This is a genomic window from Micromonospora sp. NPDC049230 (genome assembly GCF_040647875.1).
Taxonomy (GTDB): Bacteria; Actinomycetota; Actinomycetes; order Mycobacteriales; family Micromonosporaceae; genus Micromonospora.
Genome location: NZ_JBEZCZ010000025.1, coordinates 57,041 through 113,435, shown reverse-complemented (window position 1 = coordinate 113,435; position 56,395 = coordinate 57,041). Strand labels below are relative to the sequence as shown.

General features: G+C 71.4%; 45 protein-coding genes and 1 tRNA gene (1 of these 46 only partly in view). 15 read left to right on the top strand and 31 right to left on the bottom strand.

Features of this window, described 5'->3' with window-relative positions:
• Positions 1-49: 49 nt before the first annotated feature.
• Positions 50-126: transfer RNA gene (locus AB0A95_RS21170), tRNA-Thr, on the bottom strand.
• 144 nt (positions 127-270) lie between these two features.
• Between AB0A95_RS21170 and AB0A95_RS21165 the strand changes: the two genes are divergently transcribed.
• Positions 271-2,016 (top strand): metallophosphoesterase, encoded by a 1,746-nt coding sequence (locus tag AB0A95_RS21165; RefSeq protein ID WP_357557467.1) that lies wholly within the window; start codon positions 271-273, stop codon positions 2,014-2,016.
• Positions 2,017-2,072: 56 nt separating this feature from the next.
• On the opposite strand, the gene ricT is transcribed toward AB0A95_RS21165, so the two are convergent.
• The 6 genes from ricT to tmk form a co-directional block, all read right to left on the bottom strand.
• Positions 2,073-2,912, bottom strand: coding sequence for a regulatory iron-sulfur-containing complex subunit RicT (gene ricT / locus AB0A95_RS21160; RefSeq protein WP_357557466.1), 840 nt, complete (start codon positions 2,910-2,912; stop codon positions 2,073-2,075).
• A gap of 398 nt (positions 2,913-3,310) precedes the next feature.
• A complete protein-coding gene (locus tag AB0A95_RS21155) occupies positions 3,311-3,991 on the bottom strand; it encodes a hypothetical protein (protein WP_357557465.1) in 681 nt (226 codons plus the stop codon).
• Positions 3,991-4,296, bottom strand: coding sequence for a hypothetical protein (locus AB0A95_RS21150; RefSeq protein WP_357557464.1), 306 nt, complete (start codon positions 4,294-4,296; stop codon positions 3,991-3,993). The genes AB0A95_RS21155 and AB0A95_RS21150 overlap by 1 nt, the downstream gene beginning before the upstream one ends.
• A gap of 1 nt (position 4,297) precedes the next feature.
• Positions 4,298-4,627: a YbaB/EbfC family nucleoid-associated protein gene (locus AB0A95_RS21145; RefSeq protein ID WP_007454690.1), complete on the bottom strand. Its 330-nt coding sequence runs from the start codon at positions 4,625-4,627 to the stop codon at positions 4,298-4,300.
• Between the two features lie 122 nt (positions 4,628-4,749).
• The gene (locus AB0A95_RS21140; protein WP_357557463.1) at positions 4,750-6,084 is read right to left on the bottom strand and encodes a DNA polymerase III subunit delta'; all 1,335 of its coding nucleotides are present in this window, start codon (positions 6,082-6,084) and stop codon (positions 4,750-4,752) included.
• Positions 6,084-8,174: a dTMP kinase gene (gene tmk / locus AB0A95_RS21135; RefSeq protein ID WP_357557472.1), complete on the bottom strand. Its 2,091-nt coding sequence runs from the start codon at positions 8,172-8,174 to the stop codon at positions 6,084-6,086. Before tmk ends, AB0A95_RS21140 begins: the two co-directional genes overlap by 1 nt.
• Positions 8,175-8,491: 317 nt before the next feature.
• Here tmk and AB0A95_RS21130 point away from each other — a divergent pair, with 317 nt between their 5' ends.
• Positions 8,492-9,697 carry an amino acid deaminase/aldolase gene (locus AB0A95_RS21130; protein WP_357557462.1) on the top strand — a complete coding sequence of 402 codons (1,206 nt, stop codon included), beginning with the start codon at positions 8,492-8,494 and terminating at the stop codon, positions 9,695-9,697.
• Between the two features lie 15 nt (positions 9,698-9,712).
• On the opposite strand, the gene AB0A95_RS21125 is transcribed toward AB0A95_RS21130, so the two are convergent.
• A complete protein-coding gene (locus AB0A95_RS21125) occupies positions 9,713-10,315 on the bottom strand; it encodes a TetR/AcrR family transcriptional regulator (protein WP_357557471.1) in 603 nt (200 codons plus the stop codon).
• A 226-nt stretch (positions 10,316-10,541) separates the two neighbouring features.
• Between AB0A95_RS21125 and AB0A95_RS21120 the strand changes: the two genes are divergently transcribed.
• Positions 10,542-11,858 carry a D-arabinono-1,4-lactone oxidase gene (locus AB0A95_RS21120; protein ID WP_357557461.1) on the top strand — a complete coding sequence of 439 codons (1,317 nt, stop codon included), beginning with the start codon at positions 10,542-10,544 and terminating at the stop codon, positions 11,856-11,858.
• Between the two features lie 67 nt (positions 11,859-11,925).
• Here the strand turns inward: AB0A95_RS21120 and AB0A95_RS21115 are convergent, their stop codons facing one another.
• From AB0A95_RS21115 to AB0A95_RS21080, 8 genes are all read right to left on the bottom strand, one after another.
• Positions 11,926-12,243 carry a DUF559 domain-containing protein gene (locus tag AB0A95_RS21115; RefSeq protein WP_357557460.1) on the bottom strand — a complete coding sequence of 106 codons (318 nt, stop codon included), beginning with the start codon at positions 12,241-12,243 and terminating at the stop codon, positions 11,926-11,928.
• A gap of 41 nt (positions 12,244-12,284) precedes the next feature.
• Complete coding sequence (locus tag AB0A95_RS21110; RefSeq protein WP_357557459.1) at positions 12,285-12,890, bottom strand: hypothetical protein; 606 nt, start codon at positions 12,888-12,890, stop codon at positions 12,285-12,287.
• A 117-nt stretch (positions 12,891-13,007) separates the two neighbouring features.
• Complete coding sequence (gene topA, locus AB0A95_RS21105; protein WP_357557458.1) at positions 13,008-15,866, bottom strand: type I DNA topoisomerase; 2,859 nt, start codon at positions 15,864-15,866, stop codon at positions 13,008-13,010.
• Positions 15,867-16,273: 407 nt separating this feature from the next.
• Positions 16,274-16,987 (bottom strand): hypothetical protein, encoded by a 714-nt coding sequence (locus tag AB0A95_RS21100; protein WP_357557457.1) that lies wholly within the window; start codon positions 16,985-16,987, stop codon positions 16,274-16,276.
• Positions 16,978-17,520: a hypothetical protein gene (locus tag AB0A95_RS21095; protein WP_357557456.1), complete on the bottom strand. Its 543-nt coding sequence runs from the start codon at positions 17,518-17,520 to the stop codon at positions 16,978-16,980. The genes AB0A95_RS21100 and AB0A95_RS21095 overlap by 10 nt, the downstream gene beginning before the upstream one ends.
• Before the next feature lie 101 nt (positions 17,521-17,621).
• Complete coding sequence (locus tag AB0A95_RS21090; RefSeq protein WP_357557455.1) at positions 17,622-19,982, bottom strand: sodium-translocating pyrophosphatase; 2,361 nt, start codon at positions 19,980-19,982, stop codon at positions 17,622-17,624.
• A gap of 315 nt (positions 19,983-20,297) precedes the next feature.
• Positions 20,298-20,735 (bottom strand): ATP-binding protein, encoded by a 438-nt coding sequence (locus AB0A95_RS21085; RefSeq protein ID WP_030334228.1) that lies wholly within the window; start codon positions 20,733-20,735, stop codon positions 20,298-20,300.
• Entirely contained in the window at positions 20,732-21,088 is a 357-nt protein-coding gene (locus AB0A95_RS21080) for an STAS domain-containing protein (protein ID WP_357068548.1), read from the bottom strand. Before AB0A95_RS21080 ends, AB0A95_RS21085 begins: the two co-directional genes overlap by 4 nt.
• A gap of 140 nt (positions 21,089-21,228) precedes the next feature.
• On the opposite strand from AB0A95_RS21080, the gene AB0A95_RS21075 reads away from it, so the two are divergent.
• The 3 genes from AB0A95_RS21075 (at position 21,229) to AB0A95_RS21065 (ending at position 24,774) form a co-directional block, all read left to right on the top strand.
• Positions 21,229-23,733, top strand: coding sequence for a DEAD/DEAH box helicase (locus tag AB0A95_RS21075; RefSeq protein ID WP_357557454.1), 2,505 nt, complete (start codon positions 21,229-21,231; stop codon positions 23,731-23,733).
• A gap of 99 nt (positions 23,734-23,832) precedes the next feature.
• Positions 23,833-24,042: a hypothetical protein gene (locus AB0A95_RS21070; protein ID WP_357557453.1), complete on the top strand. Its 210-nt coding sequence runs from the start codon at positions 23,833-23,835 to the stop codon at positions 24,040-24,042.
• 153 nt (positions 24,043-24,195) lie between these two features.
• On the top strand, positions 24,196-24,774 hold the full coding sequence (locus AB0A95_RS21065; protein WP_357068555.1) for a hypothetical protein: 579 nt from the start codon (positions 24,196-24,198) through the stop codon (positions 24,772-24,774).
• A 345-nt stretch (positions 24,775-25,119) separates the two neighbouring features.
• Here AB0A95_RS21065 and AB0A95_RS21060 read toward each other — a convergent pair whose 3' ends face one another.
• From AB0A95_RS21060 to ssd, 7 genes are read right to left on the bottom strand one after another with little or no spacing between them, the layout of a single operon-like run.
• The gene (locus AB0A95_RS21060; protein WP_357557452.1) at positions 25,120-25,515 is read right to left on the bottom strand and encodes an Rv3654c family TadE-like protein; all 396 of its coding nucleotides are present in this window, start codon (positions 25,513-25,515) and stop codon (positions 25,120-25,122) included.
• A complete protein-coding gene (locus AB0A95_RS21055; protein ID WP_357557451.1) occupies positions 25,515-25,958 on the bottom strand; it encodes a TadE family type IV pilus minor pilin in 444 nt (147 codons plus the stop codon). Before AB0A95_RS21055 ends, AB0A95_RS21060 begins: the two co-directional genes overlap by 1 nt.
• Complete coding sequence (locus AB0A95_RS21050) at positions 25,955-26,122, bottom strand: DUF4244 domain-containing protein (RefSeq protein ID WP_081883916.1); 168 nt, start codon at positions 26,120-26,122, stop codon at positions 25,955-25,957. Before AB0A95_RS21050 ends, AB0A95_RS21055 begins: the two co-directional genes overlap by 4 nt.
• A 22-nt stretch (positions 26,123-26,144) precedes the next feature.
• Positions 26,145-26,786 carry a type II secretion system F family protein gene (locus AB0A95_RS21045; RefSeq protein WP_357557450.1) on the bottom strand — a complete coding sequence of 214 codons (642 nt, stop codon included), beginning with the start codon at positions 26,784-26,786 and terminating at the stop codon, positions 26,145-26,147.
• Positions 26,783-28,066, bottom strand: coding sequence for a hypothetical protein (locus AB0A95_RS21040; protein WP_357557449.1), 1,284 nt, complete (start codon positions 28,064-28,066; stop codon positions 26,783-26,785). The genes AB0A95_RS21045 and AB0A95_RS21040 overlap by 4 nt, the downstream gene beginning before the upstream one ends.
• Positions 28,063-29,274: a TadA family conjugal transfer-associated ATPase gene (locus AB0A95_RS21035; protein ID WP_357557448.1), complete on the bottom strand. Its 1,212-nt coding sequence runs from the start codon at positions 29,272-29,274 to the stop codon at positions 28,063-28,065. Before AB0A95_RS21035 ends, AB0A95_RS21040 begins: the two co-directional genes overlap by 4 nt.
• Complete coding sequence (ssd, locus tag AB0A95_RS21030) at positions 29,271-30,374, bottom strand: septum site-determining protein Ssd (protein WP_357557447.1); 1,104 nt, start codon at positions 30,372-30,374, stop codon at positions 29,271-29,273. Before ssd ends, AB0A95_RS21035 begins: the two co-directional genes overlap by 4 nt.
• A 99-nt stretch (positions 30,375-30,473) precedes the next feature.
• On the opposite strand from ssd, the gene AB0A95_RS21025 reads away from it, so the two are divergent.
• Positions 30,474-31,400, top strand: coding sequence for a hypothetical protein (locus AB0A95_RS21025; protein ID WP_357557446.1), 927 nt, complete (start codon positions 30,474-30,476; stop codon positions 31,398-31,400).
• Between the two features lie 100 nt (positions 31,401-31,500).
• Here the strand turns inward: AB0A95_RS21025 and AB0A95_RS21020 are convergent, their stop codons facing one another.
• Both AB0A95_RS21020 and AB0A95_RS21015 read right to left on the bottom strand, forming a co-directional pair.
• Positions 31,501-32,766, bottom strand: coding sequence for a glycosyltransferase (locus AB0A95_RS21020; protein ID WP_357557445.1), 1,266 nt, complete (start codon positions 32,764-32,766; stop codon positions 31,501-31,503).
• A gap of 8 nt (positions 32,767-32,774) precedes the next feature.
• Complete coding sequence (locus AB0A95_RS21015) at positions 32,775-33,401, bottom strand: tetratricopeptide repeat protein (RefSeq protein WP_357557444.1); 627 nt, start codon at positions 33,399-33,401, stop codon at positions 32,775-32,777.
• A gap of 209 nt (positions 33,402-33,610) precedes the next feature.
• On the opposite strand from AB0A95_RS21015, the gene AB0A95_RS21010 reads away from it, so the two are divergent.
• Positions 33,611-36,049 carry a hypothetical protein gene (locus tag AB0A95_RS21010; RefSeq protein ID WP_357557443.1) on the top strand — a complete coding sequence of 813 codons (2,439 nt, stop codon included), beginning with the start codon at positions 33,611-33,613 and terminating at the stop codon, positions 36,047-36,049.
• Positions 36,050-37,003: 954 nt separating this feature from the next.
• Here the strand turns inward: AB0A95_RS21010 and AB0A95_RS21005 are convergent.
• Positions 37,004-37,369, bottom strand: coding sequence for a hypothetical protein (locus AB0A95_RS21005; protein WP_357557442.1), 366 nt, complete (start codon positions 37,367-37,369; stop codon positions 37,004-37,006).
• Between the two features lie 426 nt (positions 37,370-37,795).
• Here AB0A95_RS21005 and AB0A95_RS21000 point away from each other — a divergent pair, with 426 nt between their 5' ends.
• A complete protein-coding gene (locus AB0A95_RS21000) occupies positions 37,796-38,599 on the top strand; it encodes an HAD-IB family hydrolase (protein WP_357404568.1) in 804 nt (267 codons plus the stop codon).
• A gap of 164 nt (positions 38,600-38,763) precedes the next feature.
• Here the strand turns inward: AB0A95_RS21000 and AB0A95_RS20995 are convergent, their stop codons facing one another.
• Positions 38,764-39,510, bottom strand: a complete 747-nt coding sequence (locus AB0A95_RS20995) for an oxidoreductase (RefSeq protein ID WP_357557441.1) — start codon at positions 39,508-39,510, stop codon at positions 38,764-38,766.
• Positions 39,511-39,820: 310 nt separating this feature from the next.
• Between AB0A95_RS20995 and acs the strand changes: the two genes are divergently transcribed.
• The 4 genes from acs (at position 39,821) to AB0A95_RS20975 (ending at position 48,818) form a co-directional block, all read left to right on the top strand.
• Positions 39,821-41,785 carry an acetate--CoA ligase gene (acs, locus tag AB0A95_RS20990; protein ID WP_357557440.1) on the top strand — a complete coding sequence of 655 codons (1,965 nt, stop codon included), beginning with the start codon at positions 39,821-39,823 and terminating at the stop codon, positions 41,783-41,785.
• A gap of 268 nt (positions 41,786-42,053) precedes the next feature.
• On the top strand, positions 42,054-44,849 hold the full coding sequence (locus AB0A95_RS20985) for an immune inhibitor A domain-containing protein (protein ID WP_357557439.1): 2,796 nt from the start codon (positions 42,054-42,056) through the stop codon (positions 44,847-44,849).
• Between the two features lie 345 nt (positions 44,850-45,194).
• The gene (locus tag AB0A95_RS20980) at positions 45,195-47,648 is read left to right on the top strand and encodes an immune inhibitor A domain-containing protein (RefSeq protein ID WP_357557470.1); all 2,454 of its coding nucleotides are present in this window, start codon (positions 45,195-45,197) and stop codon (positions 47,646-47,648) included.
• Between the two features lie 237 nt (positions 47,649-47,885).
• Positions 47,886-48,818: an alpha/beta hydrolase gene (locus AB0A95_RS20975; protein ID WP_357557438.1), complete on the top strand. Its 933-nt coding sequence runs from the start codon at positions 47,886-47,888 to the stop codon at positions 48,816-48,818.
• A 4-nt stretch (positions 48,819-48,822) separates the two neighbouring features.
• Here the strand turns inward: AB0A95_RS20975 and AB0A95_RS20970 are convergent, their stop codons facing one another.
• Both AB0A95_RS20970 and AB0A95_RS20965 read right to left on the bottom strand, forming a co-directional pair.
• On the bottom strand, positions 48,823-49,188 hold the full coding sequence (locus tag AB0A95_RS20970; RefSeq protein ID WP_357068588.1) for a hypothetical protein: 366 nt from the start codon (positions 49,186-49,188) through the stop codon (positions 48,823-48,825).
• Positions 49,185-52,187, bottom strand: a complete 3,003-nt coding sequence (locus AB0A95_RS20965; RefSeq protein ID WP_357557437.1) for an SseB family protein — start codon at positions 52,185-52,187, stop codon at positions 49,185-49,187. The genes AB0A95_RS20970 and AB0A95_RS20965 overlap by 4 nt, the downstream gene beginning before the upstream one ends.
• A gap of 152 nt (positions 52,188-52,339) precedes the next feature.
• Between AB0A95_RS20965 and mycP the strand changes: the two genes are divergently transcribed.
• Positions 52,340-53,563 carry a type VII secretion-associated serine protease mycosin gene (gene mycP / locus AB0A95_RS20960; protein WP_357557436.1) on the top strand — a complete coding sequence of 408 codons (1,224 nt, stop codon included), beginning with the start codon at positions 52,340-52,342 and terminating at the stop codon, positions 53,561-53,563.
• Between the two features lie 85 nt (positions 53,564-53,648).
• Here mycP and AB0A95_RS20955 read toward each other — a convergent pair whose 3' ends face one another.
• Together AB0A95_RS20955 and AB0A95_RS20950 are read right to left on the bottom strand one after the other, a co-directional pair.
• Positions 53,649-53,942 (bottom strand): WXG100 family type VII secretion target, encoded by a 294-nt coding sequence (locus AB0A95_RS20955; protein ID WP_357557435.1) that lies wholly within the window; start codon positions 53,940-53,942, stop codon positions 53,649-53,651.
• Positions 53,943-53,965: 23 nt separating this feature from the next.
• Entirely contained in the window at positions 53,966-54,286 is a 321-nt protein-coding gene (locus AB0A95_RS20950) for a WXG100 family type VII secretion target (protein ID WP_357557434.1), read from the bottom strand.
• Between the two features lie 290 nt (positions 54,287-54,576).
• Between AB0A95_RS20950 and eccE the strand changes: the two genes are divergently transcribed.
• On the top strand, positions 54,577-56,395 hold the 5' portion of the coding sequence (gene eccE / locus AB0A95_RS20945) for a type VII secretion protein EccE (RefSeq protein ID WP_357557433.1). 128 nt of this gene lie beyond the right edge of the window; 1,819 of the gene's 1,947 nt are visible here — the first part of the coding sequence; it begins with the start codon at positions 54,577-54,579; its stop codon lies off the right edge, out of view.

The following is a 56,395-nucleotide window of genomic DNA, read 5'->3' as shown; positions in this document are numbered from 1 at the left end:
AGGCCCCGTGACCTTGGCTTATCGCCTGGTCACGGGGCCTTCGCCTTCGTGGAGCCGCCTGACGGAATCGAACCGTCGACCTACGCATTACGAGTGCGTCGCTCTAGCCGACTGAGCTAAGGCGGCAACGATCAGCAAGTGTACGGCACCCCGTTGCCCGGCACCGAACGGGATACCCTCGCCCCTCCCACTACCGTCAACCGGACAACAGCCGCCAACTGACCCGTTACCGGACGGCGTCTGGCCGAATCCGGTACTACGCTGCGGCGGGTGAGCGACGAACGCGACGACCACCCGGCTCCGGCGGCCGACGATCACCCCGAGGGGGAGCGTGCCCGGCCTCGGCCACGCTCCACCGATCCGCTGGAGCTGGGCTTCACCCCGCGCAAGCCGGTGCCGTGGCTGGCACCGTTCCTGCTGATCAGCACCGGCATCCGGACGCTACTGGCGGTCCTCTTCGGCGCGTACCTGGACAAGCGCGAGTTGCAGAACGCCTTCGGCGACGACGTCTTCCACCAGGCGGGGCCGGACGGCGGGCTCTGGCTCGACTACGTGGCCGACCTCGGTGACGGCTTCCACGCCACCTACTCCGTGGCGTACCTGCTGGCCCAGCCGGCGTTGACAGTAGACGGGCACCGGCTGCCCCGGGCGCAGACCCTGGTGATGGGCGGCGACCAGGTGTACCCGTCGGCGGCCTACGAGGAGTACGAGAACCGGTGCAAGGGCCCCTACCAGGCCGCGCTGCCGGCGACCCCGCCCGAGCGTCCCACGCTGTTCGCGGTGCCGGGCAACCACGACTGGTACGACGGCCTGACGGCGTTCCTCCGGCTGTTCGTCCGCTCCCGGGACCGTAACTTCGCCGGCTGGCGTACCGGGCAGTCGCGGTCGTACTTCGCCGTGGAGTTGCCGGCCGGCTGGTGGCTGCTCGGCGTGGACGACCAGTCCGGCTCGTACCTGGACGACCCGCAGTTGGCCTACTTCGACGAGGTGGCCCGCCGGCTCGGCCCGGAGTCGAAGGTGATCCTGGCCGCGCCGTCGCCGACCTGGGTGAAGGCCGCCGACAACCCGATGGCGTACGACTCGATCGACTACTTCATCCGGACGATCATCGACCCGACCGGGGCACAGGTGTGGCTGCTGCTCTCCGGCGACCTGCACCACTACGCCCGGTACGCCGGCCCGCAGCGGCAGTTGATCACCTGTGGCGGCGGCGGGGCATACCTGTACCCCACCCACAAGCTGCCGAAGCGCCTCGAGGTGCCGCCACGCGACACGCTGGCAAGGCGGGCCAGCGTGGCCCAGCCGTACGATCTGGTGGCCCGGTATCCGGACGCGGCCCGCTCCCGCCGTTACGGCTGGGGCATCTTCGCCCGGCTGCCGTTCCGCAACCCCGGCTTCACCACGTTGCTCGGCATCCTGCACACCCTGCTGATGCTGGCCATGGCGGGCGCGACGGCGAACTGGGCCGACAGCACCAACCAACGACTGTTCAGCGTCCCGCTGGTGCTGATGGTGCTCGTGACGGTGGTCGCGGCGGTGCTGTTCGCCAAGCCACCCAACGCCAGCGGCAAACGGCACGCTCGGCACTGGCTTCTCGGTGTCGGCCACGGCGTGGCCCAGGTGGCGCTGGCCGCCGGCGGCACCTGGGTCTGGTTGGCGCTGCCGTTCTACGGATGGCCGTGGCCGCTGCCGGCGGTCGCCGCGGTGGTGCTGTACGGCCCGCTCATCGGTCTGGTGGCCAGCCAACTGGTGGCGGCGTACCTGCTGGTGGCGGGTTCGCTCGGGGTGAACGTCAACGAACTGTTCGCCGGGCAGGGCATCGAGGACTCCAAGTCGTTCCTGCGGTTGCGCATCGACCCGGACGGCACGCTGACCATCTACCCGATCGGGGTGGACCGGGTGTCCCGCGACTGGCAGGTCAACCCCGACCAGTCCGCCACGGCAAGCTGGCTGACCCCGAAGGATCGCCTGACCCCGCACCTGACCGAACCCCCGATAGTCCTGCGCTCGCGGTGACCACCCACAGGTCGCCCCATTCCTGAGGCAACCCTTTTGATCATCGCGGGGGTCTGTCAGGGGGTGTAGTGCTGGTCGTGGGCTTGCCGGGGGGCGCAGACGGAGGCGCGGGAGCAGGAGCAGCGGGAGCCGTCGGCGTCGAGCCGGACCGTCACGGCGTCCCGGGGGACGCTGTGGCCGACGACCCGGCCGTCGCCCTCCGGGGTGGAGACCCGGCTGCCGACCGCAGGGGCGGTCTCCTGGAATCTGGCGTACAGGGGATGCTCGTATTTGAGGCAGCACATCAACCTGCCGCACGCCCCGGAGATGCGCAGCGGGTTCAGGGGGAGATCCTGGTCCTTCGCCATCCGGATGGTCACCGGCTCGAAGTCGGTGAGGAACGTCGCGCAGCACAGGTCGCGACCGCAGGAGCCGATGCCGCCCTGCACCCGCGCCGAGTCGCGTGCGGAGAGCTGACGCAGCTCGACCCGGCAGTGCAGGGTGGCGCCCAGGTCACGGACCAGGGAGCGGAAGTCCACCCGGTGCGGGGCGGTGAAGTAGACGGTGCTGCGCTCACCGCCGCCCTCGACGGTGCCGAGCACGTGGTCGACGGCCACCACCTTCATCGGCAGGCCATGCGAACGGATCAACCGTTTCGCGGCCACCTTGGCCTCGGCCTTGCGGCGCCGCAGTGCCTCGTCGCGGCGCAGGTCGTCGTCACCGGCGAGCCCCACCAGGCGGGGAAAGCCGTCGGTCTCCTCGGTGACCCACTGCGCCGCCCACACGCACTCCGCCACCTCGGGCCCATCGTCGGTGGGCACCAGCACCTTGTCCCCCACCTGCGGACGCAACTCGCCGGGATCCAGGTAGTAGAGGCGCCCGTACCGGTTGAAGCTGACCGCGCAGAGCATGCCCATCCCCCCACCCTACGACGGATCACCGCGAAGGACGCACCGACCGATACCCCCAATGCCATTCATGGCCATCGACTTGACCGATGCCCGGGCCACCCGTCGTGCCGTTGCCCCTCGCCCGGACGGTTGAATCCGCGCCCGGGTAGGGGACAAACGGGTTCGAGCGGCGTTGAGTGAAGACAGACCTGCGGGGGGTGCAGGGGGAAGACCACGGCGTCGCCGTGGGCGCCGGCTCCGGTCCGGTGTCCGCGAGCGACGTCGTGGCCTGTCCGAGCGGCAACCGCGACCGGGACGAGCCAGCACGGCGGCCGACGCGCTGCCAGCACCGCGAGCAGGACGCGACGGCGCCACGCCCGCAACCGGCCAGCACCGCGGCCGGGAGATCGGCGCGCTCCGGGCGGTTACCAGCCGACGCGGGTGGGCTGGTCGTAGTGCGGCCGACCGTCCAGCGGAGGCCGCCACGCGGTCTCGGCGAGGCTCGGCGCCCACTGACGCAGCAACGTCTCCGCACCGTCGTACGCGACGCAGAGCACCGCCAGCACCCGCGCGGCGATCTCGGCAGCGTCGGCGACACCCGGCCCGACCGGCGTCAACCGGGTCGGCGGGCCGGTGGCGGTGGCGGCGACGACGGCGACCGCCTCGGCCGAGCGGAGCACGTCGGCCAGTGTCCGGGCCAGCGCGAGGCGGCTGCCCTCCACCCAGTCGGCGAGCGCGTCCGCGTAACCGGCGGTGGATTCGAGCCGCCCGACCAGGCTCTCCGGGCCCTCGTCGAGGTGGCGCAGCAGTGCTGCCCGCTGTTGCCCGTAGGCCGTGGCAGCCGGACCGGACCAGAGCACCGAGTCGGTGAGCGCGGCGGAGGCGTCGTCGTACCCCCGGACGAGCCGGCGCACCGCGTGCCCGGCGCCGGCGAGCGGGGCGGGGTGCAGGTCGAGGAAGCCGCGGACCGCATCGCCCGGCAGCACCTGCATCCGGCGCAGCAGGGGCCAGACCCGGTGCCCCTCCGGGACGCCGGCGGCGATCAGCCGGTCCACCCGGCGCAGCAGGTCGAGGCCGGGCTCGGCGAGCCGGTCCAGTGCGTCCATCAGGGCTCCCCGGCGAGCCGGCGGCGGGCTGCCCGGTCGACCTCGGCGTAGCGGTCGGCGGCCTCCCGGACCGCCGAGGCGGCTGCGGCCAGACGACCGGCGGCGGTGCGGGCCTCCCGGGCCCGGTCGTCGGTGGCGGTGGCCCACTGCCGGTGCAGCGCGCGCCCGATCTCGCCGGGTCGCCCCGGGGCGTCGGCGCCGAACGCGGCCTGGGCCGGGTCGCTGGCGGTCACGCTGTGCGCGAGTGCGGTGAGCGTGGCACTCGCCTCGTCGAGTCGGGCGGACAGCGCGCGCAGTGTGTCCATCTCAGGCCCCCGCGAGCGGTCGGTAGGCGGCGAACGTCTCGTTGTGCAGCTTCTCCCGCGCCCACTCGGCGGCGTCGGCCGCCGCGGTGACCGCGGCCTGCACGGAGCCGGCGACGTCCCGTGGGCTGCGGGTGTGCAGCGGGCCGAGGAACCGGACGTCGGTGATCCGGCCCCCGGCGGTGACGACGACCTCGACCAGACCGTCCGGCGACCGGACGGTCACCTCGACGGTGGACACCGCCTGGTCGAACTCGGCCTGGAGCGACTCGATCCGGCGGTAGCGCCGCACCGCTTCCTCGATCCAGGCTTCGTCGATCTCCCCCCGCGGCATTGGCCGACTCCTCCCGGATGAGCCATGACTGAGCGTGCCGCCACCGTCACCACGGCACACCGGACCGTACCGCACCGCAATCGGGCCTGTCGATGCCTGTGGATAACGCCGGAAGCTGCGGGTCAGCCCTTCCAGAGGGCGAGCATCATCGCCTCGACCGCGATCCGCGGCTTGACGTTCGCCTCGATCGCCGCCCGGCAGGCCAGCACGGCCTCCAACCGGCGCAGCGATCCTTCGGCGTCCCACTTCTGCGCGCCGGCGCCGGCCAGTGCGGCGGTGTCGGTGTGCACCGGGGCGACGGGGGCGCGCAGCGCCATGGTGAGCGCGTCCCGGTAGAACCCCGCCAGGTCGACAAGCGCCCGGTCCAGTGCGTCTCGCTGGGCACGGGTGGCGCGGGACTTCTGCCGTTTCTCCAGCTCCTTGAGCTGCCCGGCTGCGCCGCGCATCGCGCCGGCCGCCCCCCGGCCGGTGCCACCCGCGCCGAGCGCGGTCTCCAGTGCCGCCCGCTCGGTCGTGTCGGCCTCGGCGACCGATGCCTCGGCCTCCGCCTCGGCCGCCTCGATCAGCGCCGACGCCGCGTCGAACGCCGCGCCGACGCCGGTCAACCGGCGCGGCACCGCGAGCACCGCCTCGCGTCGCTTGCGGGCCTCCGGGTCGCGGGCCAACCGGCGGGCCCGACCCACGTGCCCCTGCGCGGCCGCCGCCGCCCACTGCGCCACGTCGGGCGCGATCCCGTCCCGACGGACCAGCACCTCGGCCACGGCGTCGGCCGGCGGCTGCCGCAGGGGTACGACCCGACAGCGGGACCGGATGGTCACCGAGATGTCGTCCGGGTGGGTGGAGGGGGCGCAGAGCAGGAAGACCGTCCGCGGCGGCGGCTCCTCGATGGCCTTGAGCAGCGCGTTGCCGGCGGCCTCGGTGAGCCGGTCGGCATCCTCGATGACGACCACCTGCCAGCGCCCACCGGATGGGGTGCTGGCCGCCCGCAGCACCAGCGCGCGCATCTCACCGACACCGATGGACAGCCCTTCCGGCACCACGAGCCGGACGTCGGCGTGGGTGCCGCCCATCGTGGTGCGGCAGCCGGGACACTCGCCGCAACCGGTGCCGTGCACGCACTGGAGGGCGGCGGCGAACGCCCGCGCGGCGACCGAACGACCGGAGCCGGGCGGGCCGGTGAAGATCCAGGCGTGTGTCATGCCGGCGGCCGGGTCCACCCCGCCAGCCGCGGCAGCGCCGCCCGGGTCGGCGAACTCGGCACCGTCGTCCGGGTCGGCGAATTCCGCATCGCCGTCCGGGTCGGCGAACTCCGCACCGCTGGCCGGGCCGGCGGTGATCAGCGCGGGTGCCCGGTCGGCCGCACCGGCGCGCAGCACGGCGGCCGCGGCGGCGGCGGCTCGGCGCAGCTCCACGACCGCCTCGTCCTGACCGACCAGGTCGGCGAAGACGTCCGGCATCAGGTCTTGTGCTCCATCGTCACCAACTCCGAGTCGGATAACTCAGGCTGCACCGAGGTGTCCGGGCCCTGCGCCGGCCGAGGGTGCACGATGCCGCCGGGGCTGCCGAGCATCTCCTCGACCCGCCGGACCACCTGGCCGGTGATCTGGTCGGCCGGTCGGGACGCGTCGAGGACGAGGTAACGCTTCGGGTCGGCGGCGGCGAGGTCGAGGAAGGCGTACCGGACGCGCTCGTGGAAGGCGACCGACTCGGCCTCCAGCCGGTCGGTGCCGGTGTTGCGCGAGGCCACCCGGGACAGCCCGGTGTGCGGCTCGACGTCCAGCAGCACCACCAGGTCGGGCTTGAGCCCACCGGTGGCCCAGGAGGAGAGCCAGGAGACCTCGTCGACGGGCAGCGTACGGCCAGCGCCCTGGTATGCCAGGGACGAGTCGACGTACCTGTCGCTGATCACGACGCCGCCCCGGACCAGCGCGGGCCGGACCACGGCGGCCACGTGGTGTGCCCGGTCGGCGGCGTAGAGCAGCGCCTCGGCCCGTGGCGAGGGCGCCTCGTCGCCGGAGGTGTCCAGCACCATCGACCGGATCCGCTGCCCGACAGCGGTGGCTCCCGGCTCCCGGGTGACCACGACCTCGCGACCCTGGCCGCGCAGCCGGTCGGCGAGCGCGGCGAGCTGGGTGGACTTGCCGGCACCTTCGCCGCCCTCGAACACCACGAACAGCCCGGCGGAGACGAACGGCTCGGACGGCATCAGCGGCCGGCCCCGGATCGAGCCCCACAGGTCGGCGAGGACGGGGACGCCCTTCTTGTCGTCCATCTGGCCGAAGGCGCTGATGCCGGCGAAGATGCCGGCGGCACCGGCGGCGAGCAGCAGCAGACGGGTCGACGACACGGAGATGCCGAGGTCGGCGATCGTCAGCTTGCGGGAGCCGCCGACGCCGACCAGCAGGCTGCTCAGCCCGATGGCCAGGATCAGCACCAGCCGGGTGCCGATCTGCACCACGGCGAAGACCCGGCCGCGCACCTCGTCCTTGATCTCGCCGCCGAGCAGGGTGGTGCCGGCCAGGAAGGCCATGCCGGCACCGGTACCGACAAGTACCGCGCCGACGATCGCCATGGACAGGTGGATGGCGAAGGCGAGGGTCATCACGGCGGCGCTGGCCAGCACGATGCTCATGCCGAACCAGCGGCGCCGGGACATCTCCTTGACGACCATCGGGCCGAGGCCGATGCCGAGAGCCAGGCCGATGAAGATGGCGCCGAAGAGCAGGAAGAAGGCGGCGTCGCCGGCGCCGAGCGAGGCGGCGAAGAACTTGGCGGTGCCGATCACGATGCCGCCGCCGGCGAACGCGCCGAAGATGCCGAGCACCAGGCCGCGGACGAGCCGGGTCTGGCCGATGTACTTCCAGCCCTCGGCGAACTGCCGGAACATGCTCTTTTCGGCACGCTCGGCCTCACCGCGTTGCGCCTGGCTGATCTCTTTGATCCCGAACGCCACCACGAGGGCGGTGGCCAGCCGGGAGAAGGAGTTGACCCAGAGCGCGAGTTGGGCGGGCTCCGCCCAGCCGAGGTCGCCGTTGGGGACGAGGGCCCGGACGCTGCGGTCGAGCGCCGCGGCCACCAGCGCCGCGAGGATCGGGGTGAGGCCGTAGGTGGTGATCAGCGTGAGCTGGTTGGCCGCCTCCAGGCGGGCGCGCGGGATCAGGTTGGGGACCGCGGCCTCCTTGGCCGGGATCCAGATCAGGGTGATCGACTCGATCAGGAAGGTGGCGACTGTCGCCCACAGGACCACGAGCCCGCCGTTGGCGCCGGCCAGCGCCACGATCGGGATCGAGGCGAAGAGCACGAAGCGGAGCAGGTCGCAGATGACCATCGTCCAGCGCCTGTCGAACCGGTCGGCCAGCACACCGGCGACCGGCCCGAGCACCAGCGCGGGCAGCAGCCGGATCGCGATCACGCCACCGAAGGCCGCACCCTTGGCGGTGCTGCCCTGGACCTGGGACGCGGCAAAGACCGAGGTGGCCAGCAGGCCGAGCCAGTCGCCGAAGGAGGCCGCGCCGAGCACGATCCACAGCCGGCGGAACGGCCGGATGCGCAGGACGGAGCGGATTGCGGCATAACCGGACGGATCGACCTGACCGCCGCTGGGCTGGTCGGCGGGGTTGCCCGACTGGCCGTCGGAGCGCGACACGCCGGGCGACTCGCCGCTGTTCTGGCTTTCGATGGCCGTACCTCCACGTGCCGGCCCATCGCTGGGCGCCTCCGGTGGAACACTCTAGACCTGGTGGGGGGCGGCCCCACCGACGACATTCTCCTGCTCGCTGAGCCTAGGCCGCCGAAGGCACCGGCCGCAGCCCGGACGTACGCGAGGGTATTTCGCATTTACCGCCGGACAGTTAGCGTGCACACGTGGCCATCGAAAGCGACAATCTTCGCAAGCGCCTGGATCGGGCGACCGCCCACCTCGACCCGCCCTACGCCGTGGTCGACCTCACCGCGTTCGACGCCAACTCGGCCGACCTGGCCGATCGCGCCGCCGGCAAACCGGTCCGCCTGGCGAGCAAGTCGGTCCGCGCCCGAGAGTTGATCAGCCGAGCCCTCGCCCGACCGGGCTGGCAGGGCGTGATGGCGTTCACCCTGCCCGAGGCGATCTGGCTGGTCCGGGCCGGAGTGAGCGACGACGTGCTTGTCGCGTACCCGACCGTGGACCGCGCGGCGCTCGCCGAGCTGGCCGCCGACCCGCTGCTCGCCGCCGCGATCACCCTGATGATCGACGGCACCGGCCAACTCGACCTGATCGACGACGTCCGCGCCCCCGGGCAGCGCGCCGAGCTGCGACTCTGCCTGGACCTGGACGCCTCCTGGCGACCGCTGCGCGGGGTGCACGTCGGCGTCCGCCGCTCACCGGTGCACAGCGCACGCGCGGCCGGCGCGCTCGCCGCCACCGTCGCCGACCGAGCCGGCTTCCGGCTGGTCGGGCTCATGTCGTACGAGGCCCAGATCGCCGGCCTGGGCGACGCGCCGCCGGGGCGGACGCTGCTGGCGGGCGCGATCAGGCTGGCCCAGCGCGGTTCGTACCGCGAGTTGCTGGCCCGCCGGGGTGCGGCGGTGGCCGCGGTACGCGAGCACGCCGACCTGGAGTTCGTCAACGGCGGCGGCACCGGCAGCGTGGCCGCCACCAGCGCTGATCCCGCGGTCACCGAGGTCACCGCGGGATCGGGCCTGTACGGGCCGACGTTGTTCGACGCGTACCGCGCCTGGCGACCGACCCCTGCCGCGTTCTTCGCCTGCTCGGTGGTCCGCCGGCCGACACCGGAGCTGGCCACGGTGCTCGGCGGCGGCTGGATCGCCTCCGGCCCGGCGGCCGACAGCCGACTGCCCCGACCGTGGCTGCCGGCCGGGCTCAAGCTTGTCGGCACCGAGGGTGCCGGTGAGGTGCAGACTCCGCTGGCCGGCGCGGCGGCAGCCAGCCTCCGGGTCGGCGACCGGGTGTGGTTCCGGCACGCCAAGGCCGGTGAGCTGTGTGAACGAGTCAACGAGCTACACCTGGTCGAGGGGGACGAGGTCGTGGCGACAGTCCCCACCTACCGGGGCGAGGGGCAGGCCTTCCTCTGACGCGCCCGCGCCAACTCAGGCCGGCTGGGCCGCCTCGGTCTGCCGCACCGAGGACAGGTCGCTGCCCGGGCCGTCGACCTGACGGTGCAGGTATTCCCGGATCAGTGCCTTCGCCTCCAGCAGCACCCGTTCGTCACCGTCGGACTTCCGCCGGAACGCGAGCTTGATCAGCGCGTCCGCCGCCTCGACGGCGATCTCCAGGACGAACCGGAGCTTCGGCACGTCGGTGAGCCCGAAGCGCTCGGTGAGCACCTGGGCCAGCTGATCGGCGATCACGCCGTTGTTGTCCCGCTGCTCGTCGAGCAGGTGCAGGTCGACCACGTCGCCGAAGTGCAGGGTACGGAAGCCGGGGACGGTGCGGTGCATCGTGATGTATTCGTCGATCCCCGCGTCGACGCCATCCCACCAGTGGGTCATCTCGTCGGAGGCGAACCGCTCGTCGAGACGCTGGAGGTAGGACTCCATCGTCCGCAGGGTCAGCGCCTGCACGATCGCCCGTTTGTCCGGGAAGAACTGGTAGACCGACCCGATCGCCACTTCGGCGCGCTCGGCGAGCAGGGTGGTGGTCAGCCCCTCGTACCCCACCTCGTCGACGAGCTCGGCGCAGGCATCCAACATGCGCTGTACCCGCGCGACACTTCGACCCTGCACCGGAACGCGGCGCAGCGGCCCGGTCGTGGCGGCTGGTGTGGACACTCGGCGCCACCCCCCTTCGACGGATGAACATATCTTCACGTCACGAGTCCGTGACTACCGGTACAACGAGCGGATCGCAATTGCGGTATTTACCAGGCACAACGTTCCTGATATGAAGTCAGTTCATATTCATGAATGAGGAGCGCGCATGGTTGGCACCGCATCGCTCGCCGCTGGATGGTCCAACTGGGCCGGCAACCAGCGTGGCAGCGCCACCGCGATCCTGCGCCCCGGCTCGCCGACGGATGTCGTAGAAGCCGTCCGATCCGCCTCGGCCGACGGTGCCCGGATCCGCGTGACCGGCAGCGGGCACTCGTTCACCGCCGTCGCGCTCGCCGACGACCGACGGATGGAGCTGTCCGAGCTGGACACCGTGGTCAGCGTCGACGTCCCGCGCCGGCTGGTCACCGTACCCGCGGGAATGACCCTGCACGCGCTCAACGGCCTGCTCGCCCGGCACGGCCTCGCACTGCCCAACCTCGGCGACATCGACGCGCAGACGGTGGCCGGGGCGATCTCCACGGGCACCCACGGCACCGGCGCCGGCTACGGGTGCCTGTCCACCTTCGTCGAGGCGATCACCCTCGTCACCGGCACCGGCGAGGTGCTGCGCTGCTCCGCCGACGAACACCCCGACGTGCTCGCCGCCGCCCGGGTGTCACTCGGCGCGCTCGGCGTCCTGGTCGAGGTGACACTGCGCTGCGTGGAAGCCTTTGTCCTGCACGCCCACGAACGTCCCGCCGAGCTGGCCGACGTCCTCGGCGACCTGCCCACCCTGATCGGCTCGCACGACCACGTCGAGTTCTACTGGTTTCCCTACACCCAGCGGGTGCAGGTCAAGAGCAATAACCGGGTACCGGCCAACGACCGGCCACTGCCCCGCTGGCGCGGCTGGCTGGACGACGACTTCCTGGCCAACCGGGTCTTCGCCGGCGCCTGCCGACTCGGCCGGGCCGTGCCCGCGCTGGCCCCGGGCATCAGCGCGGTCTCGGCCCGCGCCCTCACCGAACGCCGGTACACGGGCCGCTCGGACCGGGTCTTCTGCACCCCGCGCCGGGTCCGCTTCGTGGAGATGGAGTACGGCCTGCCCCGCGAGGCGCTGCCCGAGGCGCTCGCCGCGCTCCAGCGGATCGTGGACGGGCTGCCGTTCAAGGTGCTCTTCCCGGTGGAGGTGCGATTCACCGCCGCCGACGACATCTGGCTGTCGCACGGCTACGGGCGCGACAACGCCTACATCGCCGTGCACCAGTACGTCGGCATGCCGTACGAGCCGTACTTCCGGGCCTTCGAGCAGGTGGCCGCCGGACTGGGCGGTCGCCCCCACTGGGGCAAGCTGCACTATCGCGACGCCGCCTCGCTGGCCACTGCCTACCCCCGTTTCGCGGACTTCCAAACCGTCCGCAACCGCCTGGACCCCCACCGGGTCTTCACCAGCCCCCACCTGACCCACGTCCTCGGCGCCTGACGGACCCGCGCTTCCAGAGATCTTGGAAGGAATGTGCCCCTGGAGGGGCGTTTTCCTTCCAAGATCTTCATCCTGGCCAGCCAGCCGACCGCAGGGCGGCGCGGAGTTGGGTGACGACCTCGTCCGGTTTGGCCCGGATGGCCCAGGCCGGGAAGCGCAGCACGCGGTCACCGTCGACCCAGAGCCCGTTCTGCCGGCTCATGTCCGCCCACCAGGCACGTGGATCAAGGTGCTGCCCGCCGTCGATCTCGATGTGCACCCGCCACTGCTCGAAGTAGGCATCCAGGTAACGGCGTCGCCCGGCCGAGTCACAACGGATCTTCTGGCGCGTCGGTTCGGGTAGCCCCGCGCGTCGGACCAGGCTCAAAAAGTCCAGCTCCGGCAACGAGTGGGACCCACCCGCCGCGTCCGCCGCCGTGCCCAGAATCAGTTGGCGACGAGGACCCGGGGCAGCTGGTCGACGATCCGGTGCAGGTCGTCGGCGGCCACGAGCCGTTGTTGAAATGCGGCGGCGACGATCGCCCGCGCCTCCCGGTCGGTGCCGGCCCACTGGGCCGCGTCCACTATCGAACGGGCCGGCATCGTCCTGCGGGGTTGCCCGACGGCCAGGACATCCCGGTCGGTCAACGTGGCGGTCCGGTGCGCCAGCACGCCCGGTGGCAGCGATCCACGCCGGCAGGCGGCGGGAAGGAGCACGTGAACCGGTCGACCCGGGAACCCTTGAAGCCCTCCGGCCTGTGCGGCGGTCAGACCACCGAGGATCGCCTGCGGTCCCGCGGCGAGGACGGCCACCCACCGGAGTTGGCCGGCACTGACCGGCCCGTTGTGCGCGACCAGCACGGCGCGGTGGACCTGTCGCCACCTGCCGGTGGCCAACCGGTGCCGGATGGCCTTGGACGACAGGTGCCGCCTCGCCTGGGCGAGGCTCAACACGTCCTCCTGATGGAAAAGCAGCCAGCTCAACTCGTCCGCGTCGTCGTGCGGCAGCCGCCGAGCCCAGGCAGCGGGTGAAGAAGTCCTCCGAAGACTCACAAGAATCAGTCTTCAGATCGCCGACCCGGACGGCAGCCCCTGTGGACAACGACGAGATCTTGGAAGGAAAGTGCCCCTCCGGGGGCGTTTTTCTTCCAAGATCTCGTCGTTCCAGGCTTACTCCGTGCTCGACGTGGCCTTGCGGGGGGCGGCCTTCTTCGCCGGGGCCTTCTTTGCCGCCGTCGTCGCCTTGGCCGTGGTGGTCTTCTTCGCGGCCGTGGACTTGCTGGCGGCGGCCGTCTTCTTGGTCGCGGTGGCCTTCTTGGTCGCGGTGGCCTTCTTGGCGGGAGCCTTCTTCGCCGCCGCCTTCTTCCGCGGCGCCGGACCCTTCGCCCGCTTCTCGGCCAGCATCTCGGAGGCTTCCTCCAGGGTCAGCGCCTCCGGCGTCTGACCCCGCCGCAGCGACGCGTTGAACTCCCCGTCGGTGACGTACGGGCCGAACCGGCCATCCTTGATCACCAGCGGCTTCTCGGTCGCCGGGTCGACGCCCATCTCCCGCAACGGCGGCGCGGCGGCACGCCGGCCACGGGTCTTCGGAGCGGCCAGCAACGCCAGCGCCTCGTCCAGACCGACAGTGAACATCTGGTCCTCGGACTCCAGCGAGCGGAACTCCTCGCCCCGCTTCACGTACGGGCCGTAGCGGCCGTTGTTGGCGAAGACCTCGACACCGTCCGGTGCGACGCCGATCAGCCGGGGCAGGCTGAGCAGCTTGAGCGCCTCCTCCAGGGTCAGCGAGTCCGGGGTCTGCGTCCGCAACAGCGACGACTTCCGCTCACCGCTGGACACGTACGGGCCGAACCGGCCGGACTTGAGCACGATCGGCTCGCCGGTCGCCGGGTCGTCGCCAAGCTTGCGCTCGCCGCTGCCGCCGAGGAACAGCTCGTGCACCTTCTCCGGGGTCAGCTCGTCCGGGGCCAGGCCCTCGGGGATCGGCGCCCGGTCGCCCTGGTTGCCGCCCTCCTCGCCCTCACCCGAGGCGGCCGGTGCCGGCTGCTCGCCGCCGGGCAGCTCCCGTTGCAGGTACGGCCCGTACCGGCCGACCCGCACGACGACCTCACGGCCGTCGTCGTCGGTGAACAGCGGGATGGAGTTGACGCTGCGCGCGTCGATGTCGCTCAGGTTCTCGGTGACCAGCTTCTTGAGCCCGCCGGAACGGGCGATGTCCTGGTCGCCGGCCCCGTTGGAGCTGCCGAAGTAGAACGCGGTGAGGAAGTCGACAGCGGCGTGGTCACCGCCGGCGATCTCGTCCAGCTCGTTTTCCATGGTGGCGGTGAAGTCGTAGTCGATCAGGCGCGGGTAGTGCCGCTCCATCAACCCGATCACCGCGAACGCCAGGAACGTCGGGATCATCGCCTGGCCGCGCTTGGTGACGTACCCCCGGTCCTGGATCGTCTGCATGATCGACGCGTAGGTGGACGGGCGGCCGATGCCCAACTCCTCCAGGGCCTTGACCAGCGACGCTTCGGTGTATCGCGACGGCGGCTGGGTGTGGTGGCCCTGCGCGGCCAGCTCGTCGGCGGTCAGCGGCTGGTCCTTGACCAGGGTGGGCAGCCGGCGCTCGGCATCCTCGGCCTCGGCGTTCTCGTCGTCGCTGGACTCGACGTACGCGCGCAGGAAGCCCGGGTCCGTGATGGTCTTGCCGGTCGCGCCGAAGTCGGCCTCCTCCTGCGAGGTGGAGACGGCGCGGATGCGCACCGAGACGCTGGAGCCGACCGCGTCGGTCATCTGCGAGGCGATGGTGCGCCGCCAGATCAGCTCGTAGAGCTTGAACTCCTCGGCGGACAGCTCCTTGGCCACCTCGCCCGGGGTGCGGAAGTTGTCCCCCGCCGGGCGGATCGCCTCGTGGGCCTCCTGCGCGTTCTTCACCTTGCCGGTGTAGCGGCGTGGCTCCGGCGGGACGCTGCGCTCGCCGTACAGCTCGACGATCTGTCGGCGGGCCGCCGAGATGGCGGTCTCCGACAGGTTGACCGAGTCGGTACGCATATAGGTGATGTAGCCGTTCTCGTACAGGCGCTGCGCGGTGCGCATCGTCTGCTGCGAGGACAGGCGCAGCTTGCGGGCCGCCTCCTGCTGGAGGGTCGAGGTGATGAACGGCGCGTACGGGCGGCGACGGTAGGGCTTCTCCTCGACCCGGGTGACGGTGAACGGCCGCCCGGCCAGTCGGGCCGCGAGACCCCGGGCGCCACCCTCGTCGAGGTGGACGACACCGGCGCCGGGCTTCACCCGGCCGGTGGTCGGCTCGAAGTCCTTACCGGTGGCGATCCGGTCGCCGTTGAGGGCGATCAGCGTGGCGTTGAACGCGCGCGGGCCCTCGCCGGCGTTCGTCACGGCGAGGGTGGCCAGGATGTCCCAGTACTCGGCGGTGCGGAAGGCCATCCGCTGCCGCTCCCGCTCGACCACGATGCGGGTCGCCACGGACTGCACCCGACCGGCCGAGAGCCTCGGCATGACCTTCTTCCACAGCACCGGGGAGACCTCGTAGCCGTAGAGCCGGTCGAGGATCCGCCGCGCCTCCTGGGCGTCGACCAGGTCGCGGTCGATCTCCCGGGGGTTTGCCACCGCCGCCTGGATCGCCGGCTTGGTGATCTCGTGGAAGACCATCCGCTTGACCGGGACCTTGGGCTTGAGCGTCTCGACCAGGTGCCAGGCGATCGCCTCGCCCTCGCGGTCCTCATCCGTCGCCAGGAAGATCTCGTCGACCTCCTTGGCCAGCTTCACCAGCTTGCTGATCTGCTGCTTGCGGTCGGCGGAGACGACGTAGAGCGCGTGGAAGCCGTTGTCCACGTCCACCCCGAGCCGGGCCCAGGGTTCCTTCTTGTATTTGGCCGGCACATCGGCGGCGTTGCGCGGCAGGTCGCGGACGTGACCGAAGCTGGCCTCCACGACGTACCCCGGGCCGAGGTAGCCCGAGATCGTCTTGGCCTTCGCCGGTGACTCGACGATGACCAGACGGGTGGTTCCAGCGTTGCTCGGCACGTCTCTCCCCGACCTCACTCCTGCTCGTGGCCTGCCAGCGCTCGGACAGCGATCGCTCTCGACCCCCGCCGTCGCACCGGCGGTCCGGATGTCCAACGTAACGCGCCGTCCGCGTTTCGGGTTTCGCGGGCGGCAAACCGCCACCGCGCGACGGTCAACTCTCGCCCGCCGCGCTCGGCACTGCCGGACGGCGCCACCGTACACCGTGGGTAGGGCTCGAAGAGGGTCACTGTGACGATGGCGGGCCAACGGGACAGCTCCGACCCGCCCGTTTCCGCCCGGATCGACCCGTCCGGTGTCCGGCACCAGACACCCACCCCGCCCCGGCCGCCGCCGACCGACATGAGTCGATCATGGACGTGGTGGGCGTTTTAGACCCGGACGCGAAGTACGTCCACCAGAGTGGGTCAGGTTGGCCAGGCTTCTGAGGGTGCTGTGCTCGGTGGTGCGCCGACCAACTCGGCGAGCCGGCCCAGCCGTCGCCGGCCGGTGATCCGGTACGCCGGGCCGCCCTCATCCGGGCTGAGCAGCGTGCCAGCCAGCCCGGCCGCGTCGAGCGCAACCCCGATCGGCTCCCAGCACTCCCGGTCGTCCGCGCCCAGCCGCAACAGGAAACCATCTGGTGGTTCCGGCGTCCCGGCGGCGGCGAGCCACAGCCGCAGCCGCCGCCCGGTCAGGTGAAAGCTGGCCGGCGGGCGTTTCGCCGTACCGTGCAGCCAGGCGGCCGCGAGCGGCTTCAAGACCCGGGTGTACGACGTACGCACGGCGTGTCGCTCGCCCTCGGCCGGCTCCCAGCTCGCCGCCAGCCCACGCGACGCCAGTTCCGCGACGAGCACGTGCACCCGCCACGCGGCGTCCACCCGCACCGAGAGACGGGCGGTGCCGCCCATGCGGACCACCTCGCCCGGGCCGGCGAGCAGTCCGGCCAGGTCGGCGACCGTCGGCTCGGCCGCCTCCGCGCCGAAGAAGACGAGTTGCCGCCCCGCGTCATCACCCGAAGTGGGGCCGTTGTGGGGCGGCCCACGGCGTCGTCGCGCGGGTGCGGGCGTGTCGGGTTCGGGGGCGGGGAACAGCGCCGGCGGCTGCGCCGCCGGAGTGTCGTCGAGCCCACTCAATGACACTCCGGCACCTCGTCGAAGGCTTCTTTCAGCTCCTCGGAGTTGAGCTTGCTGGTGTCCAGCGCACTGGCGTCGTACTCCGTGTTGAGAGTGGCCACAGCGGCCCGCACGCCGTCGTAGAAGGCGGTCGGCTCGCCGGTGCCCAGCCCGTCGATGGTGTCCCGGGCGCGGCCATAGGCGTCCCGCATCTTCTCAAGCGAGCCGCGGAACCCGGCGGAGATGGCGTCGCCGTTCTCGGCCTCCGGGACGCCAGCCTGCTCCACCTTGCGGCGCGCGGCCTCGCTGGCCTGCTCCGCCCCACCGAAGAGCCGCACCAGGTTCTCCTTGGCCTGCGCCGGAGTGGTTTGCGCGGTCATCTGTTCGTCAGTGCTGCTTGTCAACTTGCTGATCTCGGAGCGCCACGGCGTCAGCGCGGCGCACACCGAAGCCGCCCAGGCCCGTGGGCTGGGGCCTCCGCCGCAGCCGGCCAGGACGAGGACGATTGTGGCCAGGACCACCGTGAGCTTTCCGGCGGCAGACGCCCGGCACCTACGCATGCGTTGCAGCGTACGGCCTTTGGCCAGGTGTGGCACCGGGCCGGACGGCCGGGGTCCCCGGTCGACGCGGACGTCGACCGGGGACCCCGGCCGGTGCCGGGTCAGGCGTTGACCGTCTCCGGCCGTTGGTCGCTGCTGCCCGCGCCGGTGCTGCCGTCGGCGTCGGAGTCGGACATCGCGATGCCCTTGCGCTTGCTGAACACCACAGACGCCACGATGATCAACGTCGCGACCAGCGCGATGCCGACCCGCAGGCCGACGTTGCGGTCGTCGCCGACGCTGTACGCCACCACGGCTGGTGCGATCAGCAGCGAGACCAGGTTCATCACCTTGATCAGCGGGTTGATCGCCGGGCCGGCGGTGTCCTTGAACGGGTCGCCGACGGTGTCACCGATGACCGTCGCGGCGTGCGACTCGGAGCCCTTGCCGCCGTACGCGCCGTCCTCGACCAGCTTCTTGGCGTTGTCCCACGCGCCACCGGAGTTGGCCAGGAAGACCGCCATCAGGGTGCCCGCCCCGATCGCCCCGGCCAGGTACGCGGCGAGCGCGCCGGGCCCGAGGCCGAAGCCGACAGCGATCGGCGCCAGGATGGCCAGCAGACCGGGGGTCATCAACTCGCGCTGCGCGTCCCGGGTGCAGATGTCGACGACCTTGCCGTACTCCGGGCGCTGGGTGCCGTCCATGATGCCGGGCAGCTCACGGAACTGCCGGCGAACCTCCATCACGACAGCGCCGGCCGAGCGGGACACCGCGTTGATGGCCAGCCCGGAGAAGAGGAACACCACCGCCGCGCCGATGATCAGGCCGACCAGGTTGCGCGGGTTCGCCACGTTCAGCGCGTTGAGGATCTCGTCGCCGACGTTGCCCACGCCCGCGCCCGCGTACGCGAGTTGCAACGAGTCGGTGTACGACCCGAACAGCGCGGTCGCGGCGAGCACCGCCGTGGCGATCGCGATGCCCTTGGTGATCGCCTTGGTGGTGTTGCCCACCGCGTCCAGCTCGGTGAGCGTGCGAGCACCGTGCTCGTCGATGTCGCCGGACATCTCGGCGATGCCCTGGGCGTTGTCGGAGATCGGCCCGAAGGTGTCCATCGCGACGATGACGCCGACAGTGGTGAGCAGGCCGGTGCCGGCCAGCGCCACCGCGAACAGCGACAGCGTGATGGAGCTGCCGCCGAGCAGGAACGCGCCGAAGACGCCGGCACCGATGAGCAGCGCCGAGTAGACCGCCGACTCCAGGCCGATGCTGATGCCAGCCAGGATGACGGTGGCCGCGCCGGTCTGCGAGCTCTTGCCGATGTCCTGCACCGGCCGCCGGTTGGTCTCGGTGAAGTAGCCGGTCAGCGCCTGGATCGCGGCGGCCAGCACGATGCCGATCACCACCGCGCCGATGGCCACGAACCGCGGGTTGCCGTCGACGCCGGTGAGGCCGTCGTCGAACTCGCCGAAGGTCGCCGGCAGGTAGGCGAAGGCGGCGATCGCCACCAGCACCGCGGAGAGCACCGCCGAGATGTAGAAGGCCCGGTTGATCGCGGTCAGGGCGTTGCGGTCGGAGGCGCGCAGCCGGGTGATGAAGACGCCGACGATCGCGACCAGGACGCCGATGGTGGAGATGATCAGCGGGAAGACCAGGCCCTCCTCGCCGAACGCGGCCCGGCCGAGGATCAGCGCGGCGACGAGCGTCACCGCGTACGACTCGAACAGGTCGGCGGCCATGCCGGCACAGTCACCGACGTTGTCGCCCACGTTGTCGGCGATGGTCGCGGCGTTACGCGGGTCGTCCTCGGGGATGCCCTGCTCGACCTTGCCGACCAGGTCGGCGCCGACGTCGGCGGCCTTGGTGAAGATGCCGCCGCCGACCCGCATGAACATCGCGAGCAGCGCGGCGCCGAAGCCGAAGCCCTCCAGCACGGTCGGCGCGTCACCCCGGTAGACCAGGACGACGAGCGCGGCACCGAAGAGGCCGAGGCCGACGGTGAGGAAGCCGACCACGCCACCGGTCCGGAAGGCGATCTTCATGGCCGCCTCGCGGCCACCCTCCCGTTCTCTCGCGGCGGCGGCGACGCGCAGGTTGGCGCGGGTGGCCAACCACATGCCCGCGCCGCCGATGAACGCGCTGAACAGTGCGCCCACCACGAAGAAGAGCGAGCGGCCGAGCTTCACCGCGGTCACGCTGCCGTCGGTGTCGTGCACCGGCAGCAGGAAGAGCAGCACCACGGCAATGACGACGAAGATCGCCAGGGTACGGAACTGGCGGAGCAGGTAGGCCGAGGCGCCCTCCTGGACCGCCCCGGAGATCTCCTGCATTTTGTTGGTGCCCTTACCGGCGGCCAGCACCGTCTTGGTGAGGGCGGCGGCGAAGCCGAGCGCCACCAGCGCGATCACCGCGGCGATGACGACGTAGATGACATTGCTTCCGGTAAGGGAAAGCCCGCCGCCGGGGGCGGCCAAGGTCTCGGACATCTGTGTCCTCCTGTTACCGAACAATCGCGCCGGTGAGTGGAGACGCACCGACCGACGCCTGGATGCGGACTTCGCAAGCGAGCGCCAACCCCAGCGGACCAGCGATGACCACCCATACCCGCTGGGTGCGGGATGGATCACTTGCTGACAACCCGGGTACTGTAGCCCTCCGCAGTGTCAGAGGTCACATGCAGGTGGCACCGTGTCGCGATGATCTCCATCGCTGTGTTATGAAACAAAATCTGATATAGGGCATGGTCCATGAAAGAAAAGGCCGCACCCCGACTGGGATGCGGCCCGCGAAACGATTTTCGGTCAGCGGCCGACCGGCCACACCATCCGCACCTCGGTGCCGATGCCCTCGTCGACCGGGCGCACCTGTAGGTCCTCGACGAAGCCGGCGAGCAGCGCGAACCCGACGCCGGTGGTCAACGCCTCGTCGGTGAGCGACTCGTTGGCCAGTTCGTCCGGGGGCAGCGCGGTCAGACCGATGCCCGCCTCGATCGGCGCCCGGTCCACCACCCGCACCGCGTACGAGCCACCGTCGGACATCTCCACCAGCACCGGGTCGGCAAGGCCGTACTGCCGGTGCAGGGCCACCGCGCGGGTGCACGCCTCACCGATGGCCAGGCGTACCTCGTCCAGCAGGTCCTCCCGGACCCCGGCACGCCGCGCGACGGCAACGCCGACCAGCCGGGCGGTGCGCACGTGCACCGGGGCGGGGGAGAACGAGAGCTTGACGGTCGCCATCACGCGCCGGCGCCCGCCGGGTCGGCGCTGATCGCCGCGTCGACCGTTGGGTGCAACGGGAACACCTGGTCCAGTGCGGTGATCCGGAAGATCTTGAGCAGGGGCTCCTTGTCGCAGACCAGGGCGAACGAACCACCTGCCGAGCGCAGCCGCTTGAGCGCGCCGACCAGCACGCCCAACCCGGTGGAGTCGAGGAAGTCCACCCGATCGAGGTCGACCACCACGTGACGGGCGCCACCGTCGATCAACTCGAGGAGTCGTTCGCGGAGTCGGGGCGCGGTGTAGACGTCCACCTCACCACCGACCTCGAGCACCGTGTGCTCGCCCACGGTGCGGGTCGCCAGCGACAGCTCCATCGGTCCTCCTCGCCAGAGCCGTAAACTCTCGTGGGCATCTAACCACTACCGCCGGTGCGGCCTGCGGACGCCAGCGGAGGCTTCCCCTTACCCCCCGGCCCGACTTTTCATCTCCGAACACCAGTGCGAGAGTGCAGGGCGTGACCTCCAACGACTTCAGCTCGGCGCAGGGCACGCCGCGCCATGACCTGGAGTCGTCGCCCGCGGCCACCGTATCCGCTGGTCGCGGCCTCGGGCCAGCGCCCGCCGACCTGCTGCGCCGGCTGCGGGCCCGGGGCGCCGCCGACCCGGTCACCCACGTCGAGCGGGTGCCGGCCCGCGCCGGGGTGCCCGCGCCCTGGCCGCCGTGGGCGCCGGCCGAGCTGCGCGCGGCGTTCACCGGACGCGGCGTCGTCGCGCCGTGGCGGCACCAGGCCGAGGCGGCCACCCTGGCGTACGAGGGTCAGCACGTGGTCGTCGCCACCGGCACCGCGTCCGGCAAGTCACTGGCGTACCAACTCCCGGCGCTGGCCACCCTGCTCGCCGACCCCCGGGCCACAGTGCTCTACCTCGCGCCGACCAAGGCGCTCGCCGCCGACCAGTTGCGGGCCGTCGCCGCGCTGGGGCTGGAGGGGATACGCCCCGCCTGCTACGACGGGGACACTCCGCGCGCCGAACGGGAGTGGATCCGCAAGCACTCCCGGTTCGTGCTGACCAACCCCGACATGCTGCACCACGGCATCCTGCCCGGCCACGCCCAGTGGTCCGGTTTCCTGCGCCGACTCGCGTACGTGGTGATCGACGAGTGCCACACCTACCGGGGCGTGTTCGGCTCGCACGTGGCGCACGTGCTGCGTCGACTGCGCCGGCAGTGCGCCCGGTTCGGGGCCACCCCGGTCTTCGTCCTCGCCTCGGCGACCTCCGGCGACCCGGCGACCACTGCCGGACGACTGACCGGCCTGCCGGTGACGGCGGTCACCGAGGACGCGTCGCCGCGCGGCGGGGTGACCTTCGCACTCTGGGAGCCGCCGCTGCTGCCACCCGAGGCGGACTCCGCCGCCCCGGTGCGGCCGGACTTCTCCCCGTCGGTACCGCCGCAGGCGTTCGGCTCCCCCTCGGTACCGCCGCAGGCGATCGGCTCCCCCTCGGTACCGCCGCAGGCGTTCGGTGAGCACGACGACCTCCGGCAGGTCCGACGGTCGGCGCTGCGCGAGACCGCGGACCTGCTCGCCGACACTGTCGCCGAGGGGGTACGCACACTCGCGTTCGTCCGCTCCCGCAAGGGCGCCGAGGTCGTGGCGGCCAACGCGCGCCGCTCGCTGGACGAGGCGGTGCCGGGGCTCGGCGACCGGGTGGCCGCCTACCGGGGCGGCTACCTGCGCGAGGAGCGGCGCGAGCTGGAGCGGGCGCTGCTGCACGGCGACCTGCTCGGCCTGGCCTCCACCAACGCGTTGGAGCTGGGCGTGGACCTGGTCGGGCTGGACGCGGTGCTGATCTGCGGCTACCCGGGCACCCGGGCGTCGCTGTGGCAGCAGGCGGGCCGGGCCGGGCGTTCCGGGCAGGAGGCTCTCGCGGTGCTGGTGGCCCGCGACGACCCACTGGACACCTACCTGGTGCACCACCCGGAGGCGATCTTCGGTGCTCCGGTGGAGGCGACGGTGCTCGACCCGGCCAACCCGTACGTGCTGGCACCGCAACTCGCCTGCGCCGCGTTCGAGGCGCCGCTCACCCCGGCCGACCTGGCACTCTTCGGCGACGGGGCGAAGGAGGCGGTCGACGAGCTGGTGGCGGCCGGCGCCCTGCGGCAGCGGCCCACCGGCTGGTACTGGCGACACCGGGAGCGGCCCGAGGTGGACCTGCGTGGAGAGGGCGGCGCCCCGGTCTGCGTGGTGGAGTCGTCGACCGGCCGGCTGCTCGGCACCGTCGACGGCGGCTCCTCGCACTTCCTGCTTCACCCCGGTGCCATCTACCTGCACCAGGGTGTCTCGTACGTGGTCGACGACCTCGACCTCGCGGACGGCTGCGCGCTGGTGCACGCCGAGGAACCGGACTGGTCCACCCATGCCCGCGACGTCACCGACCTGTCCGTGGTGTCGGTGCGTTCCTACGTGGACGCCGGGCCGGTCGGCATGTTCCTCGGCGAGGTGGACGTGACAAGTCAGGTCGTGTCCTACCAGCGGCGGCGGATCGCCACCGGCGAGGTGATCGACACCCGACCGCTTGACCTGCCCACCCGGGAGCTGCGCACGGTGGCGGTCTGGTTCACCCTGTCGCCGCAGTCGTTGACCCTTGCCGGGGTCCAGCCGGCCGACGTGCCGGGTGCGCTGCACGCCGCCGAACACGCCGCGATCGGCCTGCTCCCGCTGATGGCCACCTGCGACAGGTGGGACATCGGCGGGCTCTCCACAGCGGTCCACCAGGACACCGAGGCACCGACGGTCTTCGTCTACGACGGGCACCCGGGTGGAGCGGGTTTCGCCGAGCGGGCGTACGCAACGGCGTCGGCCTGGCTGCGGGCCACCCGGGACGCGATCGCCGAGTGCGGCTGCGAAACCGGCTGCCCGTCCTGCGTGCAGTCGCCGAAATGCGGCAACGGCAACAACCCGCTCTCCAAGCCCGACGCGATCCGGGTGCTCGACGTGGTGCTGGCGAACCTGCCCGACTGAGCGGGTTGCATGAATCGGCACGCCACTGGGCACAATGATGTGGGAGCGCTTCCATAGATGCCCATACTGTCGATCGCCCCCCGTGTCCGAGGAGGAGCCGTGGCCGACACCATCGCCGAGACCGTCGACCTGCTCTACAGCATTGACCAGGATCAACTCACCCTCGACCAGCAGATCGCGCTCGGGTCGGCGCTGGCCAACCTGGCTCAGGCCGAGCGCCTGGAGCAGATCAACGAACGGCTGCGCGTGATCCACCAGGTCGTCAACACCTGGGCGCTGCGCGCCGCCACCACCCCTGACGGGCGCTGATCCGCCTCTGCTCGGCACCGGCAACGGCATTTTGGACTGGCCGTCCGACGGCCCCCGACGGCTGCCCAGCATCATGCGATCGGCGACGGCGGGAAGCGCGACGGTTGTCAGGCTGTGCGAGACTCCGGCGGACCAACCCCCTGAGGAGTTCACATGCAGCTCGACAACTTGCAGAGCCAGCACCAGTTCCACGTCCGCCAGCGCCTGCGCATGATGGTCAACCAGTACGAGGTCCGTGCGGTCTCCCCGGACGGCACCGAGGGTGAGCTGCTGGCGTTCGCGCAGCAGAAGCGGCTCGCCTTCAAGGAGCAGGTGACGATCTACACGGACGATTCGAAGCAGCAGCCCCTGCTCGGCTTCAAGGCCCGCCAGCGCATCGACCTCGGCGCCACCTACGACGTGACCGACGCGGCCGGCAACCCGATCGGCTTGTTCCGCAAGGACTTCGCCCAGTCGCTGCTCCGATCCACGTGGCACGTCGAGCAGGCCGGTCTGCCGCAGGTGACGGGCCAGGAGCGCAGCCTGCCTGTCGCACTGCTGCGCCGGTTCGTCGACTCGTTGTCCTGGCTGCCCTACCACTTCGACTTCACCGCCGGTGGTCAGCCGGTCTTCACCGTGGTCAAGAAGTGGGGCCTGCGCGACAAGTACGTCGTCGAGGTGCAGCACCCGCAGATCGACCGCCGCCTGGTCATCGCCATGGCCGTCGCCCTCGACGCGCTCCAGGCCCGCTGACAATCCCGGCCCCCGCTCTTCGGCCGCTGGCCGGGACAAGGCCCTCGGACCTGATCCCGGCCAGCGGGCCGTCTCCAGGAAGTCCGCCAGCGTCTCCGCGAACCAAGCCGCTACCGCGAACCAAGCCGCTACCGCGAACCGAGCTGCCGCCGCGAACCAGGCCGCCACGCGAACCAGGCTGCCGCCGCGGACCAGGTTGTCGCCGCGAACCAGGCTGCCGCCGCGAACCAGGCTGCCACGCGAACCAGGCTGCCGCCGCGAACCAGGCTGCCGCCGCGACAGACGATGCCGCCTTGGGCCGGGTAGCCGCCGTGGACGGAGGGCCGCCGCCCAGCCCCATGTTGTTCAACCGCGCACCGGGCCGGCGCGGGCCGTCGACGTGGCGATCCGGGTCAGGCCGGGAAGTGGCGTGAACGTCACCTGAACGGTCACCAGCACGTCGAGCCCGTCGAGGCGGCAACTGGCAGTCCGACCGGCATTGCGGCCGACGATGTCGGCAGCGGACGCGCAGGCCGTAGCCTCGCCGTCGAGCGGGCGGGCGGCGCCAGCCAGCGCACCGAGATCGGCTGCCACCGCCGCCCGCTGACCCGCGATCTGGGCTGCGGCGACCGCGGCGCCGAACGTCCCGACCAGCACGAAGACCAGCCCCGTGGCCAGCAGCAGGACTGTCGCGCCGCCGCGCTGCGCGTCCGGCGGGTCACCATCGAATCGCTCGGCGTTCGGGCCGTGGGTCTGTCGCACTACCGACCCCACTCGCCAGCGCCGGGTTCCACGGCGGCGACCGCTGTGGCGACCACTGTGATCCGCGGCAGCCAGCCACCCAGCGTCCGGACGGGCGCTCGTACCGTCGTCTGCACCCGGTTGCCGTCGACGGACACCGAGACCTCCGCCCCGGGCGGTGCCGCGCGTCCGCCTTCCGCGCTGCCGTCCGCGCCGCGCGCGGCAGCCAGCGCCGCTTCCCGGGCGGCGTGCAGGCAGCTCGCCTGCGCGCTGACGGCGTTGACGGCGGTGAGGCCGGTCAGCAGGAGCAGGAGCAGCGCCGGCAGGCCAGCCGCCAGTTCGGCGGTGAACGACCCTCGGTCCCCGCCGGCGGCTCGCTCGGCAGCACGGGTTCTCCGTCCGCCGGCCGCTCGCTCGGGATGCTCAGGCCTCCGATCGCGGCCAGCCTGCCGGCGCCCGATCACTTCAGCGCCCGGTCGATGACGGCGGTCAGCGCCGACTGGACGTTGCCGGAGGTCAGCACCTTCAGCAGGATCCCGGCGAAGGCGACTGCGGCGAGCGTGCCGACGGCGTACTCGGCCGTGTTCATTCCGGCATCGCCGCGCAGGCGGGCGATGAGTTTACGCATGGCTGTTTCCCTTCTCGATGGGTCAGAGCACGTCGCCGAGAACGGCGACGATCACCGGCACCAGGCCGGCGAGAATGAACGCCGGCAGGAAGCAGAGCCCCAGCGGCAGGACGATGAGCACGCCGGCCCGACGGGCTGACGCCTCGGCCGCGGTGGCCCGGTCGGCACGCAGGTCGTCGGCGAGCCGGGTCAGCGCGCCGGCCAGGGCGGCGCCGCTGTTGGCGGAACGCAACGCCGCCGCGGTCAACCGCTCCGCACCTGGCACTCCGTCCAGCGCGGACCACGCCTCCGCCGGGCCACCGCCGAGCAGCAGCGTGCGGCCGGCCCGCGCCAGCCGCGCGGCGAGTGGTCCGTCCAGAGCCTCGGCGACGGCCAGCACCGACCGATCCACAGGTGCGCCCGCCCGCATCGCGGCGGCCAGCAGGTCGACCGCGAGGGGCAGATCGACGGCCTCCCGCAGCCGCCGCCTGCGCACCCCCGGTGACTCGATCCGCCGCAGCAGGAGATCCAGCACGAACGCGGTCGGCAGCGCACCGAGCAGCCCCAGCCAGCCCTCGACGACCACGGCTACGGCGAGCCCACCCAGCCCTGCGGTGAGACGGATCGCGTCCGGCCGCCGCCAACCGACCCAGCTGCGTTGGCTCGCCGAACTTCGCGACATCATCCGGCCCGCCCCGGCGCCGCGCCCAGCCGTTCCGCCCAGAGCAGGCCGACGACCTGAAGGGCCACCGCGAGGACCGCACAGAACCCGCCGACACGGCTGTGCAGCAGCACCGCCAACGGGTCGACGCCTATCCCGTACCCGAGCCCGATCCCACCCACCGGCAACGCCGCCAGCAACCAGGCCGTGGCCCGGGCACCGGCTGCCTGGGCCGCCGCGGCGGCCAGCCCCCGGTCGGCCGCCCGCGCGTCGGCCTCGATCCGTTCGACGAGGTCCGCCAGCGGCGCTCCAGTCCGGTCGGCCAGTCGCACCGCCGCCGCCGTCAGCTGACGCAGCCGGTCCGAGCTGTCCCGCCCATCGGTGGCGGCCTCGATCGCGCGCTGGACGGGCAGGCCGGCCCGAAGGTCCGCCGCGAGGCCACACAGTTGGTCGAGCCCACGTCGCCGCCTTCGCTCGGCGCCCCGGTTCACTCGCCGGCGCAACACGGCGCGCACGGCCAGTGTGGCGTACCCGCCCACCGCGACAGCTGCGACCGGGCCGCCGACCACGGCACCGACACCACCTCCCAGCGCCCCGACCAGCGGCAGCACACGCCTCGACGAGCGCGGTGCTCGCTGCGGCGCGACCCCGCTCGGTCCATCGGCCGAACCGACGAACCGCTTGCCCCGGCGTCCCCCGGCCGTTGCCGCACCGGGGATGCCGCCCCGACTGTCCGCCGAGTCGCCGCGCCCGAAAGCCGTCACCGCGTCCGAGACCTCGCCCCGATGGCCCACGCCCGCACCGCCGTCGACGACAGTCATGGCGGCCAGGGAGGTGCCGGCCCGTCGTTCCGTATCCCGGATCGCGGCCTCGGGCTCGGGCTCGACGGTGCCAGCCGGACGCCGGGAATCCCGGCGGGTCGGCGGACGGGTCGGGCCTACGGGACGGGCGAACCCCACCGATCCGCCCATCGCCCCGGACCAACCTGGGCTGCTGGCGACGTCCCGGCTGGGCCAGCCGAGCGCGGTCGGTCTCCCGTCCAGAGCCGCGGTGGACCGCGAGCGATAGGGGACGCCAACCGGAACGTCCGGGGTCAGCGAGCCGCCCGGCCGGTCGACCGGCCCGTCCGGCGTGCGGCCAAGCTCCCGGATCCACTCCACGAGTGCGTCGTTGGGATCAGCTCCGCCGATCCCGCGTCCCGTCGTCAGCACCCGACGTCGGCGCGCCCGGATGGTGTGCACGGGCCACGCCAGCAGGGCGGCGGCGACGAGCAGCAGCGCCGCCACCATCGTCGCGGCGCTCATGCGGGGCCCGCCGATCCGGGCCACGGCTCACTGAGGATCGGCGGCACCGCCACGCCACGCTCCCGGAGCAGCGCGCCAAGTGCCCGGGCGGCCAACCCGAGCCCGCTGCCGCGTACCCAGGCGGGCACCACTGTCACCAACCGTTCCGGCCCCTCGGGCAGGAGCAGGCAGACCGACTCCAGGACGCGTCCCCGGTCGCCACGCCGCACCTGGAACAGCACCTGCAACGCGGCAGCCACCTGGGCGTGTAGCGCGGCGCGCGGCAGCCCACCCAACATGCCCAGCGCCTCCAACCGGGCCGGCACGTCGGAGGGGGTGTTGGCGTGCAGTGTGCCAGCGCCTCCGTCGTGGCCGGTGTTGAGCGCCGCGAGAAGGTCGACCACCTCACCGCCCCGGCACTCCCCGACCACCAGGCGGTCCGGACGCATCCGCAACGCCTGTCGGACCAGGTCGCCGAGGCCGACCACACCCGTTCCCTCCACATTGGCGGTACGCACCTGAAGCCCCACCACGTGCGGATGCCCCGGACGCAGCTCGGCGGCGTCCTCCACCAGCACGATCCGCTCGGTGGCCGGCACCAACCCCAAGAGTGTGTTGAGCAGAGTCGTCTTGCCCGACCCCGTTCCCCCGGTGACCAGGTACGCCAGGCGGGCAGCCACGACGGCAGCGAGCAGCGGCGCCACCGGCCGCGGCACGGTCCCGTGGCGGACCAACTCGTCGAGCGTGAACGGTCGATGTCGGAAGGTCCGCAGGGACAGGTAGGGACCCTCGGTCGCCACCGGCGGCAGCACGGCGTGCAGACGGGTGCCGTCGGGGAGCCGGGCGTCCGCGTACGGGGAGCCGTCGTCGAGCCGCCGGCCCGCGCTGGCGATCAGCCGCTGTGCCAACCGGCGGACGTCCTCGATCGAGCCGAACGGGACCGCGACCTGTTGCAGCCCGGACCCACGGTCCACCCAGACCCGGGTCCCGTTGACGAGGACGTCGGTGACCTCCGGGTCGGCGAGCAGTGGAGCAAGCGGCCCGGCACCGATCAGGTCGTGGTGCACTCGGTCGGCTATCCGCAGCAGGGCGTTGTCGCCGAGCACCGCAGCGGTTGGCTCGGCCCGTACGGCGGAGACGATCGCCGCCGCGGTGACCGGCGTGGTGGCGGCGGCGATCCGCTGCCGTACCCGAGCAGCGAGGGTGCTGTCCTGCGGCCGGCCGGTCATGCCACACCCGTCGCCGGCACACCGGTCAGGTCGGTGACGATCCGTTGGCACAGTGCGGCCAGCGGGCCTTTACCCGCGGCGGCCGGCGCCTCGCCTCGTTCCAGCCCTCGGCACAGCCCCGGCTCGGGGCGCAGCGTGCCAGCCAGTTGGAGGCCGAGAGCCCGGGCCACCTCGGTCGCCCGTAGTCGGCCTGGCGCAGGCCCCCGCACCACCACCGAAAGGGCAGCGCAGTGTGGGGCGGCGGCGGCCACCACCCGAGCGGCCGCAGCAGTGGCGCGCAGTTCGGCGGGGACGACGACGAACGCCTGGTCGGCCGCCTGCAACGCGACCACCGCGGCGTCGTCCAACTGTCGGGGCACATCGACCACGACGAAGTCCCGACCACGCCGAGCAGCGTCCACGGTCGCCGCCATCGCCGCCGCTGGCAGCGCCAGCATCTCGCCTCGGTCCCAGGAGAGCACCACCAGGTCGCCCCGGTTGGGTAGGGCACGCACCAGCGCAGGGGCGTCCACCCGCCCGTCGGCGCTGGTGAGTGACGGCCAGCGCAGTCCCTCCAACTGCTCCCAGCCCAACACGAGGTCGAGGCCACCGCCGAGTGGGTCCGCGTCGACCAGCAGGGTGCGCAACCGGGCCCGAGCGGCGGTCACGGCGAGGCCACCGGCGAGCACACTCGCCCCGGCGCCGCCCCGGCCACCGAACACCGCGACGATCCGGGCGCCGGCACCGTCCGAGCGGTCCGGACCCTGCTCGGCGAACCGGTCCACCAGCCACGGCTCGGCGATGGGCAACATGGCGACGTGCTCGGCCCCGATCAGCTCGGCGATCTGCCAGCCGGGGTCCAACTGGCCGGCTCGGCCGACCAGCACCAGCCGAGGTCGCTGCGGCATCCGGGCACGCAGACACGACTGCGCCTGGTCTGCGCCGAGCAGCACCAGCGGAGCGGGTTGCCAGCGGGTGCGGGCGGCCGCCGGGTCGCGGGCAAGCTCCACCTCGGCCCCGCCAGCGGCGGCGAGCCGGAGCAGATCGTCGAGCAGATCGTCGTCGCCGGTGACGACCAGCGGAAGCCGGCGGATCGGCGGAACGGAGGTACGGGATGGCATCGCGGCCTCCAGCGGTCGGGCTCTGGTATGCCGCCGACCTTGCTCGGAAATCGCACGGCAGGCCGCCCCGATCGCGCCGCCTGTGGACAACCTCGTGGGTTGTGGACAACGTCCGCCGAGTCAGTTGATCTGCTACGCGCGCGCCCTGTCCGCCACCGCGCGAACTACCGCGCCGACGCAACGGCCCGCGAGAACGACGGCGCGCCAGGACTGTCGGTCCGGGTGAGTTCGAAAATCATCTGGTACGCGCCGACCCGCACCGCCGTCAGCGTTTGGATCACGCCTGCGGCGAGCCGCCCGGTGGCCACCACGGTCTGCGAGGATGCTCAGATGCCGCTGCGTGGCTACCTCGATGGGTTCCAACCGCCGGTTGCCGCGTCAGTCCTCGTGGACGCCACGCCCTGGCTGGACGATCCCTTGTTCTGGCCAGCCTTCCTCCTCGCACCGGGCGGCTCCCGGACCGCCGCGGCGGCCTTCGACGCAGACCCGGCGGATGTCGAGGACTACGTGTCGGCGTTGCATCAGCACGACAGCTGGCCGGTCATCTCCCTGGGCCTCGCCCAGGGCCACCGCCTGCACATCCTCTTCCGCAACTTCGATGGCGACTCGGGATGGGACTACCTGGTTCAACCGGTCGGCTCCGACACGGCGATCACCGCTGCCGCCCTGGAGGGTGGTTTCCAGGGGCCGGCGCTCTCCTGGGCCGACTTGGTCAGGACAGCGAGCCAACCAGACTCGATGCGCAGCCCCGCCGAGCGTCTTCTCCTCCTCCTTCCCGCAGTCGGCGATTCCGGTCTCCCACCCGAGGCCCAGGATGTCGTGACCGCAGCCGTCACCGCCGTCGGGGCCGAGCACCGGCAGGACGACGTAGCACGGGAACTGTTGAGAGCAAGCCACCGGTTCTGGGGCGACTGCGCCTGGGGCGAACGAGACGGCATGTCCGTCTGCCTCGGCGTGCACAGCCCACGCCAGGTGGGAGCGGGCCCCGGCCAGTTGGCACTGCTGGCCGAAGCCTTCGGCGGTTAGACACCGAGGTCAGGCACGACGCTCGCCGCCGCTCCGGCCACATCGGACGGCTCGACCCCATCGCCTCCACGCCGAGGACCGGCCATGCAACGCCCGAAACTCAAATGTTCAGCGGACCGCCGTTGCGTAGGGCGTCATCCTTGATCGCAATGAGATTCGCGGACACGTACGGGATGTTGTGCGCCTGGTGCCATTCGCTCGGAAAATACGTGACCAGACGCGACGTCTGGAAGCGACATTTGATCTCGGGCACGAATCGAGAGTAGTTGGCGTCCGTGAAATACCAGAACGAGTTTTCGTTGTAGAACGCCACGTGCGTCGGATCCTGGTAGGCGCCACGACCGTCGGTGCTGGGCGTCAACGACAACAACATTCCGTTCGGGGCGAGCAGACGGTACAACTCGTTGAAGAGTGCAATTTTGTCGGGGATATGCTCCAGGAAGTCCGCAGCCCGGATGACCCCGACACTACTGTCCGGCAGGTCGACGCCCTTGGTTATGTCGCAGACCATGTCGACGCCCGACCCATCATGGTAGTCCAGGCCGAGATAGCCTTCCGGCTTGTTGTGGGCGGCACCCAGGTCCAGCGCCAGCAGCCCCTGCCGCCGTGACCAGGCCAGCGCATTCTGTTGAATGTTCCGGTCGTAGATCTCCACCGTACGTTGCTGGATGCGGGCGTTGACATCGGGGATGCGCTGCGTGTTCTTGGGATGCATCCGCTGCAGGTAGAGGCATTTTTGAATATGGTGGAAATCGCTCACCTGGTACATCCGAGCCATGAGGTCGGCGTCGTCCGCGACGTCGAGCGACTCGTCGTACCCGCCGACCTTCTCATAGATGTCCCGGCGGAAGGCTCGCACGTGGTTCGGTGCGTACCAGATGTAGCTCACGTTGTGCGGTGTCGGCGGCAACGCCCTACAGACCAGCACCTCGCGGCCGTCCACCTTCTCGTCGTAGTGCCGCCAGCCGAACGAACTCGCGAAACGGTCCTCAGAACGGCCGCCGTCCTCCTGGATCTGCGCGGTGTCGCTGTAGACGAACCCCACCTCCGGGTTGGCGTCGAAGGCGTCGACGATCTGTTGCAGGCAGTCGCTGCTGAGCAGATCGTCGTCGTCAAGTTCGACCAGGATGTCCCCGGCAGCCTCGGCGCAGGCGTACCCCTTCACGGCACCCACGCCGTTCAGGTTGTCCTGAACAATGAGCCGGATACGGTCGTCGTGCCTCTCCGGCCGCCAACGAGACCCCTGGTTGAGGATGACCACCCATTCCCAGTCGGTGAAGGTCTGCGCGACGAGTGAGCGGAAACATTCGTCGATGAAACGGGTGCGGTTGCTTCCCGTGAAGACCGTTACGCGTGGTGCGTGCATGGGGCCGGTCACCTACCCGCCGGAGTCGAGGATCGTGCGGCCGGGGCCGGACGGTACTTCGCCGGAACGGCCGAGGTGAGCCCCTTGTCCAACCGGATCGCTGCCTTGAAGGCGTCCCGCGCCGCGGAGTCCTCACCGGTCTGGGCCAGCAGCATGCCCAGTCGCAGGTAGGCGGTTGACGACTTGTTGTCGATCGACACGACCTTTCGGTAGATGTCCATCGACGTCGTCGGGGCCTTACTCTCCAGCGCGATCGCCTTGTTGAAAAGAGCCGGCTTGTAGTTGCCGTCGGTCGCCAACGCCTTGTCGTAGTTGGTGACCGCCTCGTCAGGCTGGTTGCGCGACTGAGCGATGAAGCCCAGGTTGAACCAGGCGAACTTGTTGTCCGCCTCGGCGGCCACCACCTTCTCGAAGGTGGTCTTCGCGGCGTCGAAGTTGCCGGCTTGACCCTGTTCGACACCGAGCTTCAGCAGATCCGCCGGCGCGGTTGCGGCGCTGCTGTCGCCGTTCGCCTTGTCGCTGTCGCCGGAGCTGCTCGCCTGCGGCTTCTCGGCAGGCTTGTCGCTGCATGCCGCGACTCCGGTCAGCAGGACCGCACCACAGGCGAGTGACCCGAATATCTGACGTGTGCTCATTCTTCCTCCTTGACGGTAACGGGGCGGCTGGCGTTGCTACCGTCGACCGACGCCCGACCCGACTTATTGGCCGCAGGCCCAAACGCCAGCGGTGCGGACAACGAGATGCAGGACACCCAGATGTCGGCGCCTCCGCCGGTGAAGGTGAACTGGTAGCCGCTTATCGAGAGTGGCTGGATAAGCACCGGGTTTACGCCCGCCCCCGAGAGTTGGTATCCGGTTCCGACGGCAATGTCTCCGGCCTGGCAGCCGAAATCGACGGGGGTATCCGCAATCACGGTCAGCGGGCCCTGAATGTAGGCGGCCTGGATCCCGTTGCCCGCCACTCCCTGCACGCCCTGGGGACCCTGCGGTCCTGCTACGCCCTGAGCGCCCTGAGCGCCTGCGTCGCCCTGGGCACCCTGAGCGCCTGCGTCGCCCTGGGCACCCTGAGCGCCTGCGTCGCCCTGGGCACCCTGGATTCCCTGGGCACCTGTCACGCCCTGAGCGCCAACCTCGCCCTGGGCGCCCTGGAAGCCCTGGGCACCTTGGACGCCTTGAAAACCCTGGGCCCCTACGTCGCCCTGAGGTCCCTGAACGCCCTGCAAGCCCTGGGCACCCTGAGCGCCTTGCGCCCCCTGAACGCCGGTCTCGCCTTGAGCACCCTGAGCGCCCGTGTTGCCCTGGAAGCCTTGCGCACCCTGAACACCGGCGTCACCCTGCGCTCCCTGCGGGCCCGCCTCGCCCTGGAAGCCTTGGAAACCTTGCACACCCTGAACACCGGCGTCACCCTGCGCGCCCTGAGCACCCTGGGCACCGGCGTCACCCTGCGCCCCCTGAACGCCCACCTCGCCCTGCGCACCCTGAGCCCCGGCATCGCCCTGCGCACCCTGAGCCCCGGCATCGCCCTGCGCACCCTGGAAGCCCTGAGTTCCCTGTGCACCGGCGTCGCCCTGAGCACCCTGCGCCCCCTGAATCCCGGCGTCGCCCTGCGCACCTTGAGCGCCTTGAACCCCGGCGTCGCCCTGCGCACCCTGAACCCCGGCGTCGCCCTGCGCGCCCTGAACGCCTTGTGTACCGGCCGCGCCCTGCGCACCCTGCGCACCCTGAGCCCCGACCTCGCCCTGCGCACCCTGGAACCCTTGGGCACCCTGAACACCCTCAGCGCCCTGCGCACCCTGCGCACCGGCCTCGCCCTGCACACCTTGAACACCCTGCGCGCCCTGAACACCGACATCACCCTGCGCGCCAGTCTCGCCCTGGAAACCTTGAGCACCCTGAACGCCCACACCACCCTGAGCGCCCTGAGCACCCTGCGTACCGGCCTCGCCCTGCGCACCCTGGGCGCCGCTGTCGCCCTGCGCACCCTGCGCGCCCTGCACCCCGGCCTCGCCCTGCGCACCCTGAGAGCCCTGTACCCCGGCCACGCCCTGCGCACCCTGCGAGCCCTGGACACCGGTGTCGCCGTGCGCACCTTGCGCGCCCTGCGCACCCGTCTCGCCCTGAAAACCTTGAGCACCCTGAACGCCCGCACCACCCTGCGCGCCCTGGGCACCCTGCGCGCCCTGCACCCCCGCCTCGCCCTGCGCACCCTGGATGCCGGTGCCGCCCTGCGCACCTTGAGCGCCCTGAACCCCGACGTCGCCCTGCGCGCCCTGCACCCCCGCCTCGCCCTGCGCACCCTGGATGCCGGTGCCGCCCTGCGCACCTTGCGCGCCCTGAACCCCGACGTCGCCCTGCGCACCCGCCTCACCCTGAAAACCTTGAGCACCCTGAACGCCCGCACCACCCTGCGCGCCCTGAGCACCCTGCGCGCCCTGCACCCCCGCCTCGCCCTGCGCACCCTGGATGCCGGTGCCGCCCTGCGCGCCCTGCGCACCCGCCTCACCCTGAAAACCTTGAGCACCCTGAACGCCCGCACCACCCTGCGCGCCCTGAGCACCCTGCACCCCGGCCTCGCCCTGCGTACCCTGGATGCCTTGCGCACCCTGAGCGCCCTGGATGCCGGTGTCGCCCTGCGCACCTTGAGCGCCAGAGGCACCCTGCGCACCCGTCAAACCCTGGAAGCCCTGAGCACCCTGCGCGCCCACCGCGCCCTGAGCACCCTGTACACCGGCGTCGCCCTGCGCACCTTGAGCACCCTGCACACCGGCGTCGCCCTGCGCACCTTGAGCACCCGTCTCGCCCTGGAGGCCTTGGAAACCTTGGGCGCCCTGAACACCTGCATCACCCTGTGCGCCCTGAGCACCGGCCGCACCCTGCGCACCCTGAACGCCCGCATCGCCCTGCGTACCTTGGAAACCCTGCGTACCTTGGAAACCCTGCGCACCCTGCGTACCCGTCGCGCCCTGCGCACCCACGTTGCCCTGTGCGCCTTGAACGCCCTGCGTGCCGGCCTCACCCTGCGCGCCCTGAGCACCCAGAGCGCCCGTGTCCCCCTGGGCGCCCTCGATTCCCTGGGAGCCTTGGGCGCCGGTCTCGCCTCGGGCACCTTGGAAGCCTTGCGCCCCCCGTTCACCTTGTGCGCCCGCGTCGCCCTGCGCACCCTGAGCGCCTGTGTCGCCCTGGGGGCCTTGAGTGCCCTTGGAGCCATGCGAATCGTGTGGGTACTTGCCCTCGTCGTGTTTACCCCACGGGCCCTGCCAGCCCTGTGGGCCACAGTCCGTTGACGTGTTCGGGAACTGGTCCGACGAATCAAGATCACCGCCGTCCTGGGGGACTGTCGACCAGGACACCGGCCAACCGCCGTACTGCCCAAGCGGGCCCGGAGTGCCTACGTGCACGCCGCGGGCAGCGGAGGTCGCTTCCTCGGGTCGCGCTGCGGTTGCGGGCCCGCCCGTCATTCCGACTACCAGCAGGGCAGAGCTCAGCCCTGAAGCGGCGCGGCCATGCTTCAGGGCGCGCTGCAGCCGTCGGTCGTTGCTCATGACCCCTCCAGAGAGCCACCCCGGACACACCCAGAGCTACTTTGCGATGACTTACCGTCACTTATTAGGCGAGTTGCAGCGTATTGGACTGATTCATCCACTGAGGGCGTTTTAGCAGGAGGGGACGGCTTTTTAGATCAAAGTGGATATTAGTCATGATTTCTGGGCCAGCCGCAGCCCGGATCGGCAGCCCAGAACCACTCATCCACAGGGCTCGCAGTCGGCGGCGAATCACCTCCAGGCTGATTGGCGGTGATCGCTCCGCCTATGGCGACGCGCACGCGGCCGGTCGTCGACCACAGCTCAACCGTGATCGCCTGGCACAGCGCAAGTGCTTCCACAGGAGTGCTGGCCGCCGTCCGGACGCGCCGGCACCGCGGCAGTCAGGCGCCTACCCGCAACCGGGCGCACCTCGGTCCCGGAGCTTCTCTCACGAACGGCCACAGTGGGGCGACGATCGGTCGCGGTCGCTGCGGCGTTCCTCTTCCAGGCCACCGGTACGCGTCGACGTGCTGTGCCCGCCAGTGACGCGCCGGTGCGGTGTCCGCTGGAGACGGACCGACGATGGCATGGCGGCGCACTGGCCGCTTCGCCATGACTGGGCCGACGCTGGGCCCTCTCCGCGCTACGGCTGCTCGGCTGCGAGCCCGCTACAGCCATCCGGCATCCGGTGGCGGTGGCGGTGGAAGACGGTTCCTACAGCTCTTCTGGGGCGGGCCGCAGCAGACCCAACTGCGGATCGAAGCAGACCAGGCCGTGTTCCGCCGCGATTCGCGCGGCACCAGCCGAGACCTCCGCAGCGCGGCTGTACACCATCGGGAAGTAGACGAACGGTCCCGACGCCTCCCCCATCAGTGGCCCCGTCGACCACGGGCTCCGCTCGTCGTCCTCGGTGAGGTCGATCCACCGATCGAGAAGGGCTTCGACATAGGCTCGGATGCGCGGCGTCGGCGGAATCTGGCCTACACCGACACAACTCGCGTAGAGCGCCTCGAAGGCGGTCAGCGCCGCGGCGTTGTCGGCCGGCCTGTCGCCCTCCCACACTGCCAGGTCATAACTCATGCGCCGGAGTGTGCCAGCCAGCAACGACATGTCGCGGTACGGGACAGCCGCCGTACTCAGTGAGCAGCCGAGGGATCACGGTGGCACGCTCCCAAGGGAAAGGGACGACCCCCGTCGGGGGGAGACGGGGGTCGTCGAAGGTTCGGCTCCGGGGGGGTCGAGCCGAACCACTCAGCGGCCACGGGGGGTGCAACCGCTGAGGGCTTGTCTGTTTCGAGGATGTGAAAGCTCGTCGTACGGACAAGTCTGCCTGAGCGGACCCGTCACGTCGAGTGGTGTCGACCCCACTCACTGCGAAAATCTCCTCGCAGAGTGTGAGCGTGATCACGCAGAGCGGGATTAATGGTGCCAGCCGACAGGTCCTGGACGGGTGGCCTGCCCCCGGGCACCCGCCGACGATAGACCATCCGGCTAGACTTTCGCGCCGTGGGCCGAAGTGCCGCTTTCTTCGATCTGGACAAGACCGTCATCGCCAAGTCGAGCGCCCTGGCGTTCGGTCGGCCGTTCTACCGGGACGGGCTGATCACCCGGCGTGACGTGGTCAAGTCGGCGTACGCGCAGCTGATGTTCCGGCTGGGCGGCACCGACGAGCAGACCATGGCCCGAACACGGGACTACCTGGCTGCGCTCTGCAAGGGCTGGCAGGTGGAGCAGGTCCGCCAGATCGTCGCGGAGACACTGCACGAGCTGATCAACCCCTATGTGTACGCCGAAGCCGCAGTGCTGATCGCGGAGCACCAGGCGGCCGGGCGGGACGTGGTCCTGGTGTCGGCCTCGGGCGAGGAGATGGTCCGCCCGATCGGCGAGTTGCTCGGTGTCACCGACGTGATCGCCACCCGGATGACGGTCCGGGACGGCCGGTACAGCGGCGAGGTCGAGTTCTACGCGGCCGGCCCGAGCAAGGTCGAGGCGGTCGGCGAGCTGGCCGCCGCCCGGGGTTACGACCTGGCCGACTCGTACGCCTACTCCGACTCGTACAGCGATCGCCCTTTGCTGGAGTGCGTCGGACACCCGAGTGTGGTCAACCCGGACCGGCAGCTGCGCAAGCTGGCCTCGGAGAACGCCTGGCCGGTCCTGGAGTTCCGGCACCCGATCCCGCTGGGCCGCCGCCTGCGGGAACGACCCGCCGTCCCGGTGGCCGCGGCGGCCCTGGGCGTCGGAGTGGGCGTGGCGATCGGCATCGCCTGGTACGGCCGTCACCGTCGCACCCGAGCCGCCGCCACCGCCTAACCACCCACCCCACCCCCGCGCCACCCACTCTCGGGTCGATCATGGAGTCGTGGTGGGCATCTTCAACCGATTGGCACCTTTTGCGGCCCACCACAACTGCATGATCGACGCGGCAGGGGCGGGGCACAGGGGCGGGGCACAGGGGCGACGCGCAGAGGGTCCGCTCAGGTGGTGGCGAGGATCTTGTCGCCGATGGCGGTGAGTTGGTCGGCGCCGACCTCGACGGCCGACATGTAGTGGCGCAGCCAGGAACGCAGTCCGTCCGGGGTACCGGTGGCGAAGGCACCTGCCGAACCGACGTACTCGGGTTCGCGCTCGCGGTGCCCGACATCGACGGCGAGCAGGCCACGCGGGTCGAGGCCGCTGGCGAGCAGCACCAGCCGGGCCGCGCCCCGGGCGACCACGCCGGACGGCCCGGCGAACGGGCGCAGGTTCAGCAGCTCTCCGTGGACGACCGCGGCCAGCACCAACGGGGAGACCTTCGTGCCGCCGGCGACAAGCCCGGCGAGCCCGTCCAGCCGGGTGGCGACCACGGGGTCGGCCACCGGGCGGCCCAGCTCGGCCTCCGGCACGATGTCGCGCGCGGCGAGCACGTGCAGTTTCGCGAGCGCCTGGCGGGGTGCCTTCGGCCACAGGTCACTCAGGCTGGGCAGTGCCCCGGCGACCCGCAGGGCCCCCTGGAGCACCGGATCGGTCACGGTGCCGGCCCGGACCGCCTCGCGTTCGTGTACGGCCCCCTCAAGGGCGGCGCTGGCCACTGCGGAGCGGAGGCTGACCTCGGCGACGACCTGCCCACCGTGCCGGCGCAGCGCCCGGTGCCCGAGCGCCTGGTCGAATCGTTCCCGGGCCCGCTCGACGGCGGCGGGGACGTCGGCGAGCGCGAGCAGGGGCGCGAGCGGGTCGGTGGTCACCCCGTCACGCTAACGACCCGACCCGACCCGGCGGGGCGCACCCGGCCGCAGCGCGACCCGGACCACCCGCCCCGGCGCCGCGTTCGGGCCGACACCCGTCGCGGACACGGGTTCCTTGAAGTCGGGGTGTCCGCCTGGCCTGAACGCCACGCTTTCCAGGAACCCGTGTCGATCAAGGCGACCCGGGCCGTCGGGCGCGCGGCGGGGGCCGCTCGGCGCGACGAGGCGGGCGGCGGTCGCCGGCCGCAGGACCCGCGACTACCCTCGTGCCCAGCGAGACGCAGGTCACCCGAGGACGAGGAGTCACGGCATGAGCGAGGCATTGGCCAATCTGCTGAACGAGACGCGCCAGTTCCCCCCGCCGGCCGAACTCGCCGCGCACGCCAACGTCACAGTCGACGCCTACGCCGAGGCCGAGGCCGACCGGCTCGCCTTCTGGGCGAAGCAGGCCGACCGGCTGGCCTGGTCGACGAAGTGGGACGAGGTGCTCGACTGGTCGAACCCACCGTTCGCGAAGTGGTTCGTCGGCGGGCAACTCAACGTGGCGTACAACTGCCTGGACCGGCACGTCGAGGCGGGCCGGGGCGACAAGGTCGCCATCCACTGGGAGGGCGAGCCGGGCGACACGCGCACTCTCACGTACGCCGACCTGCACGAGTTGACCTGCCGGGCGGCGAACGCGCTCACCGAGCTGGGTGTCACGGCCGGCGACCGGGTGGCGATCTACCTGCCGATGATCCCGGAGGCGGCGGTCGCGATGCTGGCCTGCGCCCGGATCGGCGCGACGCACAGCGTGGTCTTCGGCGGCTTCTCCGCCGACTCGCTGAGCAACCGGATCCAGGACGCCAGCGCCAAGGTGGTGATCACCGCGGATGGCGGCTACCGGCGGGGCAAGCCGTCGGCGCTGAAGCCGACGGTGGACGAGGCGGTGGCGAGTTGCCCGTCGGTGGAGCACGTGCTTGTGGTCCGCCGCACCGGCGAGGAGGTGGCCTGGTCGGCGAAGGACCGCTGGTGGCACGAGACGGTGGAGACCGCGTCGGCCGAGCACACCGCGCAGCCGTTCGACGCCGAGCACCCGCTGTTCATCCTCTACACCAGCGGCACCACGGCCCGGCCGAAGGGCATCCTGCACACCACCGGCGGCTACCTGACCCAGGCGTCGTACACGACGCACGCGGTGTTCGACCTCAAGCCGGAGACGGACGTCTACTGGTGCACCGCCGACATCGGCTGGGTCACCGGCCACACCTACATCGTGTACGGCCCGCTGTCCAACGGCGCGACCCAGGTGATGTACGAGGGCACCCCGGACACCCCGCACAAGGGCCGCTTCTGGGACATCGTCGAGAAGTACAAGGTCAGCATCCTCTACACCGCGCCGACGCTGATCCGCACGATGATGAAGTGGGGCGAGGACATCCCGGCCGGTCACGACCTGTCGTCGCTGCGGCTGCTCGGCAGCGTCGGCGAGCCGATCAACCCCGAGGCCTGGATGTGGTACAGGGAGTTCATCGGCGGCGGAGCGCTGCCCATCGTCGACACCTGGTGGCAGACCGAGACGGGCGCCATGATGATCTCCCCGCTGCCGGGGGTGACCGCCACCAAGCCGGGCTCGGCGATGGCCCCGCTGCCGGGCATCGTGGCCGACGTGGTGGACGACCAGGGCCAGTCGGTGCCGAACGGTGGTGGCGGCTACCTGGTGCTGCGCGAGCCGTGGCCGTCGATGCTGCGCACCATCTGGGGTGACGACAACCGGTTCATCGAGACCTACTGGAGCCGGTTCGAGGGCATGTACTTCGCCGGTGACGGGGCGAAGAAGGACGACGACGGGCACATCTGGCTGCTCGGCCGGGTCGACGACGTGATGCTGGTGTCCGGGCACAACATCTCCACCACGGAGGTGGAGTCGGCGCTGGTGTCGCACCCGTCGGTGGCCGAGGCCGCGGTGGTGGGCGCGACCGATCCGACCACCGGGCAGGCCATCGTCGCGTTCGCCATTCCGCGCGGCAGCACCGACATCGCCGGCGACGCCGGTGAGCAGCTCATCGCCGAACTGCGCAACCACGTGTCGAAGACGCTCGGGCCGATCGCCAAGCCCCGGCAGATCATGCTCGTGCCGGAGCTGCCGAAGACCCGCTCCGGCAAGATCATGCGCCGGTTGCTGCGCGATGTCGCGGAGAACCGGTCGCTCGGTGACGTGACCACGTTGCAGGACTCGTCGGTGATGGAGCTGATCTCCTCGGGGATGAGCGGGGCGAAGTCCGACGAGGACTGACGACAGGCGTACACACCGGAGGGTGGCGGTCCGTGCGGACCGCCACCCTCCGTTATTTCTTACGGGTACGGCCCGCAGCGTCCCGCCGCTGTCACATCGGTCGGTCGGCTGATCCGACAGCGGCTAAACGGCCACAGACGGTGGGTCTCCGCTGTCCTTTCAGCCGGTTGTGATTTAGGTTCACGCAGGTTGGAAGAATTCGACACTCGTCACATCGACGGTCGGACGACCCCACGTCCTCCTCCCCATGCCCGAGAAATGGAGCGGCATGAACCACAAACCGCAGTCCGGGGCGCGACGACGACTACTCGTCGCGTTGCCCGCCATCGCCCTCGCGGCCACGTCACTGACCGTGACGGGCAGCGCGGCAGCCCAGTCGGCCTCGCCGACACCTCAGGCGGTGATCGGCGCGGATGAGCACTACATCAACTACGCCGAGCCCGAGGTGCAGCCGGACACCACCGGCCGCGAGGTGAAGGGCAAGGGTGGCGTCTACACCCCTGCCGTGGAGTCCGCGCGCGAGTTCGACCAGAAGCACGCCCGGGGCAACCCGGTGACCGCCCGGCAGTTGGCCAAGGACGAGGCCAAGTCGCTGAAGACCGGTCAGAACCCCCGCAAGTTCAAGAAGGCGCCGACCACGCAGACGGCGAAGCTGCTGACGTTGCTCGTCGAGTTCAACGACAAGGCCAACGACGACTTCACCGGCGTGATGGTCCCGAAGACGGTGTTCGAGGACCGCACCTGCGTGCCCGGCACCGTGCAGAACGGGCCGAAGCACAACAAGATCCCGGACCCGTCGCGGCTGCCGCACGAGGACAACAACTCGATGTGGGTGCCGGACTTCTCGCCGTCGCACTACAACAAGATGCTGTACAGCAAGAAGGGCATCACCGAGCGGGTCCGCAAGGACCTGAAGGGCCCGGACGGCAAGAAGGGCATCGACCTCTCCGGTCGCACCATGCACAACATGTACCTGGAGATGTCCAAGAACGCGTACACGGTGGAGGGGCAGGCCAGCCCCTGGATCACCGTGCCGCACTCGGAGGGCTGGTACGCGGCCAACCGCTGCTTCCAGGACGAGACCGGCGCCTGGGTTCCCGGCCGGGAGCAGTCGATGAACGGCCACCCGGACAACCCGGCCGGCGCGGGCCGGTTGGCGACCGACGCGATCGACGCGCTCGTCGCGAAGGACCCGACCTTCCCGTGGGCCGACTACGACATCGAGGACCAGGCCGACCGCGACGGTGACGGCAACGTCTTCGAGCCGGACGGCGTGATCGACCACCTCGTGCTTGTGCACGCCGGTCAGGGCAAGTCGCGTGGCGGTGGCGCCGAGGGCGTGTACGCCGTCTGGGCGCACTCCTCCACGGTCGCCGGTGGTTACACAATCCCGGGCACCAACCTCAAGGCGTCGAACTACATCGTGCAGCCGGAGGACGCCGGTGTCGGTGTCTTCGCCCACGAGTTCGGCCACGACCTGGGCCTTCCGGACCTCTACGACACCTCCGGCAACGCCGACTCCGACGTGGACTTCTGGGACCTGATGGCCTCGGGCTCGCACTCGGGTGAGATCTTCCAGGCGCTGCCCACGCACATGGGCATCTGGGACAAGTGGGTGCTCGGCTGGGCCGACCCGCTGACCATCCGTCCCGGGTCCAACCCGCGTGAGGTGAAGCTCGGGCAGACCTCGCGTACGCCCATCGACTCCGAGGACGGCATCAAGGTCGACCTGCCGGACAAGGTGACGACGCTTGCCACGCCGCACAGCGGCACCAAGATGTGGCACAGCAACAACGACCAGAGCTGGGCCGACGTCAAGCTGAGCCGGTCGGTCGACGTGCCGTCGGCGGCGGACGCCAAGTTCTGGATGTGGAACAACTACATCATCGAGGAGGACTGGGACTACGGCTTCGTCGAGCTCTCCACCGACGGCGGCGCGACCTGGACCGAGCAGAAGGTGTACGCCGAGGGTGGCGCCGTTGTCACCACGCCCGACGGCTACCCGGACCCGAACGGCCGGATGAACGACTTCGGCGGCAAGAAGTACGGCCTGACCGGCAGCACCGACGGCTGGCGCCACGACTACGTCGACCTGTCGGCGTACGCGGGGACGACCGTGCAGCTGCGCCTGCGCCAGGCCACCGACGAGGCGTTCGAGGAGCGCAACTGGTTCGCCGACGACTTCTCGGTCACCGGCGGCGGCGCCACCACGTGGAGCGACGACGTCGAGGGCGGCGCCAACGGCTGGACCGCCACCGGCGGCACCTTCGTCGACACCACCGGCGCGGGTTGGAAGATCTCCAGCGGCACCGAGGTGCACGCGCAGTTCTACCTGGCCGAGTGGCGCAACTTCGACGGCTTCGACAAGGGCCTGAAGTACGCGTACGACACGATCTACTCGCACGAGGCGTGGAAGGTCGACCGGATCTCGTACAACGCGCCGGGCATGCTCGTGTGGTACCGGGACAGCGCGCTCGGCGACGTCAACCACGTCACCGGGCAGATGACCGCCCTGCCCAGCTACGGCGCGAAGGGCGGGTTGCTCATCGTCGACTCGCACTTCGACCCGTACCGCCGCACGGGTGTGGCGGCCGAGAAGGACCCGTCGGTGACGGACAACCTGCCCAGCCGTCCGCAGTCGGCCAACGCGGCCTTCGGCCTCCAGAAGACGTACCAGTTCACGGAGTGCCTGGAGGCGGCGGACCAGCCGTACAGCGCGTACTGCACGAAGTTCAAGGCGCAGGCACCGGTGAAGTCCTTCACCGACGCCAAGACCTGGTACCCGGGCATCGAGATGCGGGATGGTTCTCCGTACGCCCGGGACAACGACGCCTCGGTTGTCGTCCCGTCGCGGAACAACGCGCCGTACACCACCCGGGTCACCCACCCGGACGGCAGCCCGGCGCCGGAGTTCTACGGCGTGACCCTGAGCGGTGGCGCGATCGTGCTGGGCACCGGCAACCCCGGTGACGCGGGCGTGAACTACGGCGTGTCGCTCACCGTCAAGAAGGCCGCGAAGGACAACTCGTCCGCCACGATCTTCGTCACCCCGGCGAAGAAGTAGTCGTCCGGTTGAGCGGTAACTGATTTCAGCGGTGTTGGTGGGGCCGGTGGCGGAGACGCCTCCGGCCCCACTGTCGTACATCGATCACAATGATCGAAATGTGTCGTTGCACTCCCCGGGCGGCCGGTCCTGCGCTGGTCAATGTGGCTGATGAAGCGCCGGGGTGTGACGGCGGAAAGCATTCCCAACAAAATCTCGCAACAAATCGACGCGTTCGTCTTCCCACCCGTCCCGGCAGTAACTATGTTCACCATTGGTCCCACTAGTGGGATCGATCTCCCACCGGCCTCTACCCCCGTTGGGCCGGTTCCCTCACACCGGAGGTACCACGTGCGCAAAGTCGCAGTGGGTCTGCTCGGGCTCTCACTGACGGCGACAGGCCTGGCTTTCGGCCCGTCCGCCTCGGCGGCGCCTCAGCCCAAACTGCCGGTAGCAGCACCCGCCGCTGCCGAACCGCAGGCGCTGAAGGATGAGCTTCCCGACAAGCTCGAGGACAAGCGCCGCGCCCTGCGTGAGCAGGGTCTCAGCGACGTGCTGAGCGGCCGCAGCAAGCCGATCGAGCGCAACGGCAGCACTGTCGTCAAGGTCGGCGAGGTCGGCAAGGAGGCCACCAACAAGGCCAACGCCCGCACCGCCGCCACCGATCCGCCCACCCAGGATCAGTACGTCGAGCTTGAGCGTGAGCGGACCGACAAGATCTTCGTGATCCTGGCCGAGTTCGGTGACGAGCAGCACCCGTCCTACCCGAACAAGGACACGAACCCGGACATCGCCGGGCCGACGACGTTCGCGGGGCCGCTGCACAACAAGATCCCCCAGCCCAACCGGGCCGTGGACAACTCCACCATCTGGCAGCCGGACTTCAGCCCGGAGCACTTCCGCCAGGTCTACTTCGGCACCAACCCGGGCGACGAGTCGCTCAAGCAGTACTACGAGGCGCAGTCCTCGGGTCGCTACACCGTCGAGGGTGAGGTGACCGACTGGGTCAAGGTCCGGTACAACGAGGCCCGTTACGGGCGCTCCGACGACCCGATCCCGGACCCGCTGCCCGGCCAGCCGATCGACCCGCGGGACGACCGGGCCGTCTGCGCCGACAACGTCTGCTCGAACACCTGGGACCTGGTCCGCGACGCCGCCGACCAGTGGGTCGTCGACCAGAAGGCCAAGGGCCGGACGGACGCGCAGATCGCCGAGGAGATGAAGTCCTTCGACCAGTGGGACCGGTTCGACTTCGACCACGACGGCAACTTCAACGAGTCCGACGGCTACATCGACCACTTCCAGATCGTCCACGCCGGCGGCGACCAGGCCGACGGTGACCCGCAGCAGGGTGAGGACGCCATCTGGAGCCACCGCTGGTCGGCTTTCAACAGCTCGCCGGTCGGCCCGGCGAACAACCGGGCTGGTGGCACCCAGATCGGCAACACCGGCATCTGGATCCGCGACTACACGATCCAGCCGGAAAACGGCGGCCGCAGCGTCTTCTACCACGAGTACGCCCACGACCTGGGCCTGCCGGACGACTACGGACCGGCCGACAACAACAACGAGCACTGGACCCTGATGGCCCAGAGCCGGCTCGGTGCCAAGAACGACGCCGGCATCGGCGACCGGGGCGGCGACCTCGGCGCGTGGAACAAGTTCCAGCTCGGCTGGCTCGACTACGAGGTGGTCGTCGCGGGCCAGGACAAGAAGCTGCAACTCGGTCCACAGGAGTACAACTCGAAGGAAGCACAGGCTGTCGTGGTGGTGCTGCCCAAGCGGGAGTACACCTTCAACTACGGCGCACCTGTCGAAGGCTCCAAACAGTATTTCTCCGGTAACGAGGACGACCTCGACAGCTCGATGACGAGGACGTTCGACCTCACCGGCAAGTCCTCCGCGGCGCTGTCGCTCAAGGGCAAGTACAGCATCGAATCCAACTACGACTACCTCTACTTCGAGGCGTCGACCGATGGCGGCCAGACCTGGATCGACCTGAACGGCACGGCCAACGGCCAGCCGATCGGCGTTGACGGCGCCGGCCGCCCGGCCCTCTCGGGCAGCAGCAGCGGCACCTGGGTCGACATCAACATCCCGCTGACGGCGGTCGCCGGCAAGGCGGCGCAGGTTCGCCTGCACTACGTCACCGACGGCGGTGTCTCCGAGGGTGGCTTCTTCGGTGACGCGATCACCGTGACCGCCGACGGGCAGACCGTGTTCAGCGACGGCGCCGAGACCGACGCCGGCTGGGCCCTGGAGGACTTCCAGGTGGTCGGTGCGACCTACACCCGGCTGTTCGAGAACTTCTACATCGCCGGCAACCGGTCGTACGTCTCGTACGACAAGTACCTGAAGACCGGCCCGTACTTCTTCGGCTACGCGAACACCCGCCCGGACTGGGTGGACCACTACGCGTACCAGGAGGGCCTGCTCATCTCGTACTGGAACACCCGCTGGTCGGACAACAACACCGCGCCGGCGTCCGAGGCCAACCCCGGTGGTCACCCGGGTGAGGGTCGCAACCTGTACATCGACGCGCACCCGGAGCCGATCTACAACCTGACCGGCGCTCCGTGGCGGGCCCGGGTCCAGGTCTACGACGCGCCGTTCAGCCTCAAGAAGGCCGACTCGTTCACCCTGCGCCTCAACAGCCAGCCGCAGTACATCCGCGGTCAGGCTGCCCAGCCACTGTTCGACGACACCCGTCAGTACTTCTACGAGGAGCTGCCGAACCACGGCGTCAAGCTCCCCGCGACCGGAGTCAAGATCAAGGTTCTGGAGCAGGACGGCACCTCGATGAAGATCCGGGTCTTCTGACCGACGATCCCGCACCACCCAGCGGCGCCCGGGCAGCTCGTCTGCCCGGGCGCCGCCCTTTGTCCAGCCGCCCCGTTTCGCCATGTTCGTCGCGCCGACCCGGGGTTCGCGCCGCCATCGGCACCCGGCGCCGCGGCCGACCCGCACCAGCGTGTCGGTAGGGGACATCCCGGGCTTCTCCCTGTTCAACGCGACCACCAGGGCCGTCGCAGGCAACCGGGTCCTAGGCTGTCTGCCATGACCGACCAGCGCGGCGGAGTCGTCGACGAGTCCTGTGTCCTCACCGAGGGGCCGTGGACGCACCGTTTCGTCGGCGCCAACGGCACCCGGTTCCATGTGGTCGAGGCCGGCACCGGGCCGATGGTTCTCTTCCTGCACGGTTTCCCGGAGCACTGGTGGGCGTGGCACCGGATGCTCCCGGCGGTCGCCGACGCCGGCTTCCGAGCGGTCGCCGTCGACCTGCGCGGCTACGGCGCCAGCGACAAACCACCCCGGGGGTACGACGGTTACACCCTCGCGGCCGACATCGCCGGGTTGATCCGCGCGCTCGGTGAACGCTCGGCGACGATCGTCGGCAGTGGTGTCGGCGGCATGGTGGGCTGGACGGTGGCGTCCTTCCACCCGCCTCTGGTCCGTCGGCTCGTGGTGTTGGGGGCACCGCACCCGCTGCGCCTGCGCGCCGGCATCTTCGCCGACCCACGCGGGCAGTTCGCCGCCTCCACCCCCGCGCTGAAGTTCCAGCTCCCCCGCTACGAGCACGTACTGACCCGCGATGGCGCGGCTGCCGTCGCGGAGATCCTGCGCCGCTGGGGCGGGCCACACTGGGTCGCCGGGCCGGACTTCGACGCGTACGCCGAGCGGTGCCGGGAGGCGATGTGCATCCCGCAGGCCGCGTTCTGCGCGTTGGAGGGTTACCGCTGGGCGTTCCGCTCACTGCTGCGGCTGCACGGCTACCGGTTCGTCCGCCTGATGCAGAAGCCGTTGGCCACCCCGACCCTGCAACTGCACGGCGCGCTGGACTCCGCCGCCCTGCCGCGCACCGCCCTGGGCTCCGGGCGCTACGTCGTCGCCCCGTACGAGTGGCGGCTGCTCGACGGGGTGGGGCACTTCCCGCACCTGGAGGCGCCGGAGTTGGTGCTCGGCGAGATTTTGCGCTGGGCCAAGAGCTGACCGTTCAGACCCGCTGCTCCCGCAGGTCGGTGACCTCGGAGGCCGGAGCCCAACCCTGGTAGACGCCGAAGTCGAAGACCTCCAGCCGCATCGCCTCGGCCACCGGCCAGCGACCACCTGTGTATTCCACCCGCAACCAGGCGTCATGCTCGCCGAGCACGATGAACGGCTGCCCCTGCCAGGTGCAGGTGGTCCGCACGTACGCCAGATCCTCGATCTCGGTCGCTGGCAGAACCCGGACGTACCGGCCGGCGCGGACCTCCTCGAAGCCCTCGCCCGGCTCGGGTTGGTAGAGGCGGATGTTGTCGCCGTCCGGGCTGGCCTGGTATTCCCGGCCCTGCCACCGGGCCACGTAACCGTCGCGCATCACGCCTCACCGACCCGTCGCCAGACCACCGTGTCGGTGTCGAGCTCCGCGACCACCCGCTCGGTGCCGTCCGCGCCGATCCGCCAGAGTTGCGTGCCGTGCGGTAGGCGCGCGCTGTCCACTTTGAACTCCGCGACCACGTCGCTGCTCTCGCCCGGGGCGAAGCCGTTGCCCCGGAACGGCGGACGCTCGATGACCCAGCCCTCCATGGCCCGCATCGCCGGCTCGTTCTGACCGCCGTACGGAATCCGGTAGAGGCTCGGGCGGTGCGCCGGCCAGCGCAACACGTAGATCTCCTCGGCGTCCCGGGCGAACGGCGAACCGGGGTAGCTGAGGCCGAGCGCGTCGTGCACCTGCGCGGGCGTGGTCAGATGGGCCAGCTCACCGGCCCGGTGCACGAAGCCGGAGACCCGGTCGTACCCCCGCTCCAGGTAGTACGCGAGCTGGCTCGGTGCGACCGCCTTCTGCATGACCGTCGGCCGGGCCGGGTCGACCGCCGCCGGAGCGTACCGGGGGCGGGCGGTGGGCTCCGCCGCGGCCGGCGCTTCCTCCGGGTCCACCTCCAGGTCGTCACCGAGCCCCACCTCGGCGGCCCAGTTGGCCAACGCGACGATCTGTTCCCCGGGCAGCTTGGCACCGACCGGGGTGCCCGGGTTGACGGCGAACGACCAGTCCTCGTCCGGCCACCGCCGGATCAGTTGGGCGAACTTCACGCCGACGGTGGTGACGTCGCCCTCGACGTGGTCGGCGAGGCGCTCCGGCGACGTGTAGACCACCACGTACGTCTCGCCGTCGAGCTGCGCCGTACGCCAGACGAAGCCCGAGTCGCCGGGGCGGCTGCCTGGCAGCGAATCCGGTGCCGCCGGCAGCAGCACCCGGGCCAGCAGCAGGGTGGACAGGAACGTGTCAGTGCTGCCGGCACCGGCGGCACCGAGCAGGTCCTCCTCGACGGTGTTGGCCGGCTCGAACTCGACAGGGGCCGGCTCGTCGACGGGCGACGGCTGCCCGGCGCCGTCCACTGTCGCGGTCACACCGGCCCGATCCGCGCCGGTCGCGCCGCTAGGCCGATCCGTGCTCGTCGCGCCGACCGACGAGCCGGCGATGTCGGTGCGACCGCCGCCGGCCGGGACGCCTGCACGGTCAACTGTGTGGCCACCGCTTGTGCCGGCATCGACCAGACCGTCCACGGCAGGACCGCCGCTGGAGGGTGGCACCGACGGGCTCGGCCCGGGGTTCGACGACGCGGGGCCGGACCGGCTCGGACTGGAGGACGACGGACTGAACAGGTCCGGGCCGGAGTGCGCCGGGTCGAACGGTCGCGGCGCGGCCTCGGCAGGGCGGGGCTGTCGGGACGCGTCGAACAGGCCGTTGGCCTCGACCGGGTCGGTGAGGTCGCGGGACTCGATGATGGTGCCCTCGATGACGATGGGCGTGAAGCCGCGACGCGGTGCGGGCGGGCTGGAGACCGGTTCCGCGGCGGACACCGACAGTTCTTCCACCGGCCCGAATCGGGTCGGCTGCTCGCGCGGAATCGCCTGGGTCTGGTCCGCGGCAGGGCCGGGCCGCTCCGCCGCCGCGCTCAGCGGCGGCTCGCCGGTCAGCCGGAAGGCGCGAGTGGGCTCCTCAGCCATCGGGTCGGGTCGGCGCGGTGGCAGGGGCTGGGTGATCTCCTCAGCCGGTGTCGGCACGCGGACCCGGCGGGACGCACCGAGGTCGCCGGTCGGCGGCCGCAGCGGCCGGGTGACGTCCGGGTCCGTCATCGGAAAGGCGCGTGTCGCCTCGGTCGGCGCGTCGGCCGGGCGGCGGCGTGGGAAGGGCTGGCTGCCCCGCCCGAATCGGGTCGGTGGGGCCGCTCGGTCGGCGGGGCGGCCCCCGCCCGGCGTCGGGTCGGACGCCCGGTCCCGGGCGGTGGTGGGTTCGAAGAAGGAACGCCGAGTGGGCTGGGGGCCGCCGTTGCCGTTACCCGCGGCCGGGCTGTCGACGTCGCTCGGCCGATTCGCTGCCGGCCAGCCGGCACCGGGAGACTCGGCCGGCCAGCCGGCACCGGGAGACTCGGCCGGCCAGCCGGCGCCGGGAGACTCAGCCGGCCAGCCGGCACCGGGAGACTCAGCCGGCCAGCCGGCACCGGGAGACTCAGCCGGACCGACACCCGGACGGTCGGCGGGCGCCAACGGTACGAACCGGGACGGCCGACCGCTGCGGGGTAGGGGGCCGGCGCCCGCCGCTCCTGGTTGGGACGGGCCGCGCGGGTGCCGGTGACCGGCGGCAGGCAGGTCATCCTGACCAGGTCGGCGCGATGGCTCGACGGGGCCGGGCGTCCGTGACGCGGGGCCGGGCATCGGCGGGGTGCCCGCCGCCTGGGGCGTCGGACCCCACGCGGCCCTGCGGGGCGGGACCGCGGCAGGGGGGTACGGCGGAGGCGGAACCGCGGCCGGCGGAACGGGGGCCGGCGGAACCGCGGCTGGCGGAACCGGGGCTGGTCCAGACGGCGGCGCGCCCATCGCGGGAGGTGATCCAGCAGCTGGCGCGGTATCCCGGCCGGGTGCGCCGGTGCGGGTGCGGGCCATGGTCTCCGCCCGCTCCAGCCGGGCACGGGCACCCATGGTGCGGCCGGGCAGGCGCACGTCGCCCCGGGAGAGTTGCGCCACGAACCAGGCCGGCAGGTAGCCCTCGACCGGCAGACCCGGGTTGACGGCGAGCCACCACTCCTGGTTGGGCCAGCCGACCGCGAGGTCGGCGAAGGGCACGCGTCGGTTGCTGCCGGAGTGCTCGCCGAGGCAGACCCGCAGGGCGGCGGCGGACGTGAAAGCCAGCACGTGTGTCCGGCCACCGGTGGTCCAGGTGCCCCAGCCGGGGGGCGCCTGGCCGGGTTGCGCCGGTGCGGAGACCGGCAGCAGCAGATCGGTGCGGGACAGGAGCCGGAAGTAGAGCTCCTGATCGTTGGCGTGCAGCGCGTCACGCATCGCCACCTCGGCCTCCGTGGCCGGCTCCCATTCGGTCACGGCCACCTCCCCTTCCGAGAACAGGCCACAGGTATCGCGTACAACCTACAAGGTGGTACCAAGATCACAATGGCTGGCCGTCGGCGGTCTGCCGGGGCGCGGGCAAGGCGATAACATCCCGTCCCGGAGCCGACACGATACGGAGGCTGTCGATGTCTCGATCGATCATGCGCCCGGTCCTCGCAGGTCTGGCCGCGAGCCTGCTGACCGTGCCGGCCCTCCCGACCGCCACCGCCACCGCAAGGCTTCGGACGGCACCGGCGTGCGCGACCCCCCTCGCCCCCGTCCGGCCGGTCACGGCCGCGCCGTGGCCACAGCAACGGTACGACCCGACCCGCCTCACGCCACTGGCCACCGGTGCCGGGGTGACCGTCGCGGTTGTCGACTCCGGGGTGGACCGGGTGCACCCCCAACTGGCCGGGCGCGTGCTGGCCGGCACCGACCTGCTCGACCCCGGCGGCGACGGCAGTCGAGACTGCGCCGGTCACGGCACCGGCGTGGCGAGCATCATCGCGGCGGCGCCCCAACCCGGAGTCGCCTTCCGCGGTCTGGCACCGGGTGCCCGGATCATGCCTGTCCGGGTGAGTGAGCAGCAGGTGGTGCGGGGGCGGGAGTCGGGGCGTACGGTCGGCGCCGACGAGTTCGCCAAGGCCATCCGGTGGGCCGTCGACCACGACGCGGACGTGGTGAACCTGTCGGTGGTGTTGTATGCCGACGATCCCGAAGTCCGTGCTGCCGTCGGTTACGCCCTGGACCGGGACGTGGTGCTGGTGGCCGCCGCTGGCAACCTGCACGACGGCGGGGACCCCCGGCCGTTTCCCGCCGCCTACGACGGGGTGCTCGGCGTGGGGGCGATCGGCGCCGACGGCGGGCGGGCGACCTTCTCGCAGACCGGCTCGTACGTCGACCTGGTCGCGCCGGGCAGCGAGGTGCTGACCGCCGCCCCCGGGTCGGGCCATCGTCAGGTCGAGGGCACCAGCTACGCGGCACCGTTCGTGGCCGCCACCGCCGCGCTGCTGCGCGAGTACCGGCCCGAGTTGACCGCGGCCCAGGTGGTGGCGCGGATCATCGCCACCGCCGATACAGCTCCCGGAACGGGCCACGGCGGCGGGTACGGTGCCGGCGTGCTGAACCCGTACCGGGCGGTCACCGAGACCAGCGGCAGCCGCGCGGCCACCAGTCGTCCGGTCGCCGTGCTCGCCGACGACCGGGCCGACCCCGCGCTGGTCGCCCGCCAGACCCGCCGGTCGACCGCGCGGGAGCGGGCCCTGCTGGTCGGCGCGGCGGTCGGCACGACGGCGGTCACCGTGGCGCTGCTCGCCCTGGTGTTGCCCCGCGGGGCCCGCCGACGCTGGCGCCCGGCCGACCCGGCCTGACCTCGGAAGCTGACCGCCCGGACCGACGACCTGCGGCGGCCGGGTAGCTGACCGGGCCACGGTCAGCTCTCCCGGCCGACCGCGGTCACTGGAACAGCCCGGTGTTCTTCTTTTCGGTGTCCAGGTAGTCGGTGGCCGAGTCGTGCACCGCCAACCTGATGTCCCGCAGCATCGTCTGGAGATCCTGCGAGGCGGACCGCCACCGTGCCTGCCGCTGCTCGTAGGCCTGCCGGGCCTCGCCCGTCCAACTCGCCACCAGCGGGGCGGCGTCTCGTTCGAGTTGGCCGAGCTGCGAGTCGAGCGTGTTCAACGCCTTTTGAATGTCCGCGCCGGCCTGCTGGAGCGCGGCGAAGTTGACGACCAGCACACCATGGTCCATCGGATTTTCCCTCCCGAGCGGGATCAGAGCGGCAGCTGGATGCCGCCGCGATTGGTGCCGGCAACCCGGCTGGCCACCTCGTCGTCCGAGACGTCGTACTGCCGGCCGGCGGCGCGGATCGCCCCGGCGGTCTCCCGCAGCGCCCGGTGCAGCGCCGCCTGGTCCTGAGACCACTGCTGCTTGACCTGCTCAAAGGACCGGCCACCAGCACCACGCCAGGCCTGCTGCAACACCTGTAGCTCGGCCAGCAGGCCGGTGAGCATGGACTGCAACGACTGGTCAACCTGCTCGAACTTCGCGGCGGTCTGCTGCATCACCGCGGCTTCTGCCTGGGTCTGGGACACCCGGACGTCACCTCGTCTCCCTGATCGCACCTTGGCCCTCGACGCGCCCGCCCTGTGAACGCGTCGTTCGCTTGGCCCGGTCGTCGAGCACTGAGACGCGGGTCAGCGATGACTTCGTGGCTGACGGTAGCGGCCTCGTAGCGGTTCGGCTACCCCACCTTTCTCCCCTGTGGACAACCGCGAGCGCCATCGGTCGCTTACGATGTGCCGCAGCCACGTCGCGGCGCGTGACGGGCCGCCGGAGGGCGGCCGGACGCCCGACCCGGGTTCCCACTGGTCGAGGAGGCACGGTGCCGGCGATCACCACCGGAGGGCCGCACCCGGCGGCCCCGGTCGGGTCCGGGCCGAGCCCGGCGCCGCGAGCAGTCGGGCCGGGTGAGCCGGCCGGGTCGGGCCGACCCACCGACGGCAGCCCGGGCACCGCCGGCCCGCGCACACCCGGTCGCCGGTCATCCCTCGACCGCCGTGCCTGGTCCAACGGCCGTGCCTGGTCCGACCGGCGGGCCGGCGCAGGGGTGTGGGCCGGTCAACTGGTGACCGCGCAGGTCGCGGCGGCACTCGTCCTCACCGCCCTCGGTCGGCCCGCGCCGGTCATCGTCGCGGCCGCACTGGTGGCCGTGCTGCTGGTGGCGACCGCCGGGGTCCGGTTCCGGGGCCGGTGGCTGTTCCAGTGGCTGGGCACCGCCGTCGGGCACCTGACCCGACGTCGGGCGCTCGCCGGCCCGTCCGGAGCGGCCGACCTGCTCGACCTGGTCGCTCCCGGCACCGTCGTCCGCTCGACGGAACTGACCGGCGGTCCGGCCGCCGTGCTGGAGGACACCGCCGGCATGGTGGCGTTACTGGAGCTCGGCGACCCCGGTGACCTGCTCGGCGACGTGTCCCAGGTGATTCCCCCGCCGTCCGCGTTGCTGCCCACGGCCGGGCCGGACATGCCCCCGCTGCGGGTCCAACTGCTGCTCGCCGGGGCACCCGCACCGGTCCCGGCAGCCGGCACGGCCGGCACGTCGTACCGGCAGCTCACCGACGGTCGGCTCGCCGGGCGGGAGCGGGCGGTGGTGGCGGTCCGGGTGCTGCGGGTGGACGGGTGGTCCGCGGAGGACCTGCGCCGGGTGCTCGCCGGCACGGTCCGCCGCATCGCCCGCCGGTTCGGATCGCTGACCGCGCGGCCGCTCGGCGTACCGGCCGCGTTGCGGGTCCTGGGCGAGCTGGCCCACCACGACGGCCATCCGGTACGGGAGTCCTGGCCGACACTCCGGTCCGGTGCCCTGGTCCAGGCCACGTTCCGGCTGGTCCGGTGGCCGGAGGCGGGCGGTGCGGGCGGGCGGCGTCTGGTGCCCCGGATGCTCGCGCTGCCGGCGACCGCGACGACGGTGTCGGTCACGGCGGGTCCGCCGCCGACCGGCGGTGTCGGGCCGGTGCCGACCGAGCTGACCGTACGCCTGGCCGCCGCGACGGCGACCGAGTTGACCGCGGCCACCGAGGCGCTGGAGCGTCTCGTGACCGACCTGGGCGGGGAGCTGCGTCGTCTCGACGGCGCACACCTGCACGGGTTGGCCGCCACGCTGCCACTGGCGCTGACCACACCCGGGCCGCAGCAACGCTCCGCGATGGACGACTGGGAGCTGACCCTGGGCGACGCGGGGATGATGGTCGGCACGAACCGGCACGGCCGAGCCGTCACCGTGCGGCTCTTCCGGCCGGAGAGCACCCGGGTGCTGCTGGTCGGTGGGGTGCGTGCCGCCCAGTTGGTGGCCCTGCGGGCACTGGCCCTCGGTGCCCTGGTGGTGGTGCAGACCACCCGGCCGCGCGCCTGGGAGCCATTCGTCCGGGGGGTGGGCGCACCGGGCGGGACGATCCCGTTGCTGCCACCCGGTCGACCGGTCGCCGACGGGGTGGGCACCGCCCTGCGCCCGTTGCTGCTCGTCGTCGACGTCGGCCCGGTGCCGGCCGAGGCCGAGCCGGGTCCGCCGTGGCGGGCCACCCTTGTCGTACGGGATGAGCTGACCCCCGCGGACGTCGACGCGTTGAGCCGGGCCGACCTCGCGTTGCTGCAACCGCTGGACGCCGCCGAGGCCGCGTTGGCCGGCGCCGCCCTGGGGCTGGGCGGCT

Coding starts and splice junctions, on each gene's coding strand:
- ricT (WP_357557466.1), bottom strand. CDS start 2,912: ATGGGCATGCTCTGCGCGGTCAGCTTCAACCGGTACGGGCGCCTCTAC.
- AB0A95_RS21155 (WP_357557465.1), bottom strand. CDS start 3,991: ATGGACGCACTGGACCGGCTCGCCGAGCCCGGCCTCGACCTGCTGCGC.
- AB0A95_RS21150 (WP_357557464.1), bottom strand. CDS start 4,296: ATGGACACACTGCGCGCGCTGTCCGCCCGACTCGACGAGGCGAGTGCC.
- AB0A95_RS21145 (WP_007454690.1), bottom strand. CDS start 4,627: ATGCCGCGGGGGGAGATCGACGAAGCCTGGATCGAGGAAGCGGTGCGG.
- AB0A95_RS21140 (WP_357557463.1), bottom strand. CDS start 6,084: ATGCCGGACGTCTTCGCCGACCTGGTCGGTCAGGACGAGGCGGTCGTG.
- AB0A95_RS21125 (WP_357557471.1), bottom strand. CDS start 10,315: ATGTTGGATGCCTGCGCCGAGCTCGTCGACGAGGTGGGGTACGAGGGG.
- AB0A95_RS21120 (WP_357557461.1), top strand. CDS start 10,542: ATGGTTGGCACCGCATCGCTCGCCGCTGGATGGTCCAACTGGGCCGGC.
- AB0A95_RS21095 (WP_357557456.1), bottom strand. CDS start 17,520: ATGCGTAGGTGCCGGGCGTCTGCCGCCGGAAAGCTCACGGTGGTCCTG.
- AB0A95_RS21090 (WP_357557455.1), bottom strand. CDS start 19,982: ATGTCCGAGACCTTGGCCGCCCCCGGCGGCGGGCTTTCCCTTACCGGA.
- AB0A95_RS21080 (WP_357068548.1), bottom strand. CDS start 21,088: ATGGAGCTGTCGCTGGCGACCCGCACCGTGGGCGAGCACACGGTGCTC.
- AB0A95_RS21065 (WP_357068555.1), top strand. CDS start 24,196: ATGCAGCTCGACAACTTGCAGAGCCAGCACCAGTTCCACGTCCGCCAG.
- AB0A95_RS21050 (WP_081883916.1), bottom strand. CDS start 26,122: ATGCGTAAACTCATCGCCCGCCTGCGCGGCGATGCCGGAATGAACACG.
- AB0A95_RS21045 (WP_357557450.1), bottom strand. CDS start 26,786: ATGATGTCGCGAAGTTCGGCGAGCCAACGCAGCTGGGTCGGTTGGCGG.
- AB0A95_RS21040 (WP_357557449.1), bottom strand. CDS start 28,066: ATGAGCGCCGCGACGATGGTGGCGGCGCTGCTGCTCGTCGCCGCCGCC.
- AB0A95_RS21035 (WP_357557448.1), bottom strand. CDS start 29,274: ATGACCGGCCGGCCGCAGGACAGCACCCTCGCTGCTCGGGTACGGCAG.
- ssd (WP_357557447.1), bottom strand. CDS start 30,374: ATGCCATCCCGTACCTCCGTTCCGCCGATCCGCCGGCTTCCGCTGGTC.
- AB0A95_RS21020 (WP_357557445.1), bottom strand. CDS start 32,766: ATGCACGCACCACGCGTAACGGTCTTCACGGGAAGCAACCGCACCCGT.
- AB0A95_RS21015 (WP_357557444.1), bottom strand. CDS start 33,401: ATGAGCACACGTCAGATATTCGGGTCACTCGCCTGTGGTGCGGTCCTG.
- AB0A95_RS21005 (WP_357557442.1), bottom strand. CDS start 37,369: ATGAGTTATGACCTGGCAGTGTGGGAGGGCGACAGGCCGGCCGACAAC.
- acs (WP_357557440.1), top strand. CDS start 39,821: ATGAGCGAGGCATTGGCCAATCTGCTGAACGAGACGCGCCAGTTCCCC.
- AB0A95_RS20985 (WP_357557439.1), top strand. CDS start 42,054: ATGAACCACAAACCGCAGTCCGGGGCGCGACGACGACTACTCGTCGCG.
- AB0A95_RS20975 (WP_357557438.1), top strand. CDS start 47,886: ATGACCGACCAGCGCGGCGGAGTCGTCGACGAGTCCTGTGTCCTCACC.
- mycP (WP_357557436.1), top strand. CDS start 52,340: ATGTCTCGATCGATCATGCGCCCGGTCCTCGCAGGTCTGGCCGCGAGC.
- AB0A95_RS20955 (WP_357557435.1), bottom strand. CDS start 53,942: ATGGACCATGGTGTGCTGGTCGTCAACTTCGCCGCGCTCCAGCAGGCC.